Raw genomic sequence first — 55754 nt, forward strand, 5'->3', positions numbered from 1 at the left:
TACCGGCCCGAACCATATGGCCGCACGATTGCCCTGAGGTATAATCCCGCCCCTGTCCAATCCACAGCCGGAGCGTTCATGTCCGTCAGCCAAGCGATCATCCACCGCCTGACCCGCGAAAGCGGCGACAAATCCTACAGCCTCAGCGACAAACCGCTGGAGGTCAGCGACAACGCCGCGCAGCTGCTCAGCGAGATCAAACCGCTGTTTGCCCGCCGTGCCAGCAAGCGTTACGGCTGCTTTGCCGACGAGGGCGCCGGGGTGTTCAAGGGGCTGGTGGTGAACTGGCTCGGCGACACCCTGAACCTGGTCTCCTTCAGCCAGAAAGCGATCGAGTATCTGGCGATCGCGCTGGAGGAGCAGGATGTGGAGAGCGACGGCTACTGGCTGTTTGCCGTCGACGAACAGGAAGCCGGTCGCATCCTCTGGCTGGCTCAGCTGCGTCAGTTCGACGGTCTGCTGATCAACGGCGATAACCGCCCCCATGCATGCGAGTACCTGGACTTCTCCAAGATGGGGTTCTGCGCCAGCCTGAACCTGGACCAGGTCAACCAGCCCGGTGAGAAGAAGTACCTGACCGTCAGCTTCGGCTTCGGCGACCGGCCGATGCAGGGGCTGATGCTGGATTTCGTCTGCTTCACCGATACCGTGAATACTACCGAGGATACCGAACGTTTCATGGCAATCGTGGACGACTACAGCCGCGATATGCCGGAGGAGAACGCCAAACGCTACCGCAAGGAGGTGGCGGAGTACTGCATGGAGCAGGGCAAAAATGGCGAGACGGTGAACTACCGCGAACTGTCCGGTGAGATCGAGAGCCAGGCCCCCACGGGACTGGACCGTTACATCGAGGAGCGCGCGCCGGAGATCAAGGAGTCCTTCATCCCCGACCGCAACAGCCTCAAGCGCTACATCCGCTACAGCGGGCGCAGCCGCGATGTCTCGATCAGCTTCTCCAACGAATCGCTGGGCAAGAACATTACCTTCGACCCCAACACCAACACCCTGACCCTGTCAGAGCTGCCTGCCGCACTGGTCAAGCAGCTCAAGGGCGAATAGAGGGTAAAGCAGCGGAGTCAGGCGACAGCCTCTGCCGCCTGCACACTACGCGTTTTCGGAAAGCCGACCAGGATCGCGGCCACCGCCACCAGGCCCAGCAGCCAGCAGTAGTGGATGCTGCCGATCAGCTGCAGCGGCGACAGCTTGGCGATGGAGGCCGCCAGCAGCACCTGGGCGCCATAGGGGATCAGCCCCTGCACCACACAGGAGAAGATATCGATCAGGCTGGCGCTACGCCGCGGATCCACCTCATGACGCTCGGCGATATCCTTGGCCAGGGAGCCGGCCAGCAGGATCGCCACGGTGTTATTGGCGGTACAGAGGTTGGTCAGCGATACCGCCGCCGCGATGCTCAGCTCACCGCTACGACGCCCCGGTTCACGCTTACCCATACGGCTGATACGGTCGATCAGATTGGAGACCCAGGCCAGTCCGCCCTGAGTCTTCATCAGCAGCCCCAGACCGCCGATCAGCAGCGACAGGATCAGGATCTCCTGCATGCCGGTATAGCCGGCATAGATATCCTTGGACCACTGGGCAACACTGTAGTCAGGCACCAGCGTCAGCCCGACGCCGCCGGCGAGCAGTATGCCTACGAACAGCACCAGCATCACGTTGACGCCCATCACCGCCAGCACCAGCACCGCCACGTAGGGCAACACGCGGATCAGCTCATAATCACCCGGCGCTTCAACCTGGGCTGCGCTGCTCTGCATCCAGAGCCAAACCAGCGTCAACAGGGCCGCCGGCAGCGCGATCTTGAAGTTGAGGCGGAACTTGTCGCGCATGGCGCAGCCCTGGGTACGGGTCGCGGCAATGGTGGTATCGGAGATGATCGACAGGTTGTCACCGAACATCGCCCCACCGATCACCGTGGCCACGGTCAACGGCAGTGACAGCGCGGTGGCATCGGCGACACCCACGGCGATCGGCGCAATCGCCGCGATAGTACCCATCGAGGTGCCCATGGAGGTGGCGACAAACGCGGTGATGACAAACAGTCCCGGCAGCACGAGCTCGGGCGGGATAACACTGAGGCCGAAGTTCACGGTGGCATCGACACCGCCCACCGCCTTGGCCACGCTGGCGAACGCACCGGCAAGCAGGTAGATCAGCACCATGGTTATTATGGTGTTATCGCCGACACCGCTGATAAAGGTGTTGATCCGCTCATTGAGCGGGCCGCTCGCCAGCATGATCGCCAGCACGATGGCGGGCAGAATCGCGACCGGCGCGGAGATCTGGTAGAAGGCGAACTCGACGCCCTGGGCTTGATACCAAAGGCCGCTACCGACAAAAAACAGCAGGAATAGCGCAAGCGGGGCCAGCGCCAGTGGAGAGGGTTTCGTCATCTTGAACTGTACCTTGGATAGGAACCAGGCTGGATAAAACCAGGTTTTTAGCATGGATATCCGGGGTCTTCCGGATTAATCAAGCCAAGCATTATACAGAAAGCAGATGATTTCACTAAGCGCGCCGCACAAATACTGATCAGCGATCAGTCTGCATGACTGAACCGCCCGCGTCGTGCACTGGCCAACAGTTCGAAAAAGCCATCGGTACGCACCTTGATCAGGGTGCGATGATCTCCCGCTTCGAAGCAGACCCAGGCCAGGCTCTCCAGCTCATAATCGACCAGGGTCTGGATCCCGTAGGCAGGGCCTATGGCAGGTAGGGCTCCCCGCTCACAATCGGGAAAGTAACCACCGCTATCCTCCTCTGCGGCCAGCGTCAGATCGCGATCCAGCTCCCTGGATACGGCATGCTGATCGACCCAGCTATCTGCCGGCACCACGACCAAAACCGCGCCTTCAGCGTCGTGCATCAACACCGCCTTGGCCAAGTGCCCCTCGTCGACCGGCGTCGCCTCGGCAGTTTCGTGACTGGACTCGGTGAGTAGATGGGTCAGCACTTCATAGTCGACGCCCCGACCCTGGATATAACTCTTCAGCGTGGCAGCCATGGTCATGACGGTTCCCCTCTGGCAGTAGTGTCTATTACCAGTTTATGCCATCCCGCCATATCCTCCACTCGGCCGATCCGCCTCACTCCCCTATCACTTCAACGGCAGCAGCAGGTCGGTCACCAGCTCATGCTCCGGGGTATCCGTAATCAGGTTGTGGTAGAGGAAAAACAGCGGGAAGTCGCGCAACTCCTCTCCACTCTCCGGCAACCACTGCCGATAGAGATAGTAGGCACATTCACCCAGCCCCATGTGCGGGCCCACATGGCGTAGACGAGCACAGCGCCCGGCTGGAATCACCTTGTTGATCAACCCCTGGGGGTTCTCCGGTATCGGCTCTGCCACCTCGCCACACAGATCGAAGCGAAACTGCTCCGGTTCTGTCGTGTTCGGATCGTCGTAGGCGATGCCGAAGCTATCGCTGCTCGCCACCGGCGACAGGCCGGTGCTCTTGCGCCAGTCGATAAACACCTTGACCGAATCGTTGACCAGCACCGGACTGCCGCGATGCTCCAGCACCGCCACCCGGGTCTCCTCAAAATCGATAATATCCACGTCCATATCGCGTCTCCGCTCTCGTTTTTGAAATTGATAGCGCTCCGTCCATGAGTGCCAGGCCGGACTGCGCCGAAACTGAGAGGGGGTTTGCCCGAATGCCTTCTTGAACGCCCGGGAAAAGGATTCCGGGTTTTCAAAACCGGCATCCAGTGCGATCTCCGTTACCGGCAGCGAAGGCTCGAAAGCCAACCGATAGGAGGCTCGTTTGAGCCGCAACAGCTGTACGTAACGTGCCACGTTCACCCCGGTATAGGCGGCAAACTGGCGGTGAAAGTGGAACCTGGAAAAGTTCGCCACCTGGCTCAGATGCTCGACGCTCAATGCCTCATCGAGATGCTGTTCGATGTAATCGAGCACTCGATCGAAGCGCTGCTCGTAGCGATTTTCCTGTTCGTTCACACTCTCCCCCTCTCACTCCCGGCCAGTGTGCCCGGCATGAGGATAAGAGTCTTGACCGCGATTGCTGAATCGTCCGCCGCGATTTCCGCATCACCTTGTGTTGTTCCAGCAATAGGTTCTCAGCCCAACGCCACTCGCACGCCGTTGCGCCCTTCCGACTTGGCACGATAGAGCGCTTCATCTGCCACCGCCAGAAGCGCATCCGGCTGCATCCGGGCGTTCGGTACCATCGTGGCGACGCCGATGCTGACCGTGACCACCCCGCCCGGAACCCGCTCATGCGGAATCGCCAGGGCTTCGACGGCCGCCCGCGCACGTTCGGCGACCTGCTCCGCTATGCGGCTATCAGCCCCCGGCAGCACCATCGCCACCTCTTCACCGCCGTAACGGGCCACCAGGTCACCCAGACGCACGCTCTGGCGTAGCGCCTCCGCCACCCGTCGCAGACAGTCGTCACCCTGAAGATGACCATAGTGGTCGTTATACAGCTTGAACTTGTCGATATCGATTGACAGGGTCTCTGTTGAAGTCGGTCATCTACTGCTCCTGGACCTGGCCAAACGCGATACCAACCAGCGTCTGATTGACGTGAACGCCACCGAACTGCTCGCCATAGGTGTTGAATCCAACCACCCGATAGTCGTTCAAAAGCTGACCGACCTCCTGTTCCAGACCACGCTGTCGAATCTCCAATCCACGCAGCACGCAGTCACATGCCAGCACCAGTTGAGGTGTACCCAGTTTTTCCGATACCGACAGCAGTCGATGACGCAGGTTTTCAATCAGATCCACACCGCGGGCCACGCGCAGTACAAGCCCCTCTTCGATGGCACAGTAGAAGGTCAGGCTTCCGTCCGGATTGGCCTTTTGGATCGATCGTACATAGTCAGTACCGTCGATCAACACCACCACCGGCGATGCGGCAAAACGGTCGGGAGCCAGATCATCCGCCGGTACATTGACCAGGCGGGCGTACTCTTCCGTGGCCGGATAGCCGTCGATCTCGTAAACGACACGCTCCGCCGGATTGGCCTCGGTGACCACCAGACGCTCTTCGCCGGGTATAAAATGCTGGGTCTTGAAGGTCAGAAACGGCAAAGGGGTAGTCGCCAACACCATCACCGCGCTGTTGGCGTGGAAGCGGCCTTGGTGATAAACGAGGGTTTCGCCAAAACGCAGATCGTCGCCGGCCGAACCGCCGATCAGCGGAATCCGCCCGACTATCAGAGTTTTGTTCTTCTATCGGTACAGATCAATGATCTGGGCCAGTTCGGTGGTAACGAAGACGACCGCCTGTCGATTGTCTATAATCATGCCCTTTACTGGCTCACTCGAGCCACATACGCCATTCACAGAAAACCGAGATATCACCCGATGACCGAACGCCTGACCCTGACCCGCCCCGACGACTGGCACCTTCACCTGCGCGACGGCGCAGTACTGGAACACGTGGTACCGGCGACTGCTCGTCAGATGGGGCGCGCCATCGTCATGCCCAACCTGAGGCCGCCGGTGGTCAACGCCGAGCAGGCGCTGGCCTATCGCGAGCGTATCCTGGCCCAGGTCCCTGAAGGTATCACGTTCGAACCGCTGATGACGCTCTACCTGACCGACAACACCACACCGGAGATGATCGCCGAGGCCGCCGCGACCGGAAAAATCGCCGCCGTGAAGCTCTACCCGGCCGGCGCCACCACCAACTCCGACTCCGGTGTCACCGATCTGGGCAAGCTCGATGCCGTCTGTGACGCGCTGGCCGAGCACGGCATGCCGCTGCTGGTACATGGCGAGGTGACCCACAGCGAGGTCGATATTTTCGACCGCGAGAAGCGTTTTCTTGATGAGATTCTGACACCGCTGGCCAGCCGTCACACCGATATGAAGCTGGTGGTCGAACATATCACGACTCGCGATGCGGCCGAGTTCGTCAACGCACAGGGTGACAACGTGGCGGCGACCATCACCGTGCAGCATCTGGCCTATAACCGCAACCATATGCTGGTCGGCGGTATCCGCCCGCACCTGTTCTGCCTGCCGATCCTCAAGCGCAACATCCACCAGCAGGCGCTGCAGGACGCGGTGGTCAGCGGCAGCAGCAAGTTTTTCCTCGGCACCGACTCGGCACCTCATGCCAAGGGCGCCAAGGAGAGCGCCTGCGGTTGCGCGGGTTGCTACAGCGCCTACGCTGCAATCGAGCTCTATGCCGAGATCTTTGAGGACTTGGGAGTACTCGACAAGCTGGAGGGGTTCGCCAGCTTCTACGGCGCCGACTTCTACGGCCGTCCGCGCAACAGCGACCGCATTACGCTGGTGAAAACGTCTTGGGAAGTACCGGCCGAGATGCCGTTCGGCTCCGATATCATCGTGCCGCTACGCGCCGGTGAAACCCTGCGCTGGAAACTCGAGTCCTGAACCGGGCGGCTACTCACCGCCCTGCTTGGTGGGCGGTGAGTGGCCGTGATCCTCGTGCGCACCCAACTGATTAAGCGCAGCCAGAATATCGCCCAGCCGACTGTCCTGGGCTCCGGCCATATTCTCCTCTTCCGCGACCTCCCGCTCGCGGGCATCGAACTCCCAACGCCGCAGGATCTTGATCTTATCCTCCCGGCTGAGTGACGCCTCTTCCAGGACATCGCCCGGTTCATCAAACATCTGTGCCGGATCCATCAATGCCTGGTCGATATTCATCATGCCTCCTCGCCCTGATGAAACGGGCTTATTTAGAGATGCGATGCCCAGAGAGCGAGGCGATGACGCATGGTCTGTTGCGACACCTGTTCCTCCGGCATCGGCTGAATCACCTTGTCATGCACCAGCAGCCGATAGATGTACTCGATCTTAAGATCGGCGGAGTCGCTGGGCTCGAACACCACCGCACCGCGCTCCTCGCCGTACCTGACACCTTCGGCGATCGCTTTCTTGACCAGTTCCTTCTCGTTTTTCAGTTTTTTCATTGTCCACCCGACTTCAAGCTAGTGTGTCCTCGTTCAGGATAGCCGTTTGGCCCGGATTGGCACACTGCCGGCGGACATTATCCTGCCACTACCCTTGCCTCTTGCGCAGTCGACGTAACGTGCTGACGATAGGCGATCATAAACACCAGGAAACCGGCTATAGCGGTGGCGGCGCCGACCAGTCCGGTGCTGCTCCAGCTGAACCCGGCGGAGATCGCCAGTCCGCCGAGCCAGGGACCAAGCGCGTTGGCAATATTGAAGGCAGAGTGGTTGGAGGCCGCCGCCAGCGTCTGCGCCCCCTCCGCCACATCCATCAGATGGGTCTGCAATGCGGGACAGAGGGATATCATCGATCCCACCGCAAAGGTCGCAACCAGCAGCGTCCAGATGGTCTGGGTCGCCGGCGGAAACAGCAGCAGTATCGCCGTGCTCCAGATCAGCAACCAGCCAACCGCCTTGAACTGAAGACGGTCGAACAGCCAGCCGCCCACCATATTGCCCACAATGGCGCCGGCACCGAAGATCGCCAGCGCCACCGGGATCCAGCCCTTGTCCGCCCGAGTGACCTCCAACAGTGTCGGGGCCAAATAGCTGAACACGCAGAACATGCCGGCAAAACCGATGGAGCTGATCGCCAGCGCCAGCCATACCCGGGGCTGATTGAAGGCACGTAGTTCGTGGAGCGGATTGCTGCGCGTCTCCTGCCGGTTCATCGGCAGATAGAGCGTCACCAACACGACGGTCAGCAGCGAGATCAGCCCCACCAGGCCGAAGACATAACGCCAGTCCAGACTCTGGCCGAGCCAGGTCGCCAACGGATTGCCCACCAATATCGCCAACGTGAGGCCGCTCATCACTCGGCTGACCGCCTTGGCGCGTTGTTCCGGCGGCGCCAGGGATGCTGCCACCAGAGAGGCAACACCGAAATAGGCACCGTGGGGCAGCCCCGCCAGAAAACGGTACAGCAGCAGGCTCTCGTAATCGGCAGCCAGGGCACTGGCGAAATTGCCAAGCGCAAAGATGCCCATCAACAGGATCAGCAGATGACGCCTGAACAGCAGCGCTCCGGCCAGCGCCAGCAAAGGCGCCCCCACCACCACACCCAGCGCATAAGCGCTGATCAAATGACCAACCTGCGGCTCCGTCACCGACAGCGACTGCGCCACATTGGGCATCAGCCCCATAATGGCAAACTCTCCGGTACCTATACCGAATCCCCCCATGGCCAACGCGATCTCGATCAGCAGCAGAGCACGGGGAGAGAAACGGGGAGAAACATCGACGTCCTGAACAGGCATGGGCCACTCCATGAATCAGCAATAGCCGAGCATTATCGTCGGAAAAACAAAGCAGATAAACATCGGCGGGTGAATTACCGCTCCCCGAATCGCGCCGTCAGCAACTCATACCAGACATCAGGCGTTTAACAGGGTAGTATCGGCGCTGAATCCACAAAGGTGACGATCGATAACCCGTATGAAACTGAACGACCCCTTCGGGCGCATGGCCCGCCGCCGAGAGCGTGAATACCACTCCCTGTGCGAATCGTTGAAGAAGGCCGGACTGACGGATAGAGCCAAGGCGGAGGAGCTACGAGACAATCTGCGTCAGCGCACCAAGAAGGTGCTCTGGTTCATCATGCCGGCGATCGTCATCCTGGCGCTGATTCTTCAAACCTATGCGGTCTATGTGCTGGCGTTCGGTGCGCTGACCGTACTCTGGTTGACCAACACCACGCAACGCGGCACCGAGTACCTGAACCGCTATATCGAAGAGGAGTGCGGCAGGGACGCAACGGCCGCTGATGAGCAGGGCCACGTAGATAACGCAGAGCCGGACGAAACCGACGATAACAAACCTCGCGAGCGCTGATACCAGCCCAGATTTCAGGGACCTGTATCTGCCGGCCAAACGAACTCAGGGGGTAACCGACTACCCGTCCCCCCCTGATTCCTGTCCTGAGCAAAGTTAAGAAGTGAGCCTGCCAGAACGATTCACTTGGCACTGATCACGTATTTCAGTAGCTCGACTACCTGCTGCGGTGTCTGCGCCCAGGCCATCGCCGCGGCGTCGACCTCTTTCAGCGGATGGATAATATCGGCAGCGTGCAGGGTGATGTAGGGCTTGCCGAGGGCAGCAAGGTGCCCGGCGTCGAACGCGGCGTTCCACTGTTTGTACTTGTCGCCGAAACGCACCACGGCGATGTCGCAGCGTTCGATCAGGTTCTTGGTCCGTATCGCGTTGACCTTGGAGGATTTATGGTCGCGCCAGAAATTGCTTGACTCCTCTCCGAGCAGATCGCCCGCCGCATCACTGGCGTCGTGATTGGTCACTGCTGAGGTAAACTCCACCGGCAGATCGGCAGCACGGCACCCTTCGATAATCTGCTCGCGCCAGTCGGTGTGGATCTCACCCGACAGATATACGTTCCATTTCATGTTGGTCTCCTCAAAGGTTTCAGCTATCTGGTGAACTGTTAGAGCGCCCCCTCCTCCTTGAGCAGCTCATAAAGCGACTGGGCCAGGCGACGATAACCCTCGGCGTTAAAATGCACCTGATCCGACTTGTAGCGGGGGCTGCGCAGCAGTTCAGCCACCGTCGACTCGGCGAAAGGCAGCCCGTAGCGCTCGGCCAGCTCGGCGTAAAACGGTGCGGCGTCGGAGAACAGGTTCTTTCTCGGCACACTGACCAACACCACCTCTACCCCCTTGTCGCGGGCGAGCTCGATCATCTGTTGCAGGTTGTCACGGGTATGCTCCTGATCCAGGTTGCGCAGGATATCGTTGCCACCCTCCAACAGGATCATCAGCGCCGGCCGCTCCTGCTCCAGTACCGTCGCCAAGCGTTGTAGCCCTTGGGAGGTCACTTCGCCGGACACACCAGCATTGACCACCCTTCGCCCGCTCAGTTGAGCCAACACCTGAGGGTAGCTGTCCGCCTCGTCTGCACCATAGCCGGCGGTCAGACTGTCGCCAAAGGCGAGAATCGTCGCCTCCTGTGATAAAGGGCTGAGCTTGTCGTCGGCGCAACCCTGCAACCAGAACAGGCAGGCTAACAGAAGTGTCGGGATGGGCAGAGCTTTCAAGGCGATCCTCGTTTTCATCATTCGCAATAGGGTTGGTCTTTTGGCTAATCGATAAAATGCACCGGGGGCTTTTCGCTACGATCCACCTCCAGATGGAAGAGATCGGGACGACCATAATGGCCAGTCACATCGAGGGATTTCCGGGCGTTTCGTGCGTCAGCCGGGTCTATTTCCGCGTAGAGTATCCCTTTCTCCTTGTTCATCGGACCGGCCACGACACCGCCAAAGGGTTTAACGACTACGGCTCCACCGGGATTGATCCACTCCTCTGCATCAAACAGACTATCACGCTCGGGGAAGCTGGCGGGGATATCACTGCCCTGCATCGCGGTCGCGGTACTCAGCACCCACCCTCGCGGGCGATATGGTTCATCGATGCCAGCCAGGTCTCGCCGCAATCCCAGGTCGGCGCGAGATAGAGTTCAATATCCTGGGCATAGAGTGCAAACCGTGCCAGCGGCATGTAGTTCTCCCAGCAGATCAGGCAACCGATCCTCCCCACCGGGGTATCGACCACGCGCAAACCCGAGGCATCACCGGCACCCCAGACCATACGTTCCGGATTGGTCGGCATCAGCTTGCGATGGCGGTTGAGGATTTGGCCGTCGGTACCAATCACCACTACGCTGTTGTACAACGTGGAGCCACTGTAACGCCCATCCACCTCATTCAGCCCCATCACCACTACCACACCGTGCCGCGCCGCCGCGTCACAGATGCACTCCAGCCCCCCGTCATCGATATTGACGGCATTTTCCCGGAGTCGGGCATGGATCTGGTTACCCAGGGCCATATCGCCGCCCGGACGCAAACGCCAGATCCAGGTGGGATAACCGGGCAGATAGGCTTCCGGGAACATCACCAGTTTTGCGCCCGCCTGGGCCGCCTCGGACAACGCCTCGCAGGCCTGATCCAATGTCGCTTTGAGCTCCAGCAGCACCGGGGGTTGCTGCACGATTGCCACCTTGATACTCATCACCGCCTCCGAAGTTTTCTATTCACCATAGCTCAGACCGGCCGATTCAGCGGCCAGGCTGCGCTCGGACGGTGGGTTGCTAATCTTCAGGTAGCGGGTAGTACCTCCGGGTTCGCAATGTTGCCAGGCGCGCCCTGTGCGTAGTTCACGACATTTTCAAACGCCTTGCTGAAGTAAAGTTCGTAACTGTTCTTTTCCACATAGCCCAGATGTGGCGTGCAGAGCACATTGGGCATAGCCAGCAGCGGCTCGGTATCGAGGTGCACCGGCTCCGACTCGAACACGTCTACTGCGGCAAAGCCGGGGCGCCCCACGCTCAAGGCGCTCGCCAAAGCACCGGGCGCGACCAGCTCGGCGCGGCTGATATTGACGAACAGGGCATCCGGCTGCATCCGCGCCAGATCGCGCTCCTGCACCAGATGGCGGGTAGCCTCGTTCAGCCGCAGATGCAGGGAGAGCAGGTCCGAGGTCTCGAAGAATGCCTCGCGCGACGGAGCCGCACTGAAACCGTCCTGTTCCGCCTGCCGACGCGAAGCCTCGCTGCCCCATACCTGCACCCGCATGCCGAATACCTGGGCATAACGGGCCACACGCTGGCCGATCTTGCCATAGCCCCAGATGCCGAAGGTCAAACCGCTGAGCGTGCGCCCCAGCCCCAGTGCTCCGGAATCCTGCCAGCGCCCCTGCTGCAGGTTCTGGGCATAGGCCGGAAGATGCCGCGACGCCGCCATCACCAGCGCCCAGCATAGCTCCGCGGGCGCCACCGGCGAGCCGATACCTTCGGCAACCGCGACGCCGGCCGCGGTGCAGGCATCCAGATCCAGGTGGTTGCTGATCTTGCCGGTCTGACTGATCAGCTTAAGCTTAGGCAGCCTGGCCAGCAGTTCGGGTGTGATCGACGTGCGCTCCCGAATCAGCACCAGCGCTTCGGCATCGGCAATTCTGGCCGCCAACTCGGCCGGATCGGCGAAACCGGCATTCAGCACGAGAACCTCATGTCCCCGCAGCAGGTCAAAGGCGCTCAGCGAGCACACTACATTTTGATAGTCATCCAGTATCGCGATTTTCATCCTGTCTTCTCCAATGAGCGGTCAGCCGAGCAGATCGGCAACACGCAGCCGTAGGGCCGGTATAAGCGCGTCCTCGAACCAGGGGTTGCGCGCCAGCCAAAGATTATTGCGCGGGCTCGGGTGGGGTAAGGCCAACAGCGATGGCCACCCGCTTCTCCAGTTTCTCACCCGTTCGGTCAGTGACAGACCGTCCGCGCCAAAGCAGTAACGCTGGGCATACTGGCCCAGCGCCAGGGTCAGCTCTATCGACTGCAGATGTGCCATCAACTCGTCACGCCAGGCCGGTGCGCATTCGGGCCGTGGCGGCAGGTCGCCGAAGCGCCCCCGTCCCGGATAGCAGAATCCCATCGGCAAGATGGCGATCTGGCCGGCGTCGTAAAACTGCTCGCGGGATAAGCCCAGCCACTCCCGCAAGCGATCGCCACTGGCATCGTCAAACGGGCGCCCCGCCTTGTGCGCGACCTGTCCCGGCGCCTGCCCGACGATCAGGATCCGCGCCGAGGGGGCGGCCTGGAGTATCGGCCGGGGACCCAGCGGCAGATGCGCGGCACAGAGCGTACAGGCGCTGATCCGCTGCATCAGCCGATCAAACTGCATAATAGCCTCGACCGATCCGGGCTTGAGATAAAGCAGCGTCCACCAGGACTGCCGTCAACTCGTGAAACTTTCTCATTTGGTTGCGCTCAAGCCATCTGTGGCTTCACCTAAAAACCTCTAATCTTCAAACCACTAGGCTCTATCTCTATGACAGGTCGACCCGCCTCGGATGCAGCCTTGGGATTCCTGCTCAAGCTGGCGCCTGGAAAAATATCCTAGTTCTATACTCAGGTTGACGCTATTAAGAACAACAATCATAAGGGAGCGAGAAAGATGTTAACCAGATTAACGTGCATCCGCTCATTCACACTGTCGGGCGCAGTGCTGGCCCTCGGCCTCTCCAACTCCCTGTCGGCAGCGGATAACTGGTATGAGCTGTCGATTCAGAGCGGTAATTCGCTTGAATACTCGCTGATCGCCCTGAATGAGGAGCTGCAGCTTCAATACGACGAGGACGATCGTCTTGCAGCCCTGGCGGATCCGAGGCCAACGGACTTTGCCACCACGGCGATCGTATCCAGCGATGTGCCGCAGATCGAAACGCTCGCCAACATCGACGATGAGTTTGGCACACCGATCTCCGATGGCACATCACTGAACGCCAACGTGGATCTGCTCAACTATACCCTGGCGACTCTGGGTGACGACCTGTTCCTGCAGGTCGTGGCAGAGGCCACCCGTGAGCGTTACACCTTTGACCAGGTGACCGAGACCATGGTGAGCTATAACGCCGTCGATCAGTACCAGTACGCCCTATTCGGCGCTGATACAGGCTTTGGCCAACCGGTCGGGGACGACGCGTCGCTCAATAGCAATGTCGCCGGTCTGAACCTGTATCTGGCCGAATCCGAGCTGAGAGAGCAACTGCTTGCCGGCGCTGTGCCCGCCGTTACCGGCGCGAGTATGGACAGTTACCTGGCCGCCGCGCACTGGAACTACTAAATAGGGGAGCAGCAACAGGGAGGTAGCCGGCGGGACGGTACTCATTCCAACCCCGATGCCAGTTGCCGGGTCAGCTCGGCAGCCGGGATCGGGCGGCATCCGCTCGCGTTCTGCCCGGACCATAGCGGTGAAAAATCACCATACCCCCTTGCCTCGACCGCCGCCCTGAGCGGTGCTATGGCGGTCGTTGCCGAAGGGAACGCCGGGGCATCGGCACAGATCGGACCAAGCTCGCGCATCACCCGGTTCATAATCCCCCGTGCAGGACGCCCGCTGAACAGATTGGTCAGTGCGGTATGCTGCGCCGCACTGCTCATCAACGCCCTGCGGTGGAGTTCGGAGATGGTCGACTCGGGGCAGCAGAGGTAGGCAGTGCCGATCTGCACACCCTGCGCTCCCAGTTTCATGGCGGCACCCACGCCTGCGACATCGGCGATCCCGCCCGCCGCAATAACCGGAACCTGCACGGCGGCCACAATCTGCGGCACCAGGGCAAAGGTACCAAGCTGCGTGCTCAGATCCTCGCTCAGGAACATGCCTCGGTGACCACCCGCTTCCACGCCCTGGGCGATGATCGCGTCCACGCCCCGCTCCTCAAGCCAGAGCGCCTCCTCCACCGTGGTCGCCGACGACAACACTCTGCTGCCCCAGCTTTTCACCCGCTCCAGCAACGCCGGCTCCGGCAGGCCGAAGTGGAAGCTGACCACCGGCGGCCTTAGCGGTTCGACGATATCGGCAATCTCAGCGCTGAACGGCTGCCGCCCGGCACCCGGTTGAATCTTGTCGGGATCGATGCCGAACTCGGCATAATAGGTCGACAGGCGTCGCCGCCAGTTGGCTTCACGCTCGGCATCAGGTTCGGGTGACATGTGACAGAAGAAATTCAGGTTGAACGGACGGTCGGTGGCGGCTCTGATCGCAGCCACCTCACGCTCGATCTGCTCCGAACTCAGCATGGCGCAGGGCAGCGAGCCCAGACCGCCGGCCTGGCATACGGCGATCGCCAGCGCACTGCCCTGAGCACCCGCCATCGGTGCCTGGATGATCGGAAACTGTGTACCCAAAAGTGTCTGCAGCGACATCCGTTTACTCCTCTGAGTTGTCCGCACGCTGAAGCAGCGGATGAACCAGATATTCCACCACCGCAAACACGACCGCGCCAGCGACGATACCTGCCAGGGCGTTGATCAGCGTCGGTACGGTGCCATGGATGATCACGCCCACCGCCGGCAGGCTACCCGCCGATTCGGCCAGATGGTGCAGCCAGTCATGGGAACCGGGGATACCGTGCAGCAGTATGCCGCCGCCGACCAGGAACATCGCGGCGGTGCCGACCACCGACAGCGTTTTCATCAGCCAGGGTGCCAGACGCAACAGACCGCGCCCGAAGGCTGCTCCGATACCGGCCTTCCCGTTAGCGGACAGATAGAGTCCGGCATCGTCGAGCTTGACGATACCCGCCACCAGCGCATACACCCCGACGGTCATCAGCAGCGCAATCGAGGAAACGACCGCCACCTGCACTCCGAAAGCGGCACTCTGCACCGTGCCCAGCGCAATCACCACGATCTCTGCCGAGAGGATAAAATCGGTGCGTATGGCCCCTTTGATCTTGGTTTTCTCAAACGCCAGTAGATCCACCTTGGGATCCGCCACCGCCTCCAGTTCCCGTTTGTGTGCCTGTTTGTCCGGCTTGATGCTGTGCAGCACCTTCTCGAACCCCTCAAAGCAGAGATAGGCACCACCGATCATCAACAACGGCGTGATCAACCAGGGCGCAATGGCGGAGATCAGCAGCGCCGCCGGCACCAGGATCAGCTTGTTCAACACCGAGCCCTTGAACACCGCCCAGACCACCGGCAGTTCACGATCGGCTTTAACGCCGGACACCTGCTCGGCATTCAATGCCAGATCATCGCCCAGCACCCCGGCGGTCTTCTTCGCCGCCATCTTCGACATCAGCGCAATATCGTCCAACAGCGTGGCGATATCGTCTATCAGTGCTAACAAGCTGGTACCGGCCAAATCCTTCTCCTTTTAATTTCGATCCGTTTTCCGGTTCCGGCGCAGACGCGCTCTACACCGGCGATTTACGGGTTAATCGACTACTCAATCCGCAAGATAATACTCGACCGTCGATACCACTCTGATCTGCTTGATATGAGGATTGTTCTTGTCACGGTCGGTGATCGAGAACTGGCCCTGCGCGGCTTTGCGGATCTTGCCCAGGCGGCTCTCGGAATCGGACGCGAACTTCTGCGCCACCTCGCGCGCATTGCGCGTCGCCTCCTCGATCATCTCGGGTTTGACCTCGTTCAGGCGGGTAAACAGGTATTCCGGCTTCGACTGGTATTCGTTACCGCTGAGTACGATGCCCTGGCGGCCCAGCTGCGACACACCCTGCATCACCGAGCGCACCCGCTCGATATCGGTGGAGTACACAGTGACGGTTCTCTGCGCCGTATAGCGAAACTCGGCACCGCTGTTATCCCCATACTGCTGCGCCGACTTGTCGGTGATCGAAGGTGGCGAATCGCTGATCTCATCCGGCTCGACCCCGCCCAGCAGCAGAAAGGCACGGATACTCTCCGCCTGCCGATCCAGTTCGGCATACAACTGCTCCAGGTTGTTGCCGGCCACCGTGTACTGAATCGGCCAGATCACCACATCGGCCGGATACTCCCGCTCGGCCAGCCCCTTGACCGTCACACTGCGATCCAGCTGTTTGAATCGGATCGCGGCATCACTGAGCTGAAAGCCCAATACCGCCGCTGCCGCCAGAAGGAATACGCCTAGAATAGACGCACTGAATTTACTATCGGCCATAACACTCCCTATCGATCATTACCTTGAACGCTGACAGCACCCACATATAAGGGTTCCAGCCCATCCCTTTATTCGACCCACGTTAATCGCTAAGCCGGTGTCCAGCAAGCGGCACGACAGTTTGGTATAGCCGTTGCAGTTTCCTGTTCACATTCGCGTTTTTTATCACAAGCCCGACAAACGCCGACACCGCTGTGCTGTGGATGCGTGCCGCACCCTGTCAGGTTTCATACAGAAAGGTGTAAACCCATGAGTAAAATAGGGATTTTTTTCGGTACTGAGACCGGCACTACCCGGCTGATCGCGAAGAAGATCTACAAGCTGCTGGGTGACGGGATCGCCGATAAGCCGCTCAACGTGAACCGCATCGCGCCCGCCGAGATGCTCAAATATGACGCATTGATTCTCGGAACGCCCAGTTATGGTGAGGGGGACATTCCGGGTAGCGGGGTCTCCGGCTGCTTCGAGCCCAACTGGAGTGAGTTCCTCGCGCTACTGGGCAAACCGGATATGGGCGGCAAGCGGATCACGTTTTTCGGCTTGGGTGCGCAGGAGCGCTACTCAGATCGTTTTGCCAGTTCTTTGATGGCACTGTACACAACCTTCGCCATGTTAGGTGCCGAGTTGATCGGCGAATGGAGCACCGAAGGCTATACCTTCGACTACTCCGCTTCTGCCATCGGCGATCGCTTCGTCGGTCTGGTGATCGATCAGCGCACCCAGGGGATGCTGACCGACGAGCGCTTGAATACCTGGATCGAGCAGATCAAGCCGCAGCTGGTCGACAAGTTGTCGAATGTGGCTTGAGCTCCTCTCTACCTTACTGGTCGGAGGTCTTCCGCCGTCGGCAGTGAAACTCATCGCCAGATCATGAGCCATCCCAAACGCCAGGTTGGTTCACTTCGCGCTGTACTTTGCCAACATCGTTTTGTTACTTTATAACATAACAAAACATGAGATCACGCCGAGTACAGATGAATACATATTGCTCCAGTCACGCTCTGATGCCCGATATCGCCACAACCGATAGAGCCACCATCCCAACCGCGCTGGATTGGGTCGGCATGTCCGGTCTGGCCCTGCCTTTTCAGTTGTTGGAGTCGCAACGCGGCCCGATCGCCTGCCAGGGCAGCGCCGATATCCACGTCGATATCGCCAAGCCCGAGGTGAAGGGGATCCACATGTCGCGGCTCTATCTGCTGCTGGAGAGCCTGGTAGAGGAGGCACCGCTTGCCCCTGATACCCTCTGCGAGTTTCTACACAGACAGCTGTCGTCGCACGGTGAGATAAGCCTGGCGGCAGGGCTGGCGATCCGTTTTCAGTATCTGTCCCGAAGAGCTGCGCTGAAAAGCAAGCACCGGGGTTGGAAGAGCTATCCGGCCGCTATTCATGCCGAACTGCGCGGCGGCAGACCAAGCGTCGAGCTGGAGCTGGCGATCCCCTACTCCAGCACCTGCCCCTGCTCGGCATCTCTCTCGCGTCAGTTACTGACCGAGGCGCTCGATGACGACTTCGCAGGGCGCACGCGACTGACGATGGACGAGATGCGGCAGTGGCTGCTGAGCCAAGGTTCGCTGGCAACGCCGCACAGTCAGCGCTCCTGGGCGCGGCTACGGCTGCGGTTGGCGGCCGATGCGCCGGCATTTGCCGTCGAGGCGATCATAGAGACCGTCGAGAGTGCCCTCGGCACGCCGGTACAGACCGCGGTCAAGCGCGAAGACGAGCAGGCGTTCGCACGGCTGAACGGCAGCAATCTGATGTTCTGCGAAGATGCCGCCCGACGCATCAAGCAGGCGCTCACCGCACAGGCGGCGATTGACGACTTCTGGATCCGCGTCGAACATCAGGAGAGCCTGCACGCCCACGATGCGGTGGCGGTCGCTACCGCCGGGGTATCCGGCGGCTATCGACCGGAACTATCGACCTAAAGTAAAGCGCTGATCAGTACCCCTTCGCCGACGAGGTGCTGCGGCGTGGGTCGGCCCCACCGTAGAACACGCCATCCTCGCCGACCATGATCGACTGGATCGCGCCCATAGCCGCTTTCTGTTCCACGGTGTGGCCCATGCCGCGCAGCAGGGCGATGGTATCGGGGCTGATCCCCTGCTCAATTCGGATTTCGTCCGGCAGCCACTGGTGGTGGATGCGTGGCGCGTTGACCGCGGCCTGGATATTCAGCTGGTGGTCGATGACGTTGAGCAACACCTGCAGCGTGGTGGTGATGATGCGTGAGCCGCCGGGGCTGCCGGTGACGATGAAGTTCTTGCCATCCTTCTTCACAATGGTCGGCGACATGGAGCTGAGCATCCGCTTGTTCGGCTCGATCTTGTTCGCCTCGCCGCCGATCAGGCCGTAGGCGTTGGGCACCCCCGGCTTGGCGCTGAAGTCGTCCATCTCATTGTTGAGCAGGAAGCCGGCGCCGTCGACGACGATATGGGAGCCGTAGCTGAAGTTGATGGTGTAGGTGTTGGAGACCGCGTTGCCGTACTTATCGACGATGGAGAAGTGGGTGGTCTCGTTGCTCTCGTAGGGTGCCGGATTGCCGGGGCGGATCTCGGCGCTGGGGGTGGCCTTGTCCGGGTCGATCTGCGCACGCAGCTCTTCGGCATACTCCTTGGAGGTGAGCCCCTTCAGTGGGACCTTGACGAAATCGGTATCGCCCAGGAACTCGGAACGGTCGGCGTAGGCGAGCTTCATCGCTTCGGCCATCAGGTGGATGGTTTTGGCGGAGTTCAGGCCGCTCTCGGCCAGCGGATAGCCCTCGAGGATATTAAGGATCTGCACCACGTGGGTACCGCCGGAACTGGGCGGGCTCATGGAGTAGATATCGTAACCACGGTAGGTGCCGTGTACCGGCTGGCGGATCTCCGGCTGGTAGTTTTTCAGGTCATCGAGGGTGATCAGGCCACCACCGCGTTGCATCTCGGCAACGATCAGATCGGCCGTTTCACCCTCGTAGAACCCCTTTACCCCCTGCTTGGCGATCCTTTTCAGCGTCGCCGCCAGATCCTTCTGCACGAACAGATCACCCGGCTCGTAGAAGGTGCCGTCCGGCTTGAAGAACACCTTGCGGCTCGACTCGAACTGCCCCAGCAGCGCCGACCGTTCGCGGATCCCCTCGCTGAAGCGCGGCGGCACGACAAAGCCCTTCTCGGCCAACCTGATCGCCGGGGCCAACGCCTCTTCCAACGAGATGGTGCCGTACTTTTCCAGTGCCAGCGCCAGACCGGCGACGGTTCCGGGCACACCGGCCGCCTTGTGGGAGAAGCGGCTGAGCTTCTGGTCCACTTCGCCCTGCTCATCGAGATACATATCCCGCGTGGCCGCCGCCGGCGCCTTCTCGCGGTAATCGATGGCCTGCACCTCACCGGCTTTCTCCGACGACACCAGCATGAAACCGCCACCGCCGATGTTACCGGAGCGCGGCTGGGTCACCGCCAGCGCAAAGGCCGCGGTAACCGCCGCATCGACCGCATTGCCGCCCGATTCCAGCACCTTCAGCGCTTCGTCGGTGGCCAGATAGTGGCTGGTCACCACCATGCCGTTGCGCGCCTCCACAGGGACACTACGGTCGCCCTCGAGGATCGACTGTGCCGAGCTTGTAATAGCGAATGTCAGTATGGAGAGAAAAGTCACAACCCTGGGTAACGCGAACATACCGATCTCCTTTTGGTAAGTCGGGGGGAATAGAAAACAGTAAAGGCAGTCTAGGTGAGGGTTCAGGCCATCGCCACCGGCTGAAACATGCGTCGGTACTCGCTAGGTGCCAAGCCGGTGGTGCGTTTGAACAGACGCCTGAAGAACGAGGCGTCTTCGTATCCCACGTCGACACTGATCTCGTCTATCGCCAGGCGGGTCTGTTCCAGCAGGCGCTTGGCCGCCTCAACCCGAAGGTTCTGCAGATACTCGATGAGCGAGCTGCCCGTTGCGTTGCGAAAGCGGCGCTTGAGGGTGCGCTCCGCCACGCCACTGTCACGTACCAGCGTCGCGATCGCGCCCTCCTCCCGGTAATGCTCGCCAAGCCAGTCTTCCGCGCGCCTGACAACGGAATCCGCATGCGGTTGCCGCTTTACCAGAGGCGCAAAGGGTATCTGCCCCTCGCCATGCCACTTCAGCAGATACACCTTGGCGATGCGTAGCGCCTCACCGGGGCTGGCGTAACGCGCGATGATATGCAGCGCCAGATCATGCCAGGAGGTGGTGCCTCCCGCCGTCACGATGCGACCGGCCGGATCGGCAAACACCAGGTTCGGTTCGGGCATGAACTCTATCTGCGGATAATCACGCTGAAACAGCCCCTGGTAGCCCCAGTGCGAAGTGGCACGGCAGCCGTTCAACAGCCCGCTTTCGGCCAACATAAGTGCACCGGAGCAGGCCGAGTAGATAGCACTTCCAGCCCGATGACGCTCCCGCAGCCAGAGCATGATCTCGGGATACAGCCCCTGAAAGGATTGCTGCGGTTCGAACCATAGCTCGGGCAGGATCACGATATCTGCCCGGGGTGCCGAATGGATCGAACAGTCCGGCGTTACCGGTATGCCGTTACCGCAGACAAAGGGGCGGTCGCTGCTGGAAACAATACGCAGCCGAAACAGACGCTCGGGTTCCGCATCTTCTGTCAGCGTCTGCCAAAGGTTACCCGCCGCGGCCAATACATCGACCATGCCGTACAACGCTGAGCCTGCGGTTTCGGGAACCGCCAGAATCAACACTTCGGTGAGTTTTTTCACCCCCGCCTGCCTCTCCCAGATCACTTAGTGGCACGAATGAACCGCTGATGACCTGAATGCTGCTGATCGGCAATCAGGCCAAACCTTAATCTGACCCTGTGCTGATTATAGAAACCCACCGATAAAAACGAGGTACACCATGAACACCATGACAACCCGCAACGGCCTGAACCTGGAGCAGATGACCGAGACCGTAGGTGCGCTCAGCGCCGATCCCAGTCTGGCACAGTTTCGCTTCCGTGCCTCTAACCGCTGGATCAACGGCGGCGCCAACCGCTCCACTATCAAGGGGTTCTATGGCGCCGGAGCCGAAGATACGTCAAGAACCACCCCGTTTGTTTTCACCAACGGCGAGCCGCCGGTACTGCTGGGAAACAACGAGGGCGCCAACCCGGTCGAGTTCCTGCTCCACGCACTGGCGGGCTGTGTGACTACCACGACGGTGCTGCACGCGACTGCCCGAGGCATCACTATCGATTCAATTGCCACCGAACTGGAGGGCGATATCGACCTGCAGGGTTTGCTGGACCTGGATCCAGATGTGTACGCGGGTTATCGCAACATCCGCATCCGGATGGATATCAAGGCAGACTGCAGTGACCAGGAGCTGGACGACCTGCTGGCATTTGCCCGCGAACATTCACCGGTGTGCAATACCGTCTGTCGCCCGGTGAACGTGGTACTGGAACGGGGTAAGGTTGCCCAGGTATCGGCGGCCTGATTCAGACCAGGGGTATCGGCGACTGGCCGGTACCCTCTCTTTAGCAGGTCAGTCCGTACCGCTCATGCCACTGCGCCAAACTCTCCTCCGGATACTCGTCAAACATCTGATCGCCATCGTCCGCATGAAGCTCCACCCAGGACGCCTTGCTGCCCAACATCAGGTGGACGCGCTGAGGCGGCTTCGGCAGTTCGGTATCGATAGCGGATGCATGAGGATGGATCAGCTCCGGCCAGCGGCTATCGTAAACCCAGAGTGCGCTGCCGCAATGGGAGCAGAAGTGGCGCTCGGCGTTGCTCTTCTCACCGTCGATCCGCGCATGGTAGATGCTGATATTTTCGATCCCCTCCACCGTCAATGTCTCCGACAACGCGCCCAGGTTGATGGCGAAACCGCCACCGCCGGCAGTCTTGCGGCAGATCGAACAGTAACAGAGGTTATAGGGATAGGGGTGCGGCGACTCCACCTCGAATCGCACCGCACCGCAATGGCAGGAACCTTGAAGCAACATGTTGCACCTCCCGTCGGTTAGTGATCTAACTCTAGACGGTCGATGCGGATCAGGCTCGGCGACTCAGAATTTCAGCTTTGACGTCTGCATATCCTGAATCAGTTCAGGATCCACAGTTTTATTGTCGCGAGGGGGTTTCTCAACCTCTTTTTTCGGCTTGTTGCTACTCACCACACCCTTGCTGGCGCGCAGCTCCTTTTCAATCCTCATCCCCTCCTGCTCACCCGCCAGCCAGCCGCTGCGATACTCCTCGTCCTCGGCGAAGCGTGTCAGGTCTTTGATGATGGATTCCGAAGCGTTACCGCCTTTTTTAAGTCCGCTGTGTCGACCATCATGGAAACCGGTTGCATAGGAATCGCTGATAAATGTGCGCCCTATCATCGACTGGGAGCTACATGCACTTAACAAGAGCGGTGCCAACAGCACAAACATCAACAGTTTTGCGCGGAGGCACAATATGGAGGGGAGGAATAAACGCGGCTGCTTCATAGATAGACCCGAAAAAGCGACAAAAAACTCGAAAGTAAATAAAAACCACACAAAATCCGCCAATATAGCGGATAAAAAAACGCGCCAATTCTGCCATGGAACGCCGTTTTTTCATAGAGCGCGGCGTGCACTTCGCTCGCAATTCCAAGACGTTCGGTTACACTGCTTTCCCCCAATCGAACAGAGCAACCAGGATACTCGATGTCAGCGTCTCCCCGTCAGCCGTTACCCCGCCCCAGCATCGCCATTATCGGTGGCGGACCTGCGGGCCTGATGGCAGCCGAGCAGATCGCCAACGCCGGTCTTCCGGTTGAACTGTTCGACGCAAAGCCCAGCGTGGCACGCAAGTTTCTGCTCGCCGGTATCGGCGGCATGAATATCACCCATGCTGAACCCTACGATGCGTTCGTTACCCGTTATGGAGAGGCGCAACAGACTCTGCAGCCGATGCTGGATGAGATGACGCCGCAGCAGCTTCGCCAATGGATCCACGAACTGGGGATCGAAACCTTTGTCGGCAGCTCCAACCGTGTATTTCCCACCGGCATGAAAGCGGCGCCGTTACTGCGCGCCTGGTTGCACCGGCTGCGCGGCCAGGGCGTCCTGTTCCATCCCCGCCACCGCTGGAGCGGCTGGGTCGATAACGATCCGCAACAGGGCTGGAAGTTTGAAACCCCCGACGGTGAACTCTGCCGCCGCTTCGACGCCGTAATACTGGCATTGGGCGGCGCCAGCTGGGCCAAGCTGGGCTCCGATGGCCGCTGGTGCGAACCGCTGCAACAGGCCGGCATAACTCTGAATCCCCTGTTGCCCAGCAACTGCGGTTTCGAGATGAACTGGAGTCCGTATATCCAGGAGCGCTTTGGCGGCACGCCGATCAAGAATATCGCGCTGTCGATCACCGACCTGAACAGCACCCGAATCCAGCGCAAAGGCGAGTTCCTGGTTACCGGTTACGGTATCGAAGGTAGCCTGATCTATGCCCTCAGCGCCCCGCTGCGCGACCTGTTGCTGCTGGCCGATCCCAAGCACCCGGCTGAGCTGCAACTCGACTGGTTACCGCATTTAAGCCAGGAGGCGATAACCGCCAAGCTTAAACAACCGCGTAAAGGACTCTCCTTCGCCAACCTGCTGCGCAAGCGGCTACACCTGCCGCCAATAGCGCCAGCCCTGTTGCGAGAGTGCTGCCCGGCGCTGGATACCCATGACGACAATGCTATTGCCCAAGCGCTGAAAGCGATGCCGCTGCGCCCCACCGCCACCCGCCCGATCGACGAGGCGATCAGCAGTGCCGGCGGCGTGTGCTTCGACGCCGTGAACAGCGATCTGATGCTGAATCAACTGCCAGGCGTATTCGTTGCCGGCGAGATGCTGGATTGGGAGGCCCCCACCGGCGGTTACCTGCTGACAGCGTGTTTCGCCACAGGCAAGCGTGCCGGTCAGGGGCTGGTTCGGTGGCTGACCAGGACTAGCGACTGATCCGGTAGCCGATCAGCCGGTCTTTCCACATTTCAGGTACCCAGAGCATGTTGGAGTCCTCATCCCAGCCGAGATCGGCACTGCCCTTCTCCAACTGCAGTATCCGGCTGGCACTGCCATCCGGCTGCACCTGATAGAGTTCTCCTGTCATCCAGTTACTCAACACCAGCGAGTCACCGATCTGCACGACACCATCCCAGTTACCCGCCGGTCCATTCGGCATCGGCTCAAAACTGCCATCCTTCGTCGACAGGTTCAGGATATGGCCGGGTTGGTCGGTGCTGAAATCCTGCTGTATGCCAACACCCCAGGTGACCACCTTGAGTTGATCTCCATCGGCAAGAATGCCATTGGGCGTGCCCAACTTGTCATCGTGCAGCCAAAGCTCCAGCGCCCCCTGCTCCAGACGATAGATGCTGTTACCGAGAAAGTCCGACAGGTAAACGGTTCCATCCGCCGCCACATCAATGCCGTTTAGCATCTGTCCCTGTTCGGCCGGATAGCGGGCAACGATGCGTCCTTCATGAACGTCGATAACGACCAGTTCATGCAGATCTGCCACGTACAACCGCCCGTCAAAAAGCGCCAGCCCCTTCGGCGCGTCGAGCCCCTCCACCCATTTCAGTTCCAGTTCGGAGCCATCCGGACGTACCCGGCTGATATAGCCCACACCATCGGCTTCCATCGGGTTGCCGACGATATTGCTGACATAAACATAGTTATTCTGCGGATCGGGCTCGGCTGATTCCGGTTGCATAAAGCCCGAAATGGTAACGGCTTCCGTCGCCGCCAGTGTCTGGCCATGGCTCATTGAACTGATAAGCAGTGCTAAAGGGGTAGCGAGCAGTGCCTTGCGTACACTCATATAACCTCCTGTCGAGAGAAATGGATCAAACGGGCGAAACGCCTACCTCGACAAGGCTAAATACAATATGCTTTATGAACAACGAAGATAAACAAAGGTTAATAATATGCACCCTGAGCAACATTCAACGGTCAGCGAGCCGCACCGTGCCGAGAATTGGGAGCTACTGAGTGCATTGCGCCGGGCCCTGCGTGCCAGGGGGATGACCTATCGCCAACTGGCCGACCAGTTGGGGGTATCCGAGGCCACCATCAAGCGGATGTTCCGCGAGCAGGACTGCACCCTGAGCCGCCTGACCCAGATCTGCAGTCTGCTCGGCATCAGCGTCTATGACCTGATGGCGGTGGCGCAACGGCAGGAGGATAGTGCGACCGAGCTGACGCCGGAGCAGGAGGCCTATCTGGCGAGCCGTACCGGACACTTCGCCTTCCTGCTCTGCCTGGTGCAGCGCCAGACACCTGAGATGATCCAGGCCCGCCTGGGCTTGAGCGATCTCAGTCTGTTTCGCTATCTGCGTGACCTGGATCGTCAGGGGTTTATCGAACTGGGTGCCAACAACCGCTACCGGCTGCTGACCGGCCCCCAGGTGCGCTGGTCGCTGAAGGGTCCATTGCAACAGAAGCTCAAGGAGATCAACCAGATCTTTGTCGCCCATGTGATGGATCACAACGAACAGCCCGGTTACGCCTTCCAAAGCAACTTCCGTTTTATGAGCAATACTACGCTGAACGCCTTCTGCGAGGATCTGCGCCAGCTATCGCTCAAGTACCGGCGCCACTCCGCCCAGGAGGATGCCCTGCTGCCCGCCGATGCTCTACAGGGCGTGAAGTGGACACTGTGCATTGCCCCCTTTGCGCCGTCGGGGGTATTGGATATTCCGGAGCTGCCGAGCTAGCACCGATCCTGCCCACTACGTTGGCTAACAAGATCTCAAGCAGATGCTCCCATTAATCCAGAGCCTCTGCTGTTTGCCCCTTGCGCACCTGTCGTAACTGAACAGTATTGATCAGCGATACCAGTACGAAACTGAGCAGCATCAACATAAACCAGGAACTCAGTTTGGCAACGGATACCATATGCCATTCATCTACCTGGTTCGGGTAGATCCAGACATTGGCGTAGGTCGCGATATTTTCGGCCAACCAGATAAAGAGCGCGACCAGAAAGTACCGGGTGACCACCCTGAACGCCCGAACAACGGTTTTTACATCCATAGGTTGCTTATGCCCTGGCCGGCCATCCGATTGAATGTCAGTCGGTCAGAAAAACACCCCGCCCTGCTCCAGCATCAGTTCGAAACGTACCTCCCGACGCCACTCCAACTCCTGTTTCAGGCTGGTCAGATTGCGCAGCGAACGTGCGATTTCGGGAAGCTCCCGGCCAAGCTGCCTGATATCCTTCAGCAGTTGCTCAAGATTCTTCTGCTGTTTCTTGCGCGTGCCGGCATAGAGCAGGTGGTGCACGCGCAGCCTCTGCGGACTGGCATAGAGATAGCCCAGTTTTTCCATCTCCAGCTGCTCCAGCTTATCCTCGATGGAATCGCAGAGCGCCTCGAGCGCACTTTCAGGAACCTGCAGTCGATCATTGTCGACATGCTGTTGATAAAGCTCCAGCAGCGTCAGCATATCGTTGTCGTCCCGCGCCTGCAGCAACGTGCTCATCAATTGCTTTTTCTCCTGCTGGCGGACGGGATCCTGTTCCCGGTCCGGATGCAGGGCTTGCGCGGCACGGCGGAATAACCGCTTGAACCATTTGTCATCGAGCTCCGGTTCCGGCTCCAGCATCGCGTCGGCGAATGGGTTCTCCGCATACTCATCCTCTTCGGACGCGGCTCGTTCAGGCTCGGGAATGTCGTCGAAACCGAAAAAATCCTGCTGAGTGTCGTCATCCCCGGTTTTCTCCGCTGGTTGCGACTCCGAAGTTTCTCGGGGTTCGTCTTCGACGAAAGGGTCGAACTCGTCCTCATCATCGGGTATATGGGTAGGTGTGCCGAAATGATGCCGCTGCAGATCCATATACATCTGGGCCGCCGCCTTGGCATCCTGGTGATCGTACTGGCCGATCTGCTCCAGCAGTTCATGAATCCACTCCTCCAGCTCTTCACGGTGCCACTGGCTCAGACTCTTGCGCGTGGAGAGATCGATCAACCTCGACAGCAGCTTCCGCAACATCCCATGATTGTTCTTCATTTCGGGCAGAACCTTCTCATCGTATGTCCGGCACAGCCGGTCTATTTCGGCGAAGAACTTCTGCTGCTTCTTCTGCTCCCGCTGCAATGTCTTGGTCAGGCGCTCGAACTCCAGCTGCATACCGGAGAGTTTTCTCTTTTCGTTGGAAGGCTGATCGAGGAGGATTTCGATATTCATGGGCAGAGGGCTTGGGTCGTAGGAATCGGAACGCACATGCTACCGACTGGCGGTCTGAATGTTAACGGCTGCGGTATTGTACGTCCTGAACAATAGGTACAACGCAGGCTGAGGGCCTCGATACCCGGCATCCCGATCCTACCGCGCAGAATCCTGAGCCTGTATATCCTGCCGGTCACGGCCTACCCAAAGACCATAACGGGCCAGCAACAGGATAAACAGCGTTCCCGACAGGATAACCGGTGATAGCTGCAGCGCATCCGGTTCGGACAAAAACTTGTGTGGGCCGACACCCGGGATAGACACCAATGCCGCCAGCAGCACCCAGATATAGCGCTGCCGATTAGCGCAATAGATCAGCAGCATGGCAATCAGTTGCAGCGCGATTACGGCGGCATTCAGCGGCCCGACAAAGTCCGGTGGCGACAACTCCGCATGGGTGAAGAGCGCAACCAGCATCATCGCGTGCAACACAATCAAACCAAGCAGTGCCGACACGGCCAGCTGTGCTTTCGAATCCAACGTTTTCATCAACATACCTCCCAAATGATTGGAGGTATGCAGACTGACAGTTATGCCCCTAATCGTTCATTAACATTTGTTAATCGCGCGCCGGATTCGCGACAGGGTTACATTGGTGATACCGAGGAAAGAGGCCAGTTGATAGTCAGGAATGCGGTTGGCAATATCCGGGTTAGTGGAGACGAACTTGTCGTAACGCCGGGTTGCGGACAGCATCAGAAAATCATGCTCGCGCTGAAACTTTTGCTCAATCAGTTTTTCGGCGAAAGGCAGCGCAAAGCGCTCCCAATATCCTTGTTCCACGAGGACACCCATCAGAGGTGCCAACTCACATTCGAGAAGCTCGGTATTTTCCAGCATGGCGATATTGAACCGCACCGGCTCAGCCCTGTCCCTCGGCGCAACCGGCCAGAGCGTATCGCCCTCGGCAAAAAACGCCTTGTTCGATTCCTTGCCCTGCGCATCGAGGTAATACAGGCGCACCAACCCTTTGCGGATAAAAAACAACCTATCCCAGCGCTGACCCGCACTGAGCAGCGTGCTCTTCGCCGGATAGCTCCGGTATTTTATGCATGGCGCCAAAGCCGAAAGATCGAGCCTGACAGCATCCTGTTTGGCTAGCACTCCATCGATAAACTCGGCCAGCAATGACTCTGAACCAGCCATAAGGTACTCAACGCTCCGCCAGCGCCAGCTTGGCGCCCAGAGCGGCAAAGGTCACGGCAAAGGTGCACTGCATATACTTCGCGACGCGTGGCGAGCCCAGCACATAACGGCGGAAGCCGTTGGCCAGCCCTCCGTACAACAGGAACCCCAGCAGTGTCATCACCATGAACACCAGCCCCAACACCAGCATATGGGTCATCGGCGTTGCAGTGCCTGTCGGTACGAACAGCGGCAGAAAGGCGAGAACAATGCATCCGATCGCGGCGAAAAGGCTGGCACGAAAACCCAGAAACAGACCGGTGGAGAGCGTGTACAGCACACCGGTACCCGGTATCAGCACCACGATCAACGATGTAAGCAAGAACTCGGTACTGAGCATCTCCCCTCCTTGAAAACAGGTCCTTCGAGTCGAAGTGGACAGTATACCGAGAATGCAGCCGCCTACTGCAAACGATCTGAAAGTGATCCGGGAAAGTATCCGTCAGGGTACATAGACATAGAACCACTTAACGTTCAGCAACACCCGAACGAACGCGGCGGGATCGGTCATACCGCTAAAGTGCAGGTAGGATTTAACGGCGAACTGCTCCGGTGCCATCGCCATGTAGACCTCGCTGATCGAATCCCCCGACTCCCAGGCCGATACCCCGGCATGCTCGATAATCAGCTGACGTCGCTCCGCCGGCAGCACAGCCAGCTGAGTGACGTAGGCCAGATACTCCTGGGCTGCGTTGGTCAGCCGCGCCTTCGGACTGTTCTGGTGAAACAGCGCGTGGGCCACTTCATGAGCCACGACACTGCGATAGTGCAACCGGTCGAAAGCCTGGCCATAGAGCGTCGAAACCGCCCTCGTATCCGTCATCTCCTGCATCGACATCAACAGGATACGGCCCTTGTCCACATCGTAACTGCCCAGCGCTTTGTTGCCGTAGTGCTCCGAAACACTGTCCACTATGTCGATATCGATGATCCGGATTGGCTTGACCCCATATGCTTCCAGAAAACGCAACGCAGAGGCCGCGCCCTGGCAGAGATCTTCCATCTCGACGGGGTGGGCCGAGTGGACCTGCACCGGCACATCGGAACAGTGCTCTGCCCCAGCCCACACCGGCGTAAAACAGGAGCCAAGTAAGGAAAACAAAGTGGTTTGCAGAGTTCTGGACAGGCGTTCCATAACGACACCTCGCGGCTATATCGGGTCAGAGCAGCGTAGCGGCAGCCCTGCCCTGTCCAACCGCAGTGCCGGTTCTGACAGCCAATCTCCTTACCCTCTTAAATTTACTGTATGCCCATCCGTTACGCACAACGCGTCCAGATGAAATTTACGCAGCATCACGGGCATACATGGACCGGCATTGCGTTTAGAGAACTCGCCGCCGAGCCTCATACAGTTCCCACAGCTGTTGCTTTTCCAACCAGAACATCGGCGTGGTGCGAAAGAACTGCGCCAGTTTCAGCGCCGTGTCGGCACTGATGGCGCGCTGGCCGTTGACGATCTCGTTGACGCGGCGGCGGGAGATGCCGAGCCGGCGGGCCAGCTCGGTCTGGGAGATATGCAGGGGTACCAGGTAGCAGCGTTCCAGTAGCCGGCCCGGATGTTCCGGACGGCGGCTGTGCCAGAGCGCCAGCGGGTTGGGGGCACGCCTTACCCCCTCAGTCCGGCTTGTCATCCTTGAACATGCGCCAGCCACCGATCATGGTGGAGATCAGCGATTGGCGGGACATGATATCCTCGCGCACCGCCACGTAGACGTGGGTCATGACGAAGATGACGATGTACCACATCCCCAGATGGTGCCAGGTGTGCACATCCTGGCTCTGGCCGAATAGCGGAATCACCCAGCCAAATACTTGGTCGGCCCAACTGCCGGCACTAAGGCCCTCGCCATACAGCGCGAAGCCGGTCACAATCATGAACGTATTGCCGATGACGAAGAAGCAGAACATCGACAGCTGACCCAACGGGTTGTGACCGATGTACTTCTTCGGCGTTTTCGCCATGAACAGGTACCAGCGCACCTCGTGCCATACTTCGGACCACCATTTGGCACGCCAAACCGGCACGATAAACAGCTCACGCGAGTGGTGGTTGCCGACAAAGGCCCAGTAGATACGGCCAATGAAGGCCACCGCCAGGATGTAACCGGCCGAGAAATGGGCGAAGCGGATATAGCCCATCAGGAAGTTGTCGCTCGCCTCCCCCGGCACGCTCGGCAACGGCGAGCCGATAAAGTAGCCGGTGATGCCCAGCGTCAGGATGCAGAACACGGTGACCCAGTGCCAGAGCCGGAGCGGCGCCTCATAGACGTAGACCGCCGTCTGCTTGCGTACCTTCTCTTCGCGGTCACCGAGTTCGAGTTGTTTTTCCAGTGCCATCGCGGAATCCTCCACGGGCGTGCTCAGCGCACGCCCTTGCTGTCAACGGATCTTCACCTTGGTCAGCTCCTGCCCGTCTGGCGACATCACGTGTGTCGAGCAGGCCAGACAGGGGTCGAAGCTGTGCAGGGTACGCAGGATCTCCACCGGTTCATCCGGACGCTCCATCGGCGTGTTCAGCAGCGCCGCCTCAAAGGCACCGATGTTGCCATTATGGTCGCGCGGCGAGCCGTTCCAGGTAGTCGGCACGATCGCCTGGTAGTTGTCGATCTTGCCGTCCTTGATCTTGATCCAGTGGCCCAGCGCCCCGCGTGGTGCCTCGTTGATACCGACCCCCTGCGCCTCTTTCGGCCAGCTGCTCGGATCCCACTTCTCTACGTTGGCGGTCGAGCTGTCACCCGCCTTGATGTTGTTCACCAGCGCATGCCAGTCATCCAGCATGGAATCGGCGCACAACTCGCACTCCAGCGCGCGGGCAAGGGTGCGGCCCAGCGTCGAGGGCAGGAACTGCTTCAGCCCCAGATCGAGGCCAGTGGACTGGTTGAAAGCGGACAGCGAGCGGTCCACCTGTTCCTGCACATACTCCTTGCCGGAGACGTAGGCGATGATGTAGCGCGCCAGCGGCCCCACCTCCATGGCGTGACCGCGCCAGCGCGGCGCCTTGATCCAGGAGTATTTGGCGGACTCATCCAGCTCCTGGATATTGGTCTTGGTGCCCTTGGTTTTGGGGCCAAGCTCGAAGTGCGGCTCAGTCACCCCCTCCCAGGGGTGCAGCCCCTTGCTCTCATCTGCCCCATAGCTGTACCAGCTGTGGCTGACGAACTCCTGAATCTGCTCCGGATCGCGCACATCCACCGGATGCACCTCGTCCCAGTTGCCGTTGACGATGGCTCCCGCCGGCAGCAGGTCGGTGGACTTGTCGTAGGGCACCTGGGTGTAGGTACCATAGGAGAGCACATTCTGCCCCGCCAAACCGCCGCCGTGGAGCCAGTCCTTATAGATCCCGGCTACGGCCAACACGTCCGGCAGGTAGACATTTCGGGTGAACTCGCGCGCTTCCTGAATACGCTCCAGCACAAAGTTCAGGCTGGTCATATTGACCGGAGCACCGGCGGCGCCCACATCATCCAGATTGATGGCACAGGCCACGCCGCCAACCATGTAGTTCGGGTGCGGGTTCTTGCCGCCGAAGATGGTGTGGATCTTGACGATATCCTTCTGCAGATCCAGCGCCTCCAGGTAGTGCGCCACCGCCATCAGGTCCGCCGCCGGCGGCAGTTTGTAGGCCGGGTTGTCCCAGTAGCCGTTCGAGAACAGGCCCAGCTGACCGCTCTCGACGAACTTCTTCAGCCGCGTCTGTACGTCACGGAAGTAGCCCGGGCTGGATTTCGGGTGGTGCGGCGACACCATCTGCTGCAGCTCCGAAGTGGCTTTCGGATCCGCCTTCAACGCATTGACCGGGTTGACCCAGTCCAGCGCGTGCAGGTGGTAGAAGTGCACGATGTGGTCATGCACCTGCAGCGTTTTGTCCATCAGGTGGCGGATCAGGTGCGCGTTGTAGGGGATCTGGATCCCCAGCGCATCCTCCACCGCGCGTACCGAAGTAAGCGCATGGGTACCGGTACAGACCCCGCAGATACGCTCGACGAAGGCCCAGGCGTCGCGCGGGTCACGCCCCTTCAGGATCACCTCCAGCCCGCGCCACATGGTGCCGGTGGAGACGGCATTGCGGATGATGTTGTTCTCGTCGACGTTGACCTCGCAACGCATATGCCCTTCGATACGGGTCACCGGGTCAACGACGATGCGACGCCCTGAGTTGTCGAGATTGGCGGCGTTCAAATCGCTCATGACTCCTGCTCTCCCTGATCTTTATGACTGCTGGATGCGACCCGCTTGATGGCACTGACCGCGGCATGGGCAGCAATGGCGGCGCCGACACCACCGGCGACGGCGGTACCGATCTCATCGGCGTTCTGCTCGATACCGAACTGTTTGATATTGGTCAGGCGGTCGTAGAAGGAGCCCTTGTCCCAGAAACCATCTTCGGAGCAGCCAATACAACCATGACCGGCCTGGATCGGAAAGGAGGTGCCCTCGTTCCAACGTACCGTCGAGCAGGCGTTGTAGGTGGTCGGCCCCTTGCAGCCGACCTTGTACAGGCAGTAGCCCCTGCGTGCGTTGTCGTCGTCCCAGTGCTCGACAAACTGCCCGGCGTCGAAGTGCGGACGACGGTAGCACTTATCGTGGATACGTTGGCCGTAGAACATCTTCGGCCGCCCCTGACGGTCCAGCTCCGGAATCTTGCCAAACGTCAGCATGTAGGTGATGACACCGGTCATCACCTCGGCGATGGGCGGACAGCCCGGTACCTTGATGATCGGCTTGTCGGTGATCACCTTATGGATCGGCACCGCCTGGGTCGGGTTCGGCCGCGCGGCCTGCACGCAGCCCCAACTGGCGCAGCTACCCCAGGCGATCACCGCCTTGGCATCCTTGGCTGCATGTTTGAGCTGATCGAGGAACGGCTTGCCACCGACGATGCAGAACATGCCATCTTCGTTCAGCGGCGGGTTGCCCTCCACAGCGAGAATGTACTCGCCCTTGTACTTCTCCAGCGTCTGCTCCAGCGCCGCCTCCGCCTGATGTCCGGCAGCGGCCATCAGCGTGTCGTCGTAATCGAGCGAGATCATCGACAGCACCACATCCTTCACCAACGGATGGGCGGAGCGAATAAAGGACTCGGAGCAACAGGTGCACTCCAGGCCATGCAGCCAGACCACGGGGGTACGCGGTTTGGTCTCCATCGCGTGGGCGATCTGTGGTGCAAAGCTGGGTCCAAGACCCAGGGCTGCAGCGGTCAGGCTGCTGTACTTCAACAGGCTGCGGCGCGTAATCCCCTGGCGCCGCATCACATCATAAAAGGTTTCAATCTGGGCCATGCCGTACTCCCCTTGGCTCAACCTGCCTTCTGCGGACAGGCTGCCAGTCAGCTCTTATCGTTCTTGGGCAGAATCGGTAGATCTAGAGCAAGAAATGGCCCAGTTTTAAAAACTTTTTTATTTCAATTGGTTAACAGAAACCACCTGTCAACAATTCCGGTGGACAAGACAGTCCGTAGCCAAAATGGAAAGTTATTTTCCAGCCTCGGCTCGCTATTCACGATCAATCCCAGGCTGTTGATCGTCATTACCTATAAACAGATTTATCGCTCGATTAAGCGTGCTCTCCTCACGCCTCCCCCGATACTCAATCCAGCTAATGATGTTACGGCTCACGACTATGCTGCCCGATACGACAAATGAGCCGGCCGACAGCTTTTACAAAGGCAGTAACTCATCCCCGCCGCTTCCCCTGTCACCTCAATCTCTACCGCGCCGCAAAGGCACCGACCTTTGTGCGTAATCGCCATTTTTACTCCTCCCAGTTGTTCTTTTGGCTGGAGCACGTTTCCCACGGAATCAGAACAAGTCCGTGGAATCCCGTTTGCACTCCGGCTGTATCCCCCTTGCCAAACACCAGCAGACTGAAACACTCCACAAGGAAGTGATAACAACAAGGTAGTGTTCATATTAGGTGGTGCCGGAAGGGGTTACTAAATCGATGCTTAAACGCTGGAACTATCAGGAACTGTGGTCCCGTCCGATCAAGTTTTAATTACACGACACGATGTGCCAATATTCCGACTTTAACCGGGAGGATGATATGTCCGTTACCGAGAGTGTCCAGACCGAGCGTATCGGTTTCCTGTTGATCCCCGAGTTCTCGATGATCTCGTTCGCAGCGGTGGTGGATCCGTTGCGGATGGCCAACCGTCTCAGCGGCAAACCGCTGTATCAGTGGTTCTTTTACGGCCCCCATGATGAACCCGTTCCGTGCAGTAACGGCGTAACTGTAACGCCGACCCGGTTGATGGAGGAAACCGACGGGATCGACACCCTGATTGTCGTCGCAGGCATCAATGCTCATCTGGTCGATGAGAAGCCGATATTTAAGTGGCTACGTCAGCTATCCCGTCAACGCGTCGTACTCGGCGCCACCTCAACCGGCAGTTTACTATTGGCAAGAGCGGGGCTCCTGAAGGGTCATACCTGCACCATTCACTGGGAGAACCAGGAGAGCATGCAGGAGGAGTTCGTCGGCCTGAACGTGACCGGCGAGCTCTATGAGATCGACGGCAACGTGATGACCTGTTCCGGTGGTTTGGCAGGCCTCGATATGAGTCTGCAGCTGATCGCCCTGAAGCATGGCGAAGCACTGGCCAACGACGTAGCCGAACAGTGCATACACCCCCATATCCGCCCTGCCCACGACAAGCAGCGCATGAAGTTCCAGTTGCGCTACCACGCCAACCATCCGCGCTTGGTACAGGCGCTGGAACTGATGCGCGGCAATCTGGAGGAGCCGCTGACCTGCGAGGAGATCAGCGAAATGGTCGGCATCTCCAGTCGCCAGTTGGAGCGGCTGTTCCATCAACATCTCGGCGCGCCACCAGCCCAATACTATATGGACCTGCGCCTGGAGCGGGCACAGCATCTGCTGCAGCAGTCCAGCATGAGTATTCTGCAGATAGGCACCGCCTGCGGTTTCAGCTCCACCTCCTATTTCTCGCGCTGCTATCGCAAGAAGTACAACCACTCGCCGCGCGAAGAGCGCACCCGCACCTGACCCCGCCAAGACTTCTACACTCAAGTAGAGACCGGCAGGCACTCGCTACGACAATCAACCTGGCCGAGCCGACCTGCCTGTCGTAAATGTAACCCACACTGTCGGAAATTTACCCTCTACAGGGGGTGGTACTGAATTACTGTTGAACCCATGCCACCCCGCCACCCAGGGTGCATGTCATAACAACAACTACTACACATGGGGAAAGACGTTGGAACTTCTCGACTTTCTAAACGACAACCTCGATCTGATTCTGCAGTTGACGGCCGAGCACATTTCGCTGGTCGCCGTCGCCGTCGGACTCGCCACCGTCACCGGCGTCCCGATCGGCATCGCCATCACGCAGAATGAGCGGGCCGCGCGCATCGTGCTCTATGTCGCGTCGATCATCATCACCATCCCGTCAATTGCCCTGTTCGGCCTCATGATTCCACTACTGTCCACCATCGGTCAGGGGATTGGCTATCTGCCGGCGGTGATCGCCGTACTGCTCTACTCGCAGCTGCCGATTATCCGCAACACCTACACCGCCATTAACAACGTCAACCCCGCACTGCGCGAAGCCGCCAGAGGGGTAGGCATGAGCCCGCTGCAGCGCTTGCGGATGGTCGAAGTCCCGCTGGCGATACCAGTGATCATGGCCGGTGTGCGTACCGCCGTGGTGATGAACATCGGTGTCATGGCGATTGCAGCCTATATCGGCGCCGGGGGCCTGGGCGTACTGATCAGCCGCGGTATCTCACAGAGCGATCCGCGCCAGCTTATCGCCGGAGCCATTGCCGTGAGCATTCTGGCGGTCATCGCCGACTACGCGCTGCTCTGGCTGCAGAGGCGCCTCACGCCCAAGGGCGTATCCGCCTGATTACGACCTACTCCGCCGCCGCTTAACGGGACATGACAATGATAAAAATCGACAACCTGACCAAGATATTTGAAACCCCGAACGGACCGGTCACCGCTGCAGACCACATCAACATGGAGGTCCCCGAGGGGGAGATCTGTGTGCTGCTAGGCCCCTCCGGCTGCGGTAAAACCACCACGCTGAAGATGATCAACCGCATCATCCCGCCGAGCTCCGGCCGGGTCTTCATCAATGGTGAAGACACCACGGGCCTGAACACGGTGGAACTGCGGCGCAACATCGGCTACGTGATCCAGCAGATCGGCCTGTTCCCGAACATGACCATCGAGGAGAACATCGCCGTCGTGCCCAAACTGCTGGGCTGGGACAGCAATCGCTACAAGGCGCGCGCCAAGGAGCTGCTTGAGCTGGTGGCGCTGGATCCATCCGTATTCCTCAAGCGCTACCCCCGGGAGCTCTCCGGCGGTCAGCAGCAGCGCGTCGGCGTCGCCCGCGCCCTGGCCGCGGATCCGCCCGTGATGCTGATGGATGAGCCGTTCGGTGCCATCGACCCGATCAACCGTGAAGTGATCCAGGACGAATTCCTGAAGATGCAGCAGGAGCTGCGCAAGACCATCATGTTCGTCAGCCACGATATCGATGAGGCGGTGAAGATGGCCAATCGCATCGCCATCTTCCGCGGCGGACGCCTGGTGCAGTACGACACCCCCGATGACTTGCTGGCGCACCCCAAGGACGATTTCGTCGAAAGCTTCGTCGGCGATGACCGCGCACTGAAGCGCCTGCGTCTGGTCCAGGTCAGCCAGGTGATGGAACCGGTCGCCGTGGTCAAGCCCAGCGACAGCCTGCAGACGGCTCTCGCCCGCATAGAGGAGCATGGTTACAGCCGCGCCATCCTGATGGTCAACGAAAAACATCAGCCGATCGGCTATGTCTCCCGCAGCGTGGCGCAAACCACCAAGGGACTCTGCGGCGACCACTACTTCGGGCTAAAAGCGACGACATCGCCGAGCGATGATCTGCGCAAGGTGGCATCCCTGATGTTCAACCACGACACCACCTGGCTGCCCTGCACCGATGAACAGGGTGTACTGGTCGGCCGGGTCACCCAACAGGGGATCACTCACTATCTAGGTGCGACCTACCAGCGTGACGCCCTTAACGCGCAGAGCCCTCACCTGCATCAAGTCAACGCCTGAGAGAGGTATCGATCATGAAAAAGCTCAGGTTGACTCGCTATGGCTATGGAATTGGCCTGGTACTGATGTTCACGTTGGGCATTCTGGCCGAGCAGTACGACGTTGTGGACGAACTTTTCTTCTACCAGGAGGATGTCGTCTACTTGACCGTGCAACACATCGAGTTGGTACTGATATCCGGCGGTATTGCGATACTGATCGGCGTACCACTGGGTACGCTATTGAGCCGGCCGAGGTTCGCCCGGATCGCGGAAACCGCCATGCAGAGCCTGAATATCGGCACCACCATTCCGACACTGGCGATCCTTGCTCTGTCCATGAGCCTGCTAGGCATCGGCATGCTGCCCGCTGTATTTGGACTCTGTATCGCCTCGCTGCTACCGATTGTACGCAACACCTACACCGGTTTGCTGGAGGTACCCGACCACCTGAAAGAGGCTGCATCCGGCATCGGTATGACGGCGCAGCAGATGCTGTATCGCATTGAGTTGCCCAACGCCCTGTATGTGATCTTTGCCGGCATACGCACGGCGCTGGCGATCAACGTCGGTACCGTCCCGCTGGCGTTCCTGATTGGCGGTGGTGGTCTGGGTGAACTGATCTTCACCGGTATCGACCTGGACGAGCCCTTCATGATGCTTGCCGGGGCCATACCTACCGCGATGCTGGCGATTCTGGCCGACATCGTCATCGCCGTGCTCGCGTTTCTGATTGTACCCAAAGGGGTAAACCCCCTGCGTACCTAATGCATTAAAACAAATGCAATAAAAACAAACGAGGAAAGCATAATGCGTAAACTGATCAAACAGCTTGGCACCACCCTGATGGCGACCCTGGTTGCAACGGCGGTGCAAGCCTCCCCCTTGGTGATTGGCGGCAAGAACTTCACCGAACAGCAACTGCTGACCGAGATGACCGCCCAATATCTGGATCACCAGGGATTCGACGTGGAACGTCGTGCGGGCATGGGCAGTGCGGTACTGCGCAAGGCTCAGGAGAATGGCCAGGTGGACCTGTACTGGGAGTACACCGGCACTTCGCTGGTGGTGTACAACAAGGTGACGGACAAGATCGACGATCCGGCCGAGGTGTACAAAACGGTCAAGGCAATGGATGGCGCCTTGGGACTGGTTTGGCTGAACCCATCCAAAGCCAACAACACCTACGCACTGGTGATGCGCAGTGCCGACGCGGCAAAGCAGCAGATCGCGACGCTGAGCGATCTGGCGGCCGCAATCAACTCGGGCCGTGAACTGACGCTGGCGACCAATGCGGAGTGGTACTCCCGCGAGGATGGCTATCGTGAGCTGGCCAAAGCCTATGACTTCAAGATCCCGCGCGACAATATCAAGCGCATGGACAGCGGCCTTACCTATGTCGCGCTGAAGGAGGGCGAGGTCGATGTTGCACTGGCGTTCGCTACCGATGGCCGTATCCCGGCGTTCGATTTCGTGGTACTTGAGGACGACAAGAACTTCTTCCCCAACTATGCGATCACGCCGGTGGTACGCAAAGAGGTGCTCAACGCGAATCCGAAGTTGGGCGATCTGATGAACGCACTGTCAGCACAGCTCGACAACGACACCATGTCGGCACTGAATGCCAAGGTTGACGTCGATAGGCAGAGCATCGAGGAGGTCGCCGGCGCGTTCCTGAAATCCAAAGGGCTGCTGTAACAGACGATCGGGCCGGGAACCTCGGCCCTTCATGGAGCCAGCGTTATGAAAACACCCAAGCTGTCTGTCGGAGCTGTCCAGTTCAATCCGGTGTTACTGGACCTGGACGGCAATCTGGCCAAGCATGCGGACTGGATTGAGAAGGCTCGACAGCGCGCTGTCGAGCTGCTGTTGTTTCCCGAGCTGTCGCTGACCGGTTATCAACTGGGACGACAGGCCCCCGAGGCCGCCATCTCCCGCAACGACCGGCGCCTCCATGAACTTGCTCAGGTCGCCCCGGAGATCTGCGTGGTGGTGGGTTTTGCCGAACAGGCCAGTCCCGGCGAGTACTACAACGCCGTTGCCTACCTGCAAAACGGCGAGGTCAGCGCGGTCTATCGCAAGATCAATCTGCCCACCTACGGCGGGCTCGAAGAGGGAAAATGGTTCCACGCCGGCGAGGAGCTGGTGCTGAGCGAATGCAAGGAGTCCTGGCGTGCCTGCACTCTGATCTGCGCCGATCTGTGGAACCCGGCCCTGGTGCACTGTGCCATGCTGCGCCGCCCGGAGCTGCTGCTGGCCCCGGTCAACTCCGCTTCGGCCATCGTCAGCGAAGCCTTCTCCAATGAAACCAACTGGCAGATCAACGTCAGCTTCTACGCCATGCTCTATGGCGTACCAGTGGTTATGGCAAACCGCTACGGCAAGGAGGGCGATGCCTGGTTCTGGGGCGGCAGCCGCATCCTCGGCCCCCGCGGCGAGGTGTTGGCGCTTGCGGAGGACCGGGAGTGCCTGATCAGCGCCGAGTTGGATCTGGAATCGATCGCGGCCGCACGCTTCGACCACCCGGCAATCCGCGATGCCGATACCCCGTTGATCCGCCGCCTGCTGGACAACCACTAATCCCAAAGTGCGGGCAGCCCTGCCCGCCCATCAAAGAATAAAAACCACTATGCAAACCCTGGACGCATTCATTCATCGGCTGGATGCATGGGAGCTGCCGCCTGCCGTCATCGACCAGGCCCAACGCTGCTTGCTCGATCTGATCGGTGTTGCTGCAGCCGGCCACCGCACCCGGCTTAGCCACATTCTGTCCAACTTCGTCACCAGCCAGTATCCCGGTGAGACGCCCCTGCTGTTCAGTGCCCAGCATGCAAGCCTGTGCGGCAGTGCACTGTTTGGCTCCATGCTGATCGACAGCCTTGACGCCCATGACGGCCAGGTACTGACCAAGGGGCATGTGGGTGTCGCCATCCTGCCCGCCCTGCTGGCAGTAGCCCATGAACAGTGCCTGAACGGAGAGCAACTGCTCACCGCACTGGTAATCGGCTACGAAGTCGCCACCCGCGCCGGTATCGCGTTGCACCGCACCGCCTGCGACTACCACACTTCCGGTGCCTGGAACGGTATAGGCGTTGCCGCCGTTGTCGCACGGCTGCGCGGGTTGGATGCGAAGGCCACCCGTGAAGCCCTGGGCAGCGCCGAGTTCTATGGTCCTCGCAGCCAGATGATGCGCTGCATCGACCACCCCACCATGGTCAAGGACGGCTCCGGCTGGGGGGCGCTGGCCGGGGTCAGTGCCGTCCTGCTGGCCGAAGCAGGCTTCACCGGCGCGCCGGCGGTCACCCTGTTCGGCGACGCGGTCACCGACATCTGGCAGGATCTGGGGCAGCGCTGGTATATCCTGGAGCAGTACTTCAAGGCCTACCCGGTCTGCCGCTGGGCCCAGCCCGCGGTGGAGGCGGTGCGCGAAATCCGCCGCCAGCCCGGCTTCAGTGTCGAGCAGATCGAAGCCATCGAGATCTACAGCTTCCACGAGGCGACCCGCCTGCATAAGGTGCTGCCCGAGACCACCGAGGAGGCGCAGTACAGCCTGCCGTTCTCGGTCGCCTCGGCACTGATCGATGACTGCATACTGCCGGAAGCGGTGGCTGAAACCAGCGCAGGACTGGCTCACCCGATGCGCCGCGCCCTCAGTCAGCGCGTAAGGATGCGCGAGACCGATGTGTACAACGCCCGTTTCCCGGCCGAGCGCTGGGCACACGCCTGCGTGGTGATGAAGGATGGACGTGAACTGGTATCGCAACCGGCGATCGCCCGAGGCAACCCGGAAAATCCGCTCACCACCGAGGAGCTGTCCGCCAAGTTCGACGGCCTGACCGACGGTCTGCTGTCCGACGCCACCCGCAACCGGATACGGCAGTTGAGCCTGGGCGCCTGGACGCTCGATAAGACAGAAGTCGCCGAACTACTGCAGCTGTTGACCAGCCCCGTCAGCCTGTAAACAGAAACCCCGGCTTCAATGGCCGGGGCTATTTGTCGACACCACTCAGGTTTATCGGAAGCCGTACAACCGAGCCGGGTTGTCCACCAGGATACGATTACGCATCATTTCATCCGGGACCCAACGCGCCAGCAGATCCAGCAGATCGCCGTCGTTCGGCATCGGGATCAGAAAATGGGGATGGGGCCAGTCCGATCCCCAGACACAGCGCGCCGGGTTGGCCTCGATCAAGGCACGTGCAAAACGATCCACATCCGCGTACGGGGGGTGTTGCAGGGCGGTGATACGGTAGGCACCGGAGAGCTTGACCCAGGCCTTGTCTTCCCGCAGCAGGTTCAGCAGGGCTTGAAACCCTGGATGCTCAATCCCCTTGCGACAATCCATATGTCCCATGTGGTCGATTACCACCGGAACCGGCAGCGCACGCAGGCGGTTTTCCAGCTCCTCGAACTCGGAGACATCGATCAGACACTGCAGATGCCAGCTACGGGTCGCCAGCCGCTGGGCAAGCGCTTCCACATCGGACCACTGAATACCGCCCTTGAACAGCAGGTTCAGGCGCACACCGCAGTAACCGAGTGCCTGTAGCGTATCCAGTTCAGCATCGCTGACATCCGCATCCAGCACCGCTATGCCCTTGTATTCCAGACCCTGCCCGCGCAGGTAGGCCAGGGCATCCATCTGCAGACGATTATCGGTACCGTAGACACTGGGCTGTACCAACACACCACGGGAGATGCCCAGCCGACGGTGCAGGTGCAGATAGGCACCCACCGGTGCATCCGGTGGCGTATAGGTGCGGTTCAGGGTATAGGGGTAACGCGGTTCTGGACCGAATACGTGAGCGTGGGTATCACAGGCACCGTCGGGTACATCAAAGACGGGTGCTTTGGGAAAGGGATCCGCGGCTTCACAGAAAGGTATGCTTGCGCTCATCTCAAACCTCGACAAACGAAAAAACCCGGTGACGGTAGTGCAATCCGTCACCGGGGAGAGAGGACATCCAGGCCCCCAAGAGCAGGATCAGACGTTAGCCTTGATCCACTGGGCAATGTGACCGGAGAACTCGATGAATTTCGGATCGTGGTCCAGCATCCACTCGGTGTGACCACCTCCGGCGAGCAGGAACAGCTCCTTCGGACCCGGGTATGCGGCATACAGAGACTTGGGCTCGGTCACCGGATGCAGGTCGTTTTCCGCACCATGGGCGATCAGCAGGGGCACGCTGGCGAAACGCTCGTCCAGGTTTGCTTCCGGGTTGAAGCTGATCAGCGAATCCGCAAAATCGAAGCTTGAAGTCACGCCGTAACCCGGCGCCTTGACCAACTCGGTAAACACATACTCGCGGCTCACCGGATCCAGCGGGTAGATATCGAACGGGTCGATCCCCTTCGGCTCGCCCCCCTTGGCCAGGCGCAGACGCTCCTCGGCCATGAACTGCTTGAACGCCTTCCAGCCGTGCTCGCCGCGTAGCGCTTTCTGCACGCGTACCGAATTGAAGAAACCGTTCATTGAGATCAGCGCATCGATCTGACCTTCGCAGATACGGTAGGTGTCGAGGATCAGACCGCCCGCCATACCCCAGCCGGCCAGTACCACTTTACGACCCTCTACAACAGCGCGCTCACGCACAACGGCGACGGCGGCGGCGATATCGCGAACCTGCTCCTCCAGGATCACGCGCTCGCGAATGCCTTCGGATTCACCGAAACCGCGGTAGTCGAAACCAAAACAGGTGAAACCCTTGGGGGTCAGGGCACGGGCATAACGCTCCGGGTGGATGTTCTTCTGGCCGGTAAAACCGGAGCAGACGATCACTATCGGCAGAGACTTGTCGGAATTATTTTCGTCAACGAAGAAGGCACCGTCGAGAGTCAGGCCGTCGCTTTTAAACTGAATTTTTTGTTCGATCATTGTTTTTGTACTCTAGCTGCCAAGGTCAGGTTACTGTTCAACGTTAGCCATCATCTCCGAATCAACCCGGCGAAAGTTTTCATTTTTCGACTTTATCGGCAACCATTCCGACTTTCATCACTGGGACAGCGGATGCGCTTCAAGGCTGAAATCGATGGCTGAATAACCGTCTGCGGGGCGTGGTAGCGGATATCGATAGCGTTCGTGAATCACTAAAACGGGCGGCGTCGATCCATGTCAGAGCGGAGTCCGATATTCCTGCTTCAGCCAGGTCAACCTATCTATTTTCAGGATGAGAAATCACTCGCGGGGGGTAATAACTCCGTGCAGGGAGTCTTTATGTTATAACTCCAGGACCTCTTATCGAGAAAACATATAACCATAAAAATAACGGGTTTATATAAAAAATGAACAAGCTGTCGATGCGTAATAAGTTCATTCTTCTGCTCTCAAGCATCTCCCTCATTTTCATCATCGCCCTTGTCCTGATCTGGAATGCCGGTAACCAGGTTGCAGGCAGTTTTAGAGAGTTCTACACCCAGGGCTACAAGACCGCTGTTCAGTTCCAGGAGTTGAAAGAGACTCAGATGGAGATCATGCTGGATATCACGGCCCTGCAGACCAAGTATGTTTTGGGTTTAAGCGACCAGGCGCAGGAGTTTCTCGACCGGATCCTGAGTTTTAAGCAAGCAACCCCGCAACTGCTGCAGGGTGTGAAGGATAACTTCGCGGGCGACAGGGAGTCCCTTAGCAAGCTTGAACAGATGATCAAAACGTTCGATGAAAAATCGGGCGCCTTTGTCGACGCGATGACCACAGCGCCTGATCACATGGCGGATTTTCCGATATACAAGGCGCATCTCGACTCCTACCTGGCACTGATCGACTTCTTCGGCGAGTTTGAGCGCCAGACCGGGCAACTGGCAATGGGCGCGGAGAATCGGGTCGATCGGAACATCGAACAGGCAAATACCACCTTTTACGCCTCCCTGCTGATCGCGATTGCCGTAGCAACTGGCCTCGGCATCTACATATCAACCAGTATCGTGCGCGGTATCCGTACGGTGCAAAGCTGCGCCATGAGTCTGTCGAAAGGCGATCTTCGCGATACAGCTACCGGTCGGGGTAGCGACGAGATAGCCGGACTGATCAATACGATAAATGAAACAACGCTGCTGCTGTCGGATGCCGTTCGTGAGATCAAGGCCTCGGCCAATGAAGTGGCCGATAACAGCGTATCGGTTACCCAGGCCAACGAACGGATGGATGAGGTGGCCAATCGGGTCAGGGAAAATCTGGTCCAAGTCGCCACGGCGATTGAAGAGATGTCGGCGACGGCACATATGATCGCCAACAACACCGGCGACACGGCACTCGCTTCAAGCCATATTGCACAGCAGGCAAAGGCCGGCATCGATGATTCTCAGCAGATGCTGAACATCACCCTGGATCTTGTCAGCACGTTGGTGGACACCGGTGATGTTATCGCCAAGCTGAGGGATGAGACGTACAACATCAACCAGATCCTGGCCACTATTCGCGGTATTGCCGAACAAACCAACCTGTTGGCACTGAATGCCGCGATCGAAGCCGCTCGCGCCGGAGACCAGGGCCGAGGCTTTGCCGTGGTGGCGGATGAGGTGCGCACCCTGGCGCAGCGCTCGCAGGATTCGGTCAACCAGATCGAGTCGATGCTCGGCGTGCTTAACGACGCCAGCGACCATGCAGTATCGAAAATGGATAGCTGCCGTAATACGGCAGAGGTGGCGCGTGAGAAGGTGGCGGCCAATAGCCAGATGATTACCGAGATTCTGAACAGCATCGATCGTGTGAACGATCAGACCCAACAGATCGCCACCGCCGCGGAACAGCAAAGCTCAGTCGCTCTGGATATCAGCAAACATGTGCACGAGGTACAGGCATTGACGGCTCAGGGCGCGGAGATAGCGAGCGAAACCAGCCGCGCCGGCAAAAGTATGTATGACGCCAGCCAGTCGGTGGTGAAAAAACTGGGCTTCTTTACTGTCGGGAATTAGTTGCGGCCATTCCAGCAGTCTCCACGAGTTGATCGTCCCCATTAGCGGGGTCGATCAACCCTGTAGACGGAGATCAACACTGCGCGGTGAGCCAACGCGGCGTACCGATTCTGGCTCGGTATACCTGAGTACTGCTTTTCATTGGCTTAGGCTCTGCGGCTGTCATGACGACCCGCGAAATCCCCTCCTGCCCGCCATAGGCGGAATAAAGTCGAAACGCTTCATACTGCGCCTCGATATCGACGGCAATACCACAGGTTGTCTCTACATCGTCTCCCAATAGGCTAGGGTTTGACACACACATGCGCTCTCTCCTGCTCCTGGTTCCTGATGAAGCTAAGCGAATCGGCTCCGTGAATCGTAAAAGTAGTCTGCTGCTCAGGATCTGTCAGGGTGAGATTGGTGAAATTTTGTACACCACAGAGATCCGCGTTCTGTAATCTCCGATAGCCGCCAGCCATATCGCCAACATCCCGTATACGGCGGACTCGCCAATGACTTAACTCAGCAAGGATTTGGAGGCCGCCAAGCCACGAGAAAGCGCACGCTTCTATAGTTAACGTTATCCACGTGACCCGGAGGCATGAGATGTCCAACACGGCTGATTCAAGCGAACGCCCCGACTACGACCAGGTGATCCAGGATATCGCCGACTATGTGCTGGACTACCGCATCGACAGCGTTCTCGCACTGGAGACCGCCCGCTACTGCCTGATCGATACCTTGGGCTGCGCCCTGCTGGCGCTGCGCTTCCCGGAGTGTACCAAGCACCTGGGACCACTGGTCGAGGGCACGGTGGTACCCAACGGCGCCCGCGTGCCGGGCACCCGGCTCTGTCTCGATCCGGTGAAGGCGGCCTGGGATATCGGTTGTCTGATCCGCTGGCTGGACTTCAACGACACCTGGCTGGCTGCCGAGTGGGGCCATCCGTCCGACAACCTGGGCGGGATTCTGGCGGTAGCCGACCATCTGTCTCAACTCAACCTGTCCCTGAGCAAGCCGCCGCTGCGCATGCGTCAGGTACTTGAGGCGATGATCAAGGCACACGAGATTCAGGGCGTGATCGCGCTGGATAACGCGTTTAATCGGGTCGGTCTCGACCATGTATTGCTGGTACGGGTCGCCTCGACCGCGGTGGTGACCTGGCTGATGGGCGGCAACCGGGAGCAGATCATGGCGGCACTGTCCCATGCCTGGGTCGACGGCTCGGCCCTGCGCACCTACCGCCAGGCGCCAAATGCCGGCTCGCGCAAATCCTGGGCCGCGGGCGATGCCACCTCACGCGCGGTACGCCTGGCGGATATGGCGATGCGTGGCGAGATGGGGATTCCGAGCGTGCTGACCGCCAGACAATGGGGTTTCTACGATGTCTGCTTCAGCAAGACCAATGCGGATCAGCAACTCAAACCGGCAGATAAACGCCAATTCGATATATCCCGACCGTACGGCAGTTACGTGATGGAAAATATCCTGTTCAAGATCGCCTTCCCGGCCGAGTTCCATGCCCAAACCGCCGTAGAGGCCGCGCTGCAGTTACATCCCAGGGTGAACGACGGGCTGGAGCAGATCGACACCATCCTGATCCGCACCCAGGAATCGGCGATCCGTATCATCTCCAAGCAGGGTGAGCTGAACAATCCCGCCGATCGTGATCACTGCCTGCAGTATATGGTCGCCGTGGCGCTGGCATTCGGCGAGCTGACCGCGGAGCACTACGAAGATCAGTTCCACAGATCCCACCCGGTGATCGACCGCTTACGCGCCCGGATGCAGGTGGTCGAAGAACCGCGTTTCAGCCGCGAATATCTGGAGCCGGACAAACGCTCCATCGCCAATGCTGTTCAGGTGCACTTCAACGATGGCAGTTCAACCGATGAGGTGACAATCGAATATCCGCTTGGCCACCGGCGCCGTCGGCCGGAGGGGATCCCGCTGCTGGAGCAGAAGTTCGCGACCAATCTGGCCACCCGATTTCCCTCTGCCCGCTACCGGCAGATCGTCGAACTGTGCCGGAATCAGAGCGAGCTGGAAGCCACACCGGTCAACGAGTTCATGGCGCTGTTCGTAATATGAATAATCTTCTCCCGCAATCGGCGCGATTGGCCTAACGGATCATCCGGAAGCTTCTATAGTTAGTGGGCCACTGAGGTATCAGCTATAACGCTCCGATAGGCCAGGAGGCCGCCACTATGTCCAACACACTTATTCTCGGCACCCGCAAGGGTACGGTGATATTCGACCGCCAGGATTCCGCCTGGAACCCCCGCCCCATTCTGCATGCCGGGATTCCAGTCTGTTACGCGGCACGCGATCCGCGTGACGGCACCCTGTGGGCCTCGTTGGACCATGGCCATTGGGGACCGAAGCTGTCGCGCTCGCGTGACGGCGGCAACAGCTGGGAAGATCTTTCGTCACTGAAATACCCCTTGGGTGCCCGCCATATCGTGCAGTACCTGCCGACGCCGGATTTCGATCCACAAACCCCGTCCGGCCAGCCGGAATACAGGGACGCCACGGTGCTGAAGATCTGGACCCTGGCCTTCGGCGCCGCATCACAACCCGGCCGGCTCTACGCCGGCACCATCCCTGGCGGGCTGTTTGTCAGCGATGACGGCGGTGATACCTGGGAGCTGAACCGACCACTGTGGAACCACGAGACTCGTGGCGGCGATCTGTTCAGCGGCGATGCCACCAGCGAAACGCGCTGGGGCGGAACACCGGCCAGCGTCGATTATGGCGTGTTCGAGCCGGGTATCCACTCCATCGTCGTCGATCCGCACGACCCCGCTCATATCCACGTGGCGGTGTCCTCGGCCGGTGTGCTGGAATCCCACGATGGCGGCCAGAGCTGGACTGGGCGTAACCGGGGCATGCTGAACGATTATATGCCCGACCCTCACGCCGAATGGGGGCACGATCCGCACTTCATCACCGCCTGCCCTTCACAGCCGGAACATCTCTGGCAGCAGAACCACTGCGGCGTGTTTTACAGCGCAGATGGCGCCGCTAACTGGCGCAAGGTCAGCGCCCCGGACGTCGGCGTCCACTTTGGTTTCCCAGTTGCGGTGGATGCGCAGGATGGCGCGACGGCCTGGGTGATACCGGAGCGATCGGATATGGCGCGCATGGCGATCGGCGACGGCCTGTGCGTGGCACGTACCGAGGATGGCGGCCAATCCTGGCAGCTGTTCCGCACCGGTCTGCCGCAGGATAACGCCTACGACCTGGTGCTCAGGCACGGCCTGGATATCGCCGGTGACTGTCTCTGTTTCGGCACCACCACCGGCAATGTCTACCTGTCGGAAGACCGCGGCGAAACCTGGCAGTGCCTGGGCAATAATTTCCCACCGGTCTACTCCGTACGCTTTGGGTAGTGCCATGGTCAGGGTTGAGTTGACGCCGCACCTGTACCGCTTTTTCCCCGATCTGGAGGGGTTGGAGATCGAGGTAGCAGTCGGCTCCGTCGCCGAGGTGATACGGGCAATCGACAACGCCGCCCCCGGTTTCAGCGACTACATCCTCGATGAACAGGGTGCGCTGCGCAGGCATGTGATGGTGAGCGTCAACGACAATATCCTCATCGACCGAAAGACGCTGTCTGACCGGGTCGGCGACGGCGGTACGCTCTACATTTTCCAAGCGCTGACCGGCGGCTAAACGCAGTGTTTACTCCGCGGTTTAACCAATCGCTTATCCGGCGACGCGATGCGAAAAAACAGGCTATCTTTCAATAAATTAATACCTGCGATATTGGTGATATCAGTTACACTTTCACCCCCACCGTGCTCAACCTAACCGGTCGCCGAAAGGAGTCGCATGACAGCCCCCTCCCTACTCAAACACAAACCCTTTATGCGCTTCTGGGTCGGTCAGATGGCGGCCTCATTCGCGATCCAGATGCTGCTGGTGGGGATGGGCTGGCAGATCTATAACCTGACCGACAGCGCATTGAGCCTGGGCCTGGTCGGGTTGGCGCGCTACCTGCCACAGCTGGTGCTGGTACTCCATGCCGGGCATGTGGTCGACAGCTACAGTCGACAGACAATCATGTTGCTGAGCCGCGCACTGGTAACATTGACCATCGCCGTGCTGGCGGTGACCAGTGCGCTCGATATCATCACGCCGGAGATCATCTACGCCTGCTGTATCGGCCTGGGGATCGCCAGCGCATTCGAGATGCCGGCGACCCAAGCGATGGTGCCCAATATCGTCACCAACGACCTGCTGGCCAGGGCGTTAGCCTGGACCGCCTCCGGCCGTGAAGCGACCACGATCATCGGCCCGGCGCTGGGCGGCATCATCTATATCTGGGGTGCCGACGTACTCTACGCCAGCAGCACCCTGTGCAGCCTGGTGTCGACGCTGATTCTGTTCAAGCTGAGCTATCGCCGCGAGCAGTTCAGCCGACGGCCTATAACGCTGGAATCGATGCTTGGCGGCCTGCGCTTCACCTGGCGCAACCCGGTGATCTTCGGTTCCATCTCGCTGGATATGTTCGCGGTATTGATCGGCAGCGTCACCGCCCTGCTGCCGATCGTCGCCCGCGACGTGCTGGAAACCGGCCCCTGGGGGCTGGGCGTGCTGCGCAGCGCCACCGCTGTCGGCGCGCTGCTGATGTCGCTCTACCTGGCCTGGAAGCCGATCGACAGCCGCGTCGGCGTCAAGCTGTTCGTCTCGGTGGCGATCTTCGGCGCCGCGACCGTGCTGTTTGGCCTGTCGCAAACCCTCTGGCTGTCGGTGCTGGCGCTGCTGGTGATGGGCGCGGCGGATATGGTCAGCGTGGTGATCCGCTCGACGGTGGTCCAGCTGGAAACACCGGACGAGATGCGCGGACGCGTCAGCTCGGTCAACGGCTTTTTCATCGGCACCTCAAACCAGCTCGGCGAATTCCGCTCCGGTGTGCTCGCGGCCTGGGTCGGCGCGGTGCCGGCAATCGTCATCGGCGGCGTCGGCACACTGGCGATTGTCGCCCTGTGGAGTTACTGGTACCCGACGCTGGTCAAGCGCAACCGGCTGGAGAGCGAGCCGGAATGCGTAGAAAATCAGCAGGCTTTAGGGTAAGCTGCGCGCCTTCTCCGCATTCGCGCTCGCGCGTTCTTTGCCGTTACCAGACACCCTTATCAGAGATCATCCAATGAGTTTTGCCAGTCTTGGCCTGTCCGATCCTATTCTGAAAGCCGTTGCCGAACAGGGTTACGACACCCCCTCCCCGATCCAGCTGCAGGCGATCCCCGCCGTGCTGGAGGGCAAGGATGTGATGGCCGCGGCCCAGACCGGTACCGGCAAGACCGCGGGCTTTACACTGCCGATCCTGCAACGACTGAGCGACGGCGAGCGCGCGAAACCCAACCAGGTGCGTACACTGATCCTGACCCCGACCCGCGAACTGGCGGCCCAGGTCGCCGAGAGCGTATCGACCTACGGCAAGTACCTGCCGCTACGCTCCACCGTGGTATTCGGCGGCGTCAGCATCAACCCGCAGATGATGGCACTGCGCAAGGGTGTAGACCTGCTGATCGCCACACCGGGACGCCTGCTCGATCTGTACAAGCAGAACGCCGTGCGCTTCAACCAGCTCGAAGTGCTGGTGCTGGACGAGGCGGATCGCATGCTCGACATGGGCTTTATCCACGACATCAAGCGGATCCTGGCGCTGCTGCCGCCGAAGCGGCAGAACCTGCTGTTCTCGGCCACCTTCTCCAACGAGATCCGCGATCTGGCCAAGGGGCTGGTGCACAACCCGGTGGAGATCTCGGTCACGCCGCGCAACTCCACCGCCGAAACGGTCAAGCAGTGGATCTCGCCGGTAGACAAGAAATCCAAGGCGCCGCTGCTGATCAAGCTGATCAAGGATCATAACTGGCACCAGGTGCTGGTGTTCACCCGCACCAAGCATGGCGCCAACAAGCTCAGCACCCAGCTTGAAAACGCCGGTATCAAGGCTGCCGCGATCCACGGTAACAAGAGCCAGAACGCCCGCACCAAGGCACTGAGCGAGTTCAAATCGAACAAACTGCAGGCACTGGTGGCCACCGATATCGCCGCCCGCGGCCTGGATATCGATCAACTGCCGCAGGTAGTCAACTTCGATCTGCCCAATGTGCCGGAGGACTATGTCCACCGCATCGGCCGTACCGGTCGCGCCGGAGCCAGCGGCCAGGCGGTGTCCCTGGTCTGTGCCGATGAGATCGACCAGCTGCGCGCCATCGAGCGGCTGATCAACCAGCTGCTCACCCGTGAAGTGATCGACGGTTTCGATCCGGCCCATGCGCTGCCGGAATCCAGCCTGGATCGCAAACCAGCCCAGCGTCGCCAGCGGCCGAAAAAGCCCAAGGTGCCTCACCGCGACGGCCAGCGCTCCGGCGATACCCACCGCGGACATCAGCCACGCAGCAAGGGTGCCAACACCCCGCGCAGCAACAAGCAGCGCTGATCCGCCACCGGCCACTCACCGACAGGCCGCTAAAAGGCCCGAAAATTGCGCACTTACCTTGCGCGAGCCAATATTAGATATTACTGAATAACTGATATTGGCTCGCGCCCGAGCTCGACAACGAGAAGGACAGGTTATGCGCACAACTGAGGTGGCCATCATCGGCGCCGGCAGCGCCGGTCTCAACGCCTATCGACACGCCCGCAAACAGACAGACTCCGTACTGCTGATCGACCCGGGCCCGCTGGGCACCACCTGCGCCCGCGTCGGCTGCATGCCCAGCAAGCTGCTGATCGCCGCCGCCGATGCCGCCTGGAATCTGCGTGAAGCCAGCGCCTTTGGCGTGCATGCCGGCTCGATCCGGATCGACGGCAAGGCGGTACTGGAGCGGGTGCGCATGCTGCGCGACGGCTTTGTCGGCAAGGTGCTCAAAGGGATGGAGTCGATCCCCGACACCGCGATCCTGCATCAACGCGTCCGCTTCATCTCCGACCACCAGCTGCAAACCGACACCGGCGAGCTGATCGAGGCACAGCGTATTGTCATCGCCACCGGCTCCCGTCCCGCCATCCCCGCCTTTCTGCACAGCGCCACGGACCGCCTGCTGGTCAACGACGACCTGTTCGAACTGCCCGACCTGCCGGAATCGGTAGTGGTGTTCGGCCCCGGCGTCATCGGCCTGGAGCTGGGCCAGGCGCTGCACCGCCTCGGGGTGCGGATACGGATGTTCGGCATCGGCGGCCTTATCGGCCCGTTGGGCGATGCCGAGATGCGAGCCAAGGCCTGCACCCTGTTCGGCGCCGAATACCCACTCGACACCGACGCCAAGGTCAGCAGTGTTCATCGTACCGAGCAAGGGGTCGAGGTGAGCTTCACCAACAAAGAAGGTAATGCGATAACCGAATCCTTCGACTACCTGCTCGCCGCCACGGGCCGCACACCGCAGGTCGACGATCTAGGTCTGGAAAACACATCGCTGCAACTGGATAAACGGGGCGTGCCGCTGTATGACCGCCATACTCTGCAGTGCACGCCAAGGCATATCTTCATCGCCGGTGACGCCAACAACCAGCTGCCACTGCTGCACGAAGCCTCGGACGAGGGGGTGATCGCCGGGCGTAATGCCGGAGCCTACCCCAACATCGAACCCGGCAGACGCACCACCCCGTTGGCGATCGTGTTCAGCGATCCGCAGATCGCCACCTTTGGCATGAGTGCCGTCGAGATCGCCACCCTAAGCGACAGAGAGGTGGTCAGCGCCAGTTTCGACTTCGCCGAACAGCCCCGCGCCAAGGTGATGAACAGGGCCCGCGGCACCGTCAAACTATGGGCCGACAAAGGCAGCGGCAAGCTGCTCGGCGGCGAACTGCTGGGACCGGAGGTGGAACACCTGGCCCATCTGCTGGCCTGGGCGATGGAGCGCGGAGAGACGGTCGATCAGCTGCTTGAGATGCCCTACTACCACCCAACGCTGGAGGAGGGGCTACGCACGCTGCTGCGTGACCTGAGTGCCAAGCTAAGGCGATAAGCACCCACGCAGGGATTGAGACCCACACAATATTGCGCTGGACGAGATCGGGCCCCGGGCCCAAAATCGAGATTCGGCACCTGTTCTGCGGAAAGATCCCATGGAGTTCCAGTACCTCACCTTTTTTGTCGCCATCCTGCTGCTGACACTCTCGCCCGGCGTGGATACCCTGCTGGTGCTGCGCAACAGCGCGCGCGGCGGGTGGAAAGATGGCGCACTGACCACGCTCGGCATCAGCAGCGGTCTGTTCGTGCATGCCGCCGTATCCGCGCTGGGGATCTCGGTCATTCTGCTGCAGTCCGCCTGGGCCTTCACCCTGCTCAAGCTGGCCGGTGCACTCTACCTGATCTGGCTGGGTTTGATGACCCTTAGGTCCACGCTGCGCAGCGGCACGGTGCCCACGGCATTGACGGCAACCGCCGCCCAACCGCTGCGCCCCTGGCGCTCGTTACGTGAAGGGGTGCTCTCCAACGTACTCAACCCCAAGGCCGTGATCTTCTACATGGCGTTTCTGCCCCAGTTCATCGACCCGGCCGGCTCGGCGCTGGTGCAGTCGATGGCGATGGCGTTGGTGCACTTTAGCGTCAGCATGCTCTGGCTCTGCGGCTTGTCGCTCGTCGCCGACCGAGCCCGCCGACTGCGCATGCCGCGTCTGGGCCGTGCCTTCAATGCGCTCAACGGGGTGCTGTTTATGCTGATGGGCACGATGATGGCAAAAAGCTGAACCGGACAGCCGAGGTGGTGTCCTATCGAGTGACTATACTTTCACAGTGATAGTCATCGCCAACCGATAGGCAAGGAGTCCGTCAGATGAAACTACAAGATGTAACCCGATCCCGTTTTATCGCCGCACTGGTGGCACTGTTCTTCACCTTTGCCGGCATTCAAGGCCCCGCCTACGGCGCCATCGTCAGCACCGACCAGATCGCCACGGAAGCCGAAGTCGACACCCAGAGAGCACGTATCCACGAGATGCTGGCCCGTGATGATGTCAAACAGCAGATGATCGCCCTCGGCGTCGACCCCAACATGGTGCAGGAGCGTGTCAACGGCATGACCCCGGCAGAGCTGGCCCAGGTCGAAGGCCGACTGGATCAGTTGCCCGCCGGTAGCGGTGCCCTGGGCACCATCGCCCTGGTACTGCTGATCCTGATCCTGCTCGATATCGCAGGCGTAACCGATATATTCCCCCGCATCTAAGCGGCAGGCCCGGGCAGCAAGCCCGGGCCTATACCTCCCTGAGATAATCGGATGCGGCCAGTCACCCTGCCCAAACAGCTTCGTCTCTGCCTGAGCCTCCTGTTCCTGCTGCTACTGGCAGGCTGCAGCGCGACGCCGCAGACAAATGCACTGCTGAACAACCAGCCAAGGCTCCTGCCCCCGCAGCAGGAGCTGACCGACGTACCCTTCTATCCTCAGGAGGAGTACCAGTGCGGACCGGCAGCGCTGGCGACAGTGCTCAACTACAGCAGCGTGGCCGTAACCCCCGACGAGCTGACCGCCCGCGTCTACGTACCGGGACGCAAAGGCAGCTTCCAGGTGGAGATGCAGACCGCCACCCGCCACTACCAGCGTCTGGCCTACACCCTCGACCCATCGCTTGAGGTACTGCTGCAAACCGTCGATGCCGGCTATCCGGTCCTGGTGCTGCAAAACCTGGGGCTGGAGTGGTACCCACAGTGGCACTATGCCGTGGTGGTCGGCTACAACCTGGACAAGCGCAGCATCATCCTGCGCTCAGGCCTGATCGAGCGCTATGAGATCGGTCTGAAGCTGTTCGAGCGCACCTGGAGCCGTGGTAAAAACTGGGCACTGGTCGCACTGAAACCGGGCCAGATCCCACCGCAGGCCGATGCCACACGCTACTTCCTGGCCGCGGCCGCTTTCGAATCCCAAGCCCGCGCCGACGATGCCCTTAAAACTTGGCAAACCGGCCTGTCACGCTGGCCCAACCACCGGGAGATGCTGATGGGCTACGGCAACCGGCTCTACGTCCTGGGCGATCCACGCGGCGCAGG

Annotated in this window: 61 protein-coding genes (1 of these 61 running past the window's edge); 26 read left to right on the top strand and 35 right to left on the bottom strand. The window is 59.8% G+C overall.

Features of this window, described 5'->3' with window-relative positions:
• Window positions 1-78: 78 nt before the first annotated feature.
• The gene (locus KQ940_RS15305) at window positions 79-1062 is read left to right on the top strand and encodes a nucleoid-associated protein (RefSeq protein ID WP_217414611.1); all 984 of its coding nucleotides are present in this window, start codon (window positions 79-81) and stop codon (window positions 1060-1062) included.
• Between the two features lie 17 nt (window positions 1063-1079).
• Here KQ940_RS15305 and KQ940_RS15310 read toward each other — a convergent pair whose 3' ends face one another.
• The 5 genes from KQ940_RS15310 to KQ940_RS15330 form a co-directional block, all read right to left on the bottom strand.
• Window positions 1080-2414, bottom strand: a complete 1335-nt coding sequence (locus KQ940_RS15310; protein WP_217414612.1) for a Na+/H+ antiporter NhaC family protein — start codon at window positions 2412-2414, stop codon at window positions 1080-1082.
• Between the two features lie 146 nt (window positions 2415-2560).
• Window positions 2561-3031 carry an aminoacyl-tRNA deacylase gene (locus KQ940_RS15315; RefSeq protein ID WP_217414613.1) on the bottom strand — a complete coding sequence of 157 codons (471 nt, stop codon included), beginning with the start codon at window positions 3029-3031 and terminating at the stop codon, window positions 2561-2563.
• Between the two features lie 87 nt (window positions 3032-3118).
• Window positions 3119-3982 (bottom strand): AraC family transcriptional regulator, encoded by an 864-nt coding sequence (locus tag KQ940_RS15320; RefSeq protein WP_217414614.1) that lies wholly within the window; start codon window positions 3980-3982, stop codon window positions 3119-3121.
• Between the two features lie 119 nt (window positions 3983-4101).
• On the bottom strand, window positions 4102-4497 hold the full coding sequence (locus tag KQ940_RS15325; protein WP_217414707.1) for a diguanylate cyclase: 396 nt from the start codon (window positions 4495-4497) through the stop codon (window positions 4102-4104).
• Window positions 4498-4519: 22 nt separating this feature from the next.
• Window positions 4520-5209: an FIST C-terminal domain-containing protein gene (locus KQ940_RS15330; protein WP_217414708.1), complete on the bottom strand. Its 690-nt coding sequence runs from the start codon at window positions 5207-5209 to the stop codon at window positions 4520-4522.
• Window positions 5210-5356: 147 nt separating this feature from the next.
• Here KQ940_RS15330 and pyrC point away from each other — a divergent pair, with 147 nt between their 5' ends.
• Window positions 5357-6394, top strand: coding sequence for a dihydroorotase (gene pyrC, locus KQ940_RS15335; protein WP_217414615.1), 1038 nt, complete (start codon window positions 5357-5359; stop codon window positions 6392-6394).
• Window positions 6395-6403: 9 nt separating this feature from the next.
• Here pyrC and KQ940_RS15340 read toward each other — a convergent pair whose 3' ends face one another.
• The 3 genes from KQ940_RS15340 to KQ940_RS15350 form a co-directional block, all read right to left on the bottom strand.
• Window positions 6404-6670: a hypothetical protein gene (locus KQ940_RS15340; protein ID WP_217414616.1), complete on the bottom strand. Its 267-nt coding sequence runs from the start codon at window positions 6668-6670 to the stop codon at window positions 6404-6406.
• A gap of 32 nt (window positions 6671-6702) precedes the next feature.
• Entirely contained in the window at window positions 6703-6936 is a 234-nt protein-coding gene (locus KQ940_RS15345; protein WP_217414617.1) for a DUF5062 family protein, read from the bottom strand.
• A gap of 77 nt (window positions 6937-7013) precedes the next feature.
• The gene (locus KQ940_RS15350) at window positions 7014-8234 is read right to left on the bottom strand and encodes an MFS transporter (RefSeq protein WP_217414618.1); all 1221 of its coding nucleotides are present in this window, start codon (window positions 8232-8234) and stop codon (window positions 7014-7016) included.
• A gap of 178 nt (window positions 8235-8412) precedes the next feature.
• On the opposite strand from KQ940_RS15350, the gene KQ940_RS15355 reads away from it, so the two are divergent.
• Window positions 8413-8808, top strand: coding sequence for a hypothetical protein (locus KQ940_RS15355; protein WP_217414619.1), 396 nt, complete (start codon window positions 8413-8415; stop codon window positions 8806-8808).
• 122 nt (window positions 8809-8930) lie between these two features.
• Here the strand turns inward: KQ940_RS15355 and KQ940_RS15360 are convergent, their stop codons facing one another.
• From KQ940_RS15360 to KQ940_RS15380, 6 genes are all read right to left on the bottom strand, one after another.
• Window positions 8931-9374 carry a YtoQ family protein gene (locus KQ940_RS15360; RefSeq protein ID WP_217414620.1) on the bottom strand — a complete coding sequence of 148 codons (444 nt, stop codon included), beginning with the start codon at window positions 9372-9374 and terminating at the stop codon, window positions 8931-8933.
• Between the two features lie 38 nt (window positions 9375-9412).
• Window positions 9413-10042: an arylesterase gene (locus KQ940_RS15365; protein WP_246590112.1), complete on the bottom strand. Its 630-nt coding sequence runs from the start codon at window positions 10040-10042 to the stop codon at window positions 9413-9415.
• A gap of 23 nt (window positions 10043-10065) precedes the next feature.
• Entirely contained in the window at window positions 10066-10368 is a 303-nt protein-coding gene (locus KQ940_RS22765) for a carbon-nitrogen hydrolase family protein (RefSeq protein ID WP_246590113.1), read from the bottom strand.
• Window positions 10362-10997 (bottom strand): carbon-nitrogen hydrolase family protein, encoded by a 636-nt coding sequence (locus KQ940_RS15370; RefSeq protein WP_246590114.1) that lies wholly within the window; start codon window positions 10995-10997, stop codon window positions 10362-10364. The genes KQ940_RS22765 and KQ940_RS15370 overlap by 7 nt, the downstream gene beginning before the upstream one ends.
• An 86-nt stretch (window positions 10998-11083) precedes the next feature.
• Window positions 11084-12067: a D-2-hydroxyacid dehydrogenase family protein gene (locus KQ940_RS15375; protein ID WP_217414621.1), complete on the bottom strand. Its 984-nt coding sequence runs from the start codon at window positions 12065-12067 to the stop codon at window positions 11084-11086.
• Window positions 12068-12088: 21 nt separating this feature from the next.
• Entirely contained in the window at window positions 12089-12664 is a 576-nt protein-coding gene (locus tag KQ940_RS15380; protein ID WP_217414622.1) for a uracil-DNA glycosylase family protein, read from the bottom strand.
• Between the two features lie 273 nt (window positions 12665-12937).
• Here KQ940_RS15380 and KQ940_RS15385 point away from each other — a divergent pair, with 273 nt between their 5' ends.
• On the top strand, window positions 12938-13606 hold the full coding sequence (locus tag KQ940_RS15385) for a hypothetical protein (protein ID WP_217414623.1): 669 nt from the start codon (window positions 12938-12940) through the stop codon (window positions 13604-13606).
• Window positions 13607-13647: 41 nt separating this feature from the next.
• Here KQ940_RS15385 and KQ940_RS15390 read toward each other — a convergent pair whose 3' ends face one another.
• From KQ940_RS15390 to KQ940_RS15400, 3 genes are all read right to left on the bottom strand, one after another.
• On the bottom strand, window positions 13648-14688 hold the full coding sequence (locus KQ940_RS15390) for an NAD(P)H-dependent flavin oxidoreductase (RefSeq protein WP_217414624.1): 1041 nt from the start codon (window positions 14686-14688) through the stop codon (window positions 13648-13650).
• 4 nt (window positions 14689-14692) lie between these two features.
• The gene (locus KQ940_RS15395; RefSeq protein ID WP_217414625.1) at window positions 14693-15631 is read right to left on the bottom strand and encodes a DUF808 domain-containing protein; all 939 of its coding nucleotides are present in this window, start codon (window positions 15629-15631) and stop codon (window positions 14693-14695) included.
• Window positions 15632-15715: 84 nt separating this feature from the next.
• A complete protein-coding gene (locus KQ940_RS15400) occupies window positions 15716-16432 on the bottom strand; it encodes an SIMPL domain-containing protein (protein WP_217414626.1) in 717 nt (238 codons plus the stop codon).
• 249 nt (window positions 16433-16681) lie between these two features.
• Between KQ940_RS15400 and KQ940_RS15405 the strand changes: the two genes are divergently transcribed.
• Together KQ940_RS15405 and folE2 are read left to right on the top strand one after the other, a co-directional pair.
• On the top strand, window positions 16682-17239 hold the full coding sequence (locus KQ940_RS15405; protein ID WP_217414627.1) for a flavodoxin: 558 nt from the start codon (window positions 16682-16684) through the stop codon (window positions 17237-17239).
• Between the two features lie 167 nt (window positions 17240-17406).
• Window positions 17407-18360: a GTP cyclohydrolase FolE2 gene (folE2, locus tag KQ940_RS15410; protein WP_246590115.1), complete on the top strand. Its 954-nt coding sequence runs from the start codon at window positions 17407-17409 to the stop codon at window positions 18358-18360.
• 13 nt (window positions 18361-18373) lie between these two features.
• Here the strand turns inward: folE2 and ggt are convergent, their stop codons facing one another.
• Window positions 18374-20089 (bottom strand): gamma-glutamyltransferase, encoded by a 1716-nt coding sequence (ggt, locus tag KQ940_RS15415; protein ID WP_217414628.1) that lies wholly within the window; start codon window positions 20087-20089, stop codon window positions 18374-18376.
• Window positions 20090-20151: 62 nt separating this feature from the next.
• Window positions 20152-21162: a GlxA family transcriptional regulator gene (locus KQ940_RS15420; RefSeq protein WP_217414629.1), complete on the bottom strand. Its 1011-nt coding sequence runs from the start codon at window positions 21160-21162 to the stop codon at window positions 20152-20154.
• A gap of 139 nt (window positions 21163-21301) precedes the next feature.
• Here KQ940_RS15420 and KQ940_RS15425 point away from each other — a divergent pair, with 139 nt between their 5' ends.
• Window positions 21302-21883, top strand: coding sequence for an OsmC family protein (locus tag KQ940_RS15425; protein WP_217414630.1), 582 nt, complete (start codon window positions 21302-21304; stop codon window positions 21881-21883).
• A gap of 40 nt (window positions 21884-21923) precedes the next feature.
• Here KQ940_RS15425 and KQ940_RS15430 read toward each other — a convergent pair whose 3' ends face one another.
• Window positions 21924-22394 (bottom strand): GFA family protein, encoded by a 471-nt coding sequence (locus KQ940_RS15430; RefSeq protein ID WP_217414631.1) that lies wholly within the window; start codon window positions 22392-22394, stop codon window positions 21924-21926.
• A gap of 63 nt (window positions 22395-22457) precedes the next feature.
• On the bottom strand, window positions 22458-22883 hold the full coding sequence (locus KQ940_RS15435; RefSeq protein WP_217414632.1) for a hypothetical protein: 426 nt from the start codon (window positions 22881-22883) through the stop codon (window positions 22458-22460).
• A 201-nt stretch (window positions 22884-23084) separates the two neighbouring features.
• On the opposite strand from KQ940_RS15435, the gene KQ940_RS15440 reads away from it, so the two are divergent.
• Complete coding sequence (locus tag KQ940_RS15440) at window positions 23085-24362, top strand: BaiN/RdsA family NAD(P)/FAD-dependent oxidoreductase (RefSeq protein ID WP_217414633.1); 1278 nt, start codon at window positions 23085-23087, stop codon at window positions 24360-24362.
• On the opposite strand, the gene KQ940_RS15445 is transcribed toward KQ940_RS15440, so the two are convergent.
• Window positions 24352-25227, bottom strand: coding sequence for an SMP-30/gluconolactonase/LRE family protein (locus KQ940_RS15445; RefSeq protein WP_217414634.1), 876 nt, complete (start codon window positions 25225-25227; stop codon window positions 24352-24354). The two genes, KQ940_RS15440 and KQ940_RS15445, sit on opposite strands and share 11 nt — an antisense overlap.
• A gap of 106 nt (window positions 25228-25333) precedes the next feature.
• Here KQ940_RS15445 and KQ940_RS15450 point away from each other — a divergent pair, with 106 nt between their 5' ends.
• Entirely contained in the window at window positions 25334-26122 is a 789-nt protein-coding gene (locus KQ940_RS15450; protein WP_217414635.1) for a helix-turn-helix domain-containing protein, read from the top strand.
• 52 nt (window positions 26123-26174) lie between these two features.
• On the opposite strand, the gene KQ940_RS15455 is transcribed toward KQ940_RS15450, so the two are convergent.
• From KQ940_RS15455 to KQ940_RS23275, 11 genes are all read right to left on the bottom strand, one after another.
• Window positions 26175-26441: a DUF817 family protein gene (locus KQ940_RS15455; RefSeq protein ID WP_246590116.1), complete on the bottom strand. Its 267-nt coding sequence runs from the start codon at window positions 26439-26441 to the stop codon at window positions 26175-26177.
• A gap of 45 nt (window positions 26442-26486) precedes the next feature.
• Complete coding sequence (locus KQ940_RS15460; protein WP_217414636.1) at window positions 26487-27593, bottom strand: hypothetical protein; 1107 nt, start codon at window positions 27591-27593, stop codon at window positions 26487-26489.
• A gap of 138 nt (window positions 27594-27731) precedes the next feature.
• Window positions 27732-28124 (bottom strand): hypothetical protein, encoded by a 393-nt coding sequence (locus KQ940_RS15465; protein ID WP_217414638.1) that lies wholly within the window; start codon window positions 28122-28124, stop codon window positions 27732-27734.
• Window positions 28125-28184: 60 nt separating this feature from the next.
• Window positions 28185-28781 (bottom strand): Crp/Fnr family transcriptional regulator, encoded by a 597-nt coding sequence (locus KQ940_RS15470; RefSeq protein ID WP_217414639.1) that lies wholly within the window; start codon window positions 28779-28781, stop codon window positions 28185-28187.
• Between the two features lie 7 nt (window positions 28782-28788).
• Window positions 28789-29160 carry a hypothetical protein gene (locus tag KQ940_RS15475; protein ID WP_217414640.1) on the bottom strand — a complete coding sequence of 124 codons (372 nt, stop codon included), beginning with the start codon at window positions 29158-29160 and terminating at the stop codon, window positions 28789-28791.
• A 102-nt stretch (window positions 29161-29262) separates the two neighbouring features.
• Window positions 29263-29955 carry a DUF6639 family protein gene (locus KQ940_RS15480; protein ID WP_217414641.1) on the bottom strand — a complete coding sequence of 231 codons (693 nt, stop codon included), beginning with the start codon at window positions 29953-29955 and terminating at the stop codon, window positions 29263-29265.
• 187 nt (window positions 29956-30142) lie between these two features.
• Window positions 30143-30451 carry a HigA family addiction module antitoxin gene (locus tag KQ940_RS15485; protein ID WP_217414642.1) on the bottom strand — a complete coding sequence of 103 codons (309 nt, stop codon included), beginning with the start codon at window positions 30449-30451 and terminating at the stop codon, window positions 30143-30145.
• The gene (gene cybH / locus KQ940_RS15490) at window positions 30435-31157 is read right to left on the bottom strand and encodes a Ni/Fe-hydrogenase, b-type cytochrome subunit (RefSeq protein ID WP_217414643.1); all 723 of its coding nucleotides are present in this window, start codon (window positions 31155-31157) and stop codon (window positions 30435-30437) included. The genes KQ940_RS15485 and cybH overlap by 17 nt, the downstream gene beginning before the upstream one ends.
• Before the next feature lie 42 nt (window positions 31158-31199).
• A complete protein-coding gene (locus KQ940_RS15495; RefSeq protein ID WP_217414644.1) occupies window positions 31200-33008 on the bottom strand; it encodes a nickel-dependent hydrogenase large subunit in 1809 nt (602 codons plus the stop codon).
• A complete protein-coding gene (locus KQ940_RS15500; protein WP_217414646.1) occupies window positions 33005-34099 on the bottom strand; it encodes a hydrogenase small subunit in 1095 nt (364 codons plus the stop codon). Before KQ940_RS15500 ends, KQ940_RS15495 begins: the two co-directional genes overlap by 4 nt.
• Before the next feature lie 338 nt (window positions 34100-34437).
• Window positions 34438-34728: a GFA family protein gene (locus KQ940_RS23275; RefSeq protein ID WP_485020578.1), complete on the bottom strand. Its 291-nt coding sequence runs from the start codon at window positions 34726-34728 to the stop codon at window positions 34438-34440.
• Window positions 34729-34862: 134 nt separating this feature from the next.
• Here KQ940_RS23275 and KQ940_RS15505 point away from each other — a divergent pair, with 134 nt between their 5' ends.
• The 7 genes from KQ940_RS15505 to KQ940_RS15535 all read left to right on the top strand — a co-directional run bounded on the left by KQ940_RS15505 (window position 34863) and on the right by KQ940_RS15535 (window position 41825).
• Window positions 34863-35825 carry a GlxA family transcriptional regulator gene (locus tag KQ940_RS15505; RefSeq protein WP_217414647.1) on the top strand — a complete coding sequence of 321 codons (963 nt, stop codon included), beginning with the start codon at window positions 34863-34865 and terminating at the stop codon, window positions 35823-35825.
• A 211-nt stretch (window positions 35826-36036) separates the two neighbouring features.
• Window positions 36037-36687: an ABC transporter permease gene (locus KQ940_RS15510; RefSeq protein ID WP_217414648.1), complete on the top strand. Its 651-nt coding sequence runs from the start codon at window positions 36037-36039 to the stop codon at window positions 36685-36687.
• A 32-nt stretch (window positions 36688-36719) separates the two neighbouring features.
• Window positions 36720-37886, top strand: a complete 1167-nt coding sequence (locus tag KQ940_RS15515) for an ABC transporter ATP-binding protein (RefSeq protein WP_246590117.1) — start codon at window positions 36720-36722, stop codon at window positions 37884-37886.
• 14 nt (window positions 37887-37900) lie between these two features.
• The gene (locus KQ940_RS15520) at window positions 37901-38632 is read left to right on the top strand and encodes an ABC transporter permease (RefSeq protein WP_217414649.1); all 732 of its coding nucleotides are present in this window, start codon (window positions 37901-37903) and stop codon (window positions 38630-38632) included.
• Between the two features lie 42 nt (window positions 38633-38674).
• The gene (locus KQ940_RS15525) at window positions 38675-39562 is read left to right on the top strand and encodes a glycine betaine ABC transporter substrate-binding protein (protein ID WP_217414650.1); all 888 of its coding nucleotides are present in this window, start codon (window positions 38675-38677) and stop codon (window positions 39560-39562) included.
• A gap of 45 nt (window positions 39563-39607) precedes the next feature.
• Window positions 39608-40444 carry a nitrilase-related carbon-nitrogen hydrolase gene (locus KQ940_RS15530; RefSeq protein ID WP_217414651.1) on the top strand — a complete coding sequence of 279 codons (837 nt, stop codon included), beginning with the start codon at window positions 39608-39610 and terminating at the stop codon, window positions 40442-40444.
• Window positions 40445-40493: 49 nt separating this feature from the next.
• A complete protein-coding gene (locus tag KQ940_RS15535; RefSeq protein ID WP_217414653.1) occupies window positions 40494-41825 on the top strand; it encodes an MmgE/PrpD family protein in 1332 nt (443 codons plus the stop codon).
• Between the two features lie 51 nt (window positions 41826-41876).
• On the opposite strand, the gene KQ940_RS15540 is transcribed toward KQ940_RS15535, so the two are convergent.
• Window positions 41877-42761, bottom strand: a complete 885-nt coding sequence (locus KQ940_RS15540; protein WP_217414654.1) for an amidohydrolase family protein — start codon at window positions 42759-42761, stop codon at window positions 41877-41879.
• Window positions 42762-42848: 87 nt separating this feature from the next.
• Window positions 42849-43739 (bottom strand): alpha/beta hydrolase, encoded by an 891-nt coding sequence (locus tag KQ940_RS15545; protein ID WP_217414655.1) that lies wholly within the window; start codon window positions 43737-43739, stop codon window positions 42849-42851.
• A 422-nt stretch (window positions 43740-44161) separates the two neighbouring features.
• On the opposite strand from KQ940_RS15545, the gene KQ940_RS15550 reads away from it, so the two are divergent.
• The 10 genes from KQ940_RS15550 to KQ940_RS15595 form a co-directional block, all read left to right on the top strand.
• Window positions 44162-45775 carry a methyl-accepting chemotaxis protein gene (locus tag KQ940_RS15550; protein WP_217414656.1) on the top strand — a complete coding sequence of 538 codons (1614 nt, stop codon included), beginning with the start codon at window positions 44162-44164 and terminating at the stop codon, window positions 45773-45775.
• 588 nt (window positions 45776-46363) lie between these two features.
• The gene (locus KQ940_RS15555; protein WP_217414657.1) at window positions 46364-47848 is read left to right on the top strand and encodes a bifunctional 2-methylcitrate dehydratase/aconitate hydratase; all 1485 of its coding nucleotides are present in this window, start codon (window positions 46364-46366) and stop codon (window positions 47846-47848) included.
• Between the two features lie 116 nt (window positions 47849-47964).
• Window positions 47965-49149 carry a WD40/YVTN/BNR-like repeat-containing protein gene (locus KQ940_RS15560; RefSeq protein ID WP_217414659.1) on the top strand — a complete coding sequence of 395 codons (1185 nt, stop codon included), beginning with the start codon at window positions 47965-47967 and terminating at the stop codon, window positions 49147-49149.
• A gap of 4 nt (window positions 49150-49153) precedes the next feature.
• A complete protein-coding gene (locus KQ940_RS15565) occupies window positions 49154-49432 on the top strand; it encodes a MoaD/ThiS family protein (RefSeq protein WP_246590118.1) in 279 nt (92 codons plus the stop codon).
• 159 nt (window positions 49433-49591) lie between these two features.
• Window positions 49592-50836 (top strand): MFS transporter, encoded by a 1245-nt coding sequence (locus KQ940_RS15570; RefSeq protein WP_217414660.1) that lies wholly within the window; start codon window positions 49592-49594, stop codon window positions 50834-50836.
• A gap of 73 nt (window positions 50837-50909) precedes the next feature.
• Window positions 50910-52208: a DEAD/DEAH box helicase gene (locus tag KQ940_RS15575; protein WP_217414661.1), complete on the top strand. Its 1299-nt coding sequence runs from the start codon at window positions 50910-50912 to the stop codon at window positions 52206-52208.
• A gap of 136 nt (window positions 52209-52344) precedes the next feature.
• Window positions 52345-53736: a dihydrolipoyl dehydrogenase gene (locus KQ940_RS15580; protein ID WP_217414662.1), complete on the top strand. Its 1392-nt coding sequence runs from the start codon at window positions 52345-52347 to the stop codon at window positions 53734-53736.
• Window positions 53737-53836: 100 nt separating this feature from the next.
• Complete coding sequence (locus KQ940_RS15585; protein ID WP_217414663.1) at window positions 53837-54460, top strand: LysE family translocator; 624 nt, start codon at window positions 53837-53839, stop codon at window positions 54458-54460.
• Between the two features lie 86 nt (window positions 54461-54546).
• Window positions 54547-54936, top strand: a complete 390-nt coding sequence (locus KQ940_RS15590; RefSeq protein ID WP_217414664.1) for a PA2779 family protein — start codon at window positions 54547-54549, stop codon at window positions 54934-54936.
• Between the two features lie 51 nt (window positions 54937-54987).
• A protein-coding gene (locus KQ940_RS15595) for a PA2778 family cysteine peptidase (RefSeq protein ID WP_217414665.1) crosses the window boundary here: on the top strand, window positions 54988-55754 show its 5' portion. It continues 196 nt past the right edge of the window; the window shows 767 of its 963 coding nt (coding positions 1-767); the start codon lies at window positions 54988-54990; the stop codon falls past the right edge of the window.

The organism is Marinobacterium ramblicola (assembly GCF_019084545.1).
Classification (GTDB): domain Bacteria; phylum Pseudomonadota; class Gammaproteobacteria; order Pseudomonadales; family Balneatricaceae; genus Marinobacterium_D; species Marinobacterium_D ramblicola.

Bases quoted from the DNA above. Each gene is read 5' to 3' on its own strand.
- KQ940_RS15305 (WP_217414611.1), top strand. From the start codon at position 79: ATGTCCGTCAGCCAAGCGATCATCCACCGCCTGACCCGCGAAAGCGGC.
- KQ940_RS15310 (WP_217414612.1), bottom strand. From the start codon at position 2,414: ATGACGAAACCCTCTCCACTGGCGCTGGCCCCGCTTGCGCTATTCCTG.
- KQ940_RS15315 (WP_217414613.1), bottom strand. From the start codon at position 3,031: ATGACCATGGCTGCCACGCTGAAGAGTTATATCCAGGGTCGGGGCGTC.
- pyrC (WP_217414615.1), top strand. From the start codon at position 5,357: ATGACCGAACGCCTGACCCTGACCCGCCCCGACGACTGGCACCTTCAC.
- KQ940_RS15340 (WP_217414616.1), bottom strand. From the start codon at position 6,670: ATGAATATCGACCAGGCATTGATGGATCCGGCACAGATGTTTGATGAA.
- KQ940_RS15345 (WP_217414617.1), bottom strand. From the start codon at position 6,936: ATGAAAAAACTGAAAAACGAGAAGGAACTGGTCAAGAAAGCGATCGCC.
- KQ940_RS15350 (WP_217414618.1), bottom strand. From the start codon at position 8,234: ATGCCTGTTCAGGACGTCGATGTTTCTCCCCGTTTCTCTCCCCGTGCT.
- KQ940_RS15355 (WP_217414619.1), top strand. From the start codon at position 8,413: ATGAAACTGAACGACCCCTTCGGGCGCATGGCCCGCCGCCGAGAGCGT.
- KQ940_RS15360 (WP_217414620.1), bottom strand. From the start codon at position 9,374: ATGAAATGGAACGTATATCTGTCGGGTGAGATCCACACCGACTGGCGC.
- KQ940_RS15365 (WP_246590112.1), bottom strand. From the start codon at position 10,042: ATGATGAAAACGAGGATCGCCTTGAAAGCTCTGCCCATCCCGACACTT.
- KQ940_RS15370 (WP_246590114.1), bottom strand. From the start codon at position 10,997: ATGAGTATCAAGGTGGCAATCGTGCAGCAACCCCCGGTGCTGCTGGAG.
- KQ940_RS15375 (WP_217414621.1), bottom strand. From the start codon at position 12,067: ATGAAAATCGCGATACTGGATGACTATCAAAATGTAGTGTGCTCGCTG.
- KQ940_RS15380 (WP_217414622.1), bottom strand. From the start codon at position 12,664: ATGCAGTTTGATCGGCTGATGCAGCGGATCAGCGCCTGTACGCTCTGT.
- KQ940_RS15385 (WP_217414623.1), top strand. From the start codon at position 12,938: ATGTTAACCAGATTAACGTGCATCCGCTCATTCACACTGTCGGGCGCA.
- KQ940_RS15390 (WP_217414624.1), bottom strand. From the start codon at position 14,688: ATGTCGCTGCAGACACTTTTGGGTACACAGTTTCCGATCATCCAGGCA.
- KQ940_RS15400 (WP_217414626.1), bottom strand. From the start codon at position 16,432: ATGGCCGATAGTAAATTCAGTGCGTCTATTCTAGGCGTATTCCTTCTG.
- KQ940_RS15405 (WP_217414627.1), top strand. From the start codon at position 16,682: ATGAGTAAAATAGGGATTTTTTTCGGTACTGAGACCGGCACTACCCGG.
- folE2 (WP_246590115.1), top strand. From the start codon at position 17,407: ATGAATACATATTGCTCCAGTCACGCTCTGATGCCCGATATCGCCACA.
- ggt (WP_217414628.1), bottom strand. From the start codon at position 20,089: ATGTTCGCGTTACCCAGGGTTGTGACTTTTCTCTCCATACTGACATTC.
- KQ940_RS15425 (WP_217414630.1), top strand. From the start codon at position 21,302: ATGAACACCATGACAACCCGCAACGGCCTGAACCTGGAGCAGATGACC.
- KQ940_RS15430 (WP_217414631.1), bottom strand. From the start codon at position 22,394: ATGTTGCTTCAAGGTTCCTGCCATTGCGGTGCGGTGCGATTCGAGGTG.
- KQ940_RS15435 (WP_217414632.1), bottom strand. From the start codon at position 22,883: ATGAAGCAGCCGCGTTTATTCCTCCCCTCCATATTGTGCCTCCGCGCA.
- KQ940_RS15440 (WP_217414633.1), top strand. From the start codon at position 23,085: ATGTCAGCGTCTCCCCGTCAGCCGTTACCCCGCCCCAGCATCGCCATT.
- KQ940_RS15445 (WP_217414634.1), bottom strand. From the start codon at position 25,227: ATGAGTGTACGCAAGGCACTGCTCGCTACCCCTTTAGCACTGCTTATC.
- KQ940_RS15450 (WP_217414635.1), top strand. From the start codon at position 25,334: ATGCACCCTGAGCAACATTCAACGGTCAGCGAGCCGCACCGTGCCGAG.
- KQ940_RS15455 (WP_246590116.1), bottom strand. From the start codon at position 26,441: ATGGATGTAAAAACCGTTGTTCGGGCGTTCAGGGTGGTCACCCGGTAC.
- KQ940_RS15460 (WP_217414636.1), bottom strand. From the start codon at position 27,593: ATGAATATCGAAATCCTCCTCGATCAGCCTTCCAACGAAAAGAGAAAA.
- KQ940_RS15465 (WP_217414638.1), bottom strand. From the start codon at position 28,124: ATGAAAACGTTGGATTCGAAAGCACAGCTGGCCGTGTCGGCACTGCTT.
- KQ940_RS15470 (WP_217414639.1), bottom strand. From the start codon at position 28,781: ATGGCTGGTTCAGAGTCATTGCTGGCCGAGTTTATCGATGGAGTGCTA.
- KQ940_RS15475 (WP_217414640.1), bottom strand. From the start codon at position 29,160: ATGCTCAGTACCGAGTTCTTGCTTACATCGTTGATCGTGGTGCTGATA.
- KQ940_RS15480 (WP_217414641.1), bottom strand. From the start codon at position 29,955: ATGGAACGCCTGTCCAGAACTCTGCAAACCACTTTGTTTTCCTTACTT.
- KQ940_RS15485 (WP_217414642.1), bottom strand. From the start codon at position 30,451: ATGACAAGCCGGACTGAGGGGGTAAGGCGTGCCCCCAACCCGCTGGCG.
- cybH (WP_217414643.1), bottom strand. From the start codon at position 31,157: ATGGCACTGGAAAAACAACTCGAACTCGGTGACCGCGAAGAGAAGGTA.
- KQ940_RS15495 (WP_217414644.1), bottom strand. From the start codon at position 33,008: ATGAGCGATTTGAACGCCGCCAATCTCGACAACTCAGGGCGTCGCATC.
- KQ940_RS15500 (WP_217414646.1), bottom strand. From the start codon at position 34,099: ATGGCCCAGATTGAAACCTTTTATGATGTGATGCGGCGCCAGGGGATT.
- KQ940_RS23275 (WP_485020578.1), bottom strand. From the start codon at position 34,728: ATGAACACTACCTTGTTGTTATCACTTCCTTGTGGAGTGTTTCAGTCT.
- KQ940_RS15505 (WP_217414647.1), top strand. From the start codon at position 34,863: ATGTCCGTTACCGAGAGTGTCCAGACCGAGCGTATCGGTTTCCTGTTG.
- KQ940_RS15515 (WP_246590117.1), top strand. From the start codon at position 36,720: ATGACAATGATAAAAATCGACAACCTGACCAAGATATTTGAAACCCCG.
- KQ940_RS15520 (WP_217414649.1), top strand. From the start codon at position 37,901: ATGAAAAAGCTCAGGTTGACTCGCTATGGCTATGGAATTGGCCTGGTA.
- KQ940_RS15525 (WP_217414650.1), top strand. From the start codon at position 38,675: ATGCGTAAACTGATCAAACAGCTTGGCACCACCCTGATGGCGACCCTG.
- KQ940_RS15530 (WP_217414651.1), top strand. From the start codon at position 39,608: ATGAAAACACCCAAGCTGTCTGTCGGAGCTGTCCAGTTCAATCCGGTG.
- KQ940_RS15535 (WP_217414653.1), top strand. From the start codon at position 40,494: ATGCAAACCCTGGACGCATTCATTCATCGGCTGGATGCATGGGAGCTG.
- KQ940_RS15540 (WP_217414654.1), bottom strand. From the start codon at position 42,761: ATGAGCGCAAGCATACCTTTCTGTGAAGCCGCGGATCCCTTTCCCAAA.
- KQ940_RS15545 (WP_217414655.1), bottom strand. From the start codon at position 43,739: ATGATCGAACAAAAAATTCAGTTTAAAAGCGACGGCCTGACTCTCGAC.
- KQ940_RS15550 (WP_217414656.1), top strand. From the start codon at position 44,162: ATGCGTAATAAGTTCATTCTTCTGCTCTCAAGCATCTCCCTCATTTTC.
- KQ940_RS15555 (WP_217414657.1), top strand. From the start codon at position 46,364: ATGTCCAACACGGCTGATTCAAGCGAACGCCCCGACTACGACCAGGTG.
- KQ940_RS15560 (WP_217414659.1), top strand. From the start codon at position 47,965: ATGTCCAACACACTTATTCTCGGCACCCGCAAGGGTACGGTGATATTC.
- KQ940_RS15565 (WP_246590118.1), top strand. From the start codon at position 49,154: ATGGTCAGGGTTGAGTTGACGCCGCACCTGTACCGCTTTTTCCCCGAT.
- KQ940_RS15570 (WP_217414660.1), top strand. From the start codon at position 49,592: ATGACAGCCCCCTCCCTACTCAAACACAAACCCTTTATGCGCTTCTGG.
- KQ940_RS15575 (WP_217414661.1), top strand. From the start codon at position 50,910: ATGAGTTTTGCCAGTCTTGGCCTGTCCGATCCTATTCTGAAAGCCGTT.
- KQ940_RS15580 (WP_217414662.1), top strand. From the start codon at position 52,345: ATGCGCACAACTGAGGTGGCCATCATCGGCGCCGGCAGCGCCGGTCTC.
- KQ940_RS15585 (WP_217414663.1), top strand. From the start codon at position 53,837: ATGGAGTTCCAGTACCTCACCTTTTTTGTCGCCATCCTGCTGCTGACA.
- KQ940_RS15590 (WP_217414664.1), top strand. From the start codon at position 54,547: ATGAAACTACAAGATGTAACCCGATCCCGTTTTATCGCCGCACTGGTG.